Source organism: Photobacterium indicum, from assembly GCF_003026215.1.
GTDB lineage: Bacteria > Pseudomonadota > Gammaproteobacteria > Enterobacterales > Vibrionaceae > Photobacterium > Photobacterium indicum.
Window position 1 is genome coordinate 1,153,427 of record NZ_PYOC01000001.1, and the last position, 57,671, is coordinate 1,211,097.

At 42.3% G+C, this 57,671-nt stretch carries 52 protein-coding genes (2 of these 52 running past the window's edge); 41 read left to right on the plus strand and 11 right to left on the minus strand.

Annotation, left to right across the window (positions count from 1 at the left end):
* A protein-coding gene (locus C9J47_RS05120) for a TRAP transporter large permease (protein WP_107252528.1) crosses the window boundary here: on the plus strand, positions 1-628 show its 3' end. 638 nt of this gene lie to the left of the window's left edge; the window shows 628 of its 1,266 coding nt (coding positions 639-1,266); the start codon falls outside the window, past its left edge; the stop codon is at positions 626-628.
* Here the strand turns inward: C9J47_RS05120 and C9J47_RS27435 are convergent.
* Positions 625-747: a hypothetical protein gene (locus C9J47_RS27435; protein WP_281258903.1), complete on the minus strand. Its 123-nt coding sequence runs from the start codon at positions 745-747 to the stop codon at positions 625-627. The genes C9J47_RS05120 and C9J47_RS27435 overlap by 4 nt on opposite strands.
* Before the next feature lie 52 nt (positions 748-799).
* Between C9J47_RS27435 and C9J47_RS05125 the strand changes: the two genes are divergently transcribed.
* The 11 genes from C9J47_RS05125 (at position 800) to C9J47_RS05175 (ending at position 15,147) form a co-directional block, all read left to right on the plus strand.
* On the plus strand, positions 800-1,264 hold the full coding sequence (locus C9J47_RS05125; RefSeq protein ID WP_107252529.1) for a NanQ anomerase/TabA/YiaL family protein: 465 nt from the start codon (positions 800-802) through the stop codon (positions 1,262-1,264).
* Complete coding sequence (locus C9J47_RS05130; RefSeq protein ID WP_107252530.1) at positions 1,261-2,184, plus strand: dihydrodipicolinate synthase family protein; 924 nt, start codon at positions 1,261-1,263, stop codon at positions 2,182-2,184. Before C9J47_RS05125 ends, C9J47_RS05130 begins: the two co-directional genes overlap by 4 nt.
* Before the next feature lie 52 nt (positions 2,185-2,236).
* Positions 2,237-2,941 (plus strand): FCD domain-containing protein, encoded by a 705-nt coding sequence (locus C9J47_RS05135; RefSeq protein ID WP_107252531.1) that lies wholly within the window; start codon positions 2,237-2,239, stop codon positions 2,939-2,941.
* 406 nt (positions 2,942-3,347) lie between these two features.
* Entirely contained in the window at positions 3,348-5,369 is a 2,022-nt protein-coding gene (locus tag C9J47_RS05140; RefSeq protein WP_107252532.1) for a hypothetical protein, read from the plus strand.
* Positions 5,370-5,479: 110 nt separating this feature from the next.
* Entirely contained in the window at positions 5,480-5,965 is a 486-nt protein-coding gene (locus tag C9J47_RS05145) for a hypothetical protein (protein WP_011221099.1), read from the plus strand.
* Positions 5,966-6,013: 48 nt separating this feature from the next.
* Positions 6,014-6,832, plus strand: coding sequence for an FTR1 family iron permease (locus C9J47_RS05150; protein ID WP_107252533.1), 819 nt, complete (start codon positions 6,014-6,016; stop codon positions 6,830-6,832).
* Positions 6,829-8,250 carry an NAD(P)/FAD-dependent oxidoreductase gene (locus tag C9J47_RS05155; RefSeq protein WP_107252534.1) on the plus strand — a complete coding sequence of 474 codons (1,422 nt, stop codon included), beginning with the start codon at positions 6,829-6,831 and terminating at the stop codon, positions 8,248-8,250. Before C9J47_RS05150 ends, C9J47_RS05155 begins: the two co-directional genes overlap by 4 nt.
* Before the next feature lie 28 nt (positions 8,251-8,278).
* A complete protein-coding gene (locus C9J47_RS05160; protein ID WP_107252535.1) occupies positions 8,279-8,869 on the plus strand; it encodes a hypothetical protein in 591 nt (196 codons plus the stop codon).
* A 3-nt stretch (positions 8,870-8,872) separates the two neighbouring features.
* The gene (locus C9J47_RS05165) at positions 8,873-10,318 is read left to right on the plus strand and encodes a hypothetical protein (RefSeq protein WP_245903290.1); all 1,446 of its coding nucleotides are present in this window, start codon (positions 8,873-8,875) and stop codon (positions 10,316-10,318) included.
* Between the two features lie 40 nt (positions 10,319-10,358).
* Positions 10,359-13,280, plus strand: a complete 2,922-nt coding sequence (locus C9J47_RS05170; protein WP_107252536.1) for a cytochrome D1 domain-containing protein — start codon at positions 10,359-10,361, stop codon at positions 13,278-13,280.
* 334 nt (positions 13,281-13,614) lie between these two features.
* Complete coding sequence (locus tag C9J47_RS05175; protein WP_107252537.1) at positions 13,615-15,147, plus strand: phospholipase D family protein; 1,533 nt, start codon at positions 13,615-13,617, stop codon at positions 15,145-15,147.
* Between the two features lie 180 nt (positions 15,148-15,327).
* Here the strand turns inward: C9J47_RS05175 and C9J47_RS05180 are convergent, their stop codons facing one another.
* On the minus strand, positions 15,328-16,419 hold the full coding sequence (locus C9J47_RS05180; RefSeq protein ID WP_107252538.1) for an alpha/beta hydrolase: 1,092 nt from the start codon (positions 16,417-16,419) through the stop codon (positions 15,328-15,330).
* A gap of 179 nt (positions 16,420-16,598) precedes the next feature.
* Positions 16,599-17,531 (minus strand): LysR family transcriptional regulator, encoded by a 933-nt coding sequence (locus C9J47_RS05185; protein ID WP_107252539.1) that lies wholly within the window; start codon positions 17,529-17,531, stop codon positions 16,599-16,601.
* Positions 17,532-18,223: 692 nt separating this feature from the next.
* Between C9J47_RS05185 and C9J47_RS05190 the strand changes: the two genes are divergently transcribed.
* A complete protein-coding gene (locus tag C9J47_RS05190) occupies positions 18,224-18,910 on the plus strand; it encodes a pseudouridine synthase (RefSeq protein ID WP_107252714.1) in 687 nt (228 codons plus the stop codon).
* A 27-nt stretch (positions 18,911-18,937) separates the two neighbouring features.
* On the opposite strand, the gene C9J47_RS05195 is transcribed toward C9J47_RS05190, so the two are convergent.
* Entirely contained in the window at positions 18,938-20,062 is a 1,125-nt protein-coding gene (locus C9J47_RS05195) for a YdcF family protein (protein ID WP_245903291.1), read from the minus strand.
* A 150-nt stretch (positions 20,063-20,212) separates the two neighbouring features.
* Here C9J47_RS05195 and C9J47_RS05200 point away from each other — a divergent pair, with 150 nt between their 5' ends.
* The 4 genes from C9J47_RS05200 (at position 20,213) to C9J47_RS05215 (ending at position 22,905) form a co-directional block, all read left to right on the plus strand.
* A complete protein-coding gene (locus C9J47_RS05200; RefSeq protein WP_107252541.1) occupies positions 20,213-20,605 on the plus strand; it encodes a VOC family protein in 393 nt (130 codons plus the stop codon).
* Positions 20,606-20,794: 189 nt separating this feature from the next.
* The gene (locus C9J47_RS05205; protein WP_107252542.1) at positions 20,795-21,733 is read left to right on the plus strand and encodes an SPFH domain-containing protein; all 939 of its coding nucleotides are present in this window, start codon (positions 20,795-20,797) and stop codon (positions 21,731-21,733) included.
* Entirely contained in the window at positions 21,730-22,188 is a 459-nt protein-coding gene (locus C9J47_RS05210) for an NfeD family protein (RefSeq protein ID WP_107252543.1), read from the plus strand. Before C9J47_RS05205 ends, C9J47_RS05210 begins: the two co-directional genes overlap by 4 nt.
* A 267-nt stretch (positions 22,189-22,455) precedes the next feature.
* Positions 22,456-22,905 carry a dCMP deaminase family protein gene (locus C9J47_RS05215; RefSeq protein ID WP_006229860.1) on the plus strand — a complete coding sequence of 150 codons (450 nt, stop codon included), beginning with the start codon at positions 22,456-22,458 and terminating at the stop codon, positions 22,903-22,905.
* 167 nt (positions 22,906-23,072) lie between these two features.
* On the opposite strand, the gene C9J47_RS05220 is transcribed toward C9J47_RS05215, so the two are convergent.
* Positions 23,073-23,948: a LysR family transcriptional regulator gene (locus C9J47_RS05220; RefSeq protein ID WP_107252544.1), complete on the minus strand. Its 876-nt coding sequence runs from the start codon at positions 23,946-23,948 to the stop codon at positions 23,073-23,075.
* Between the two features lie 416 nt (positions 23,949-24,364).
* Between C9J47_RS05220 and pulA the strand changes: the two genes are divergently transcribed.
* Positions 24,365-27,961, plus strand: coding sequence for a pullulanase-type alpha-1,6-glucosidase (gene pulA / locus C9J47_RS05225; RefSeq protein ID WP_107252545.1), 3,597 nt, complete (start codon positions 24,365-24,367; stop codon positions 27,959-27,961).
* Positions 27,962-28,118: 157 nt separating this feature from the next.
* On the opposite strand, the gene C9J47_RS05230 is transcribed toward pulA, so the two are convergent.
* Positions 28,119-29,285: an AAA family ATPase gene (locus C9J47_RS05230; RefSeq protein WP_107252546.1), complete on the minus strand. Its 1,167-nt coding sequence runs from the start codon at positions 29,283-29,285 to the stop codon at positions 28,119-28,121.
* Between the two features lie 227 nt (positions 29,286-29,512).
* Here C9J47_RS05230 and C9J47_RS05235 point away from each other — a divergent pair, with 227 nt between their 5' ends.
* The 20 genes from C9J47_RS05235 (at position 29,513) to eutH (ending at position 47,806) form a co-directional block, all read left to right on the plus strand.
* Positions 29,513-29,764: a hypothetical protein gene (locus C9J47_RS05235; RefSeq protein ID WP_107252547.1), complete on the plus strand. Its 252-nt coding sequence runs from the start codon at positions 29,513-29,515 to the stop codon at positions 29,762-29,764.
* 731 nt (positions 29,765-30,495) lie between these two features.
* Positions 30,496-31,227: a hypothetical protein gene (locus tag C9J47_RS05240; RefSeq protein ID WP_107252548.1), complete on the plus strand. Its 732-nt coding sequence runs from the start codon at positions 30,496-30,498 to the stop codon at positions 31,225-31,227.
* A gap of 976 nt (positions 31,228-32,203) precedes the next feature.
* Entirely contained in the window at positions 32,204-32,554 is a 351-nt protein-coding gene (gene eutS / locus C9J47_RS05245) for an ethanolamine utilization microcompartment protein EutS (protein ID WP_107252549.1), read from the plus strand.
* A 2-nt stretch (positions 32,555-32,556) separates the two neighbouring features.
* Positions 32,557-33,027, plus strand: coding sequence for a EutP/PduV family microcompartment system protein (locus tag C9J47_RS05250; RefSeq protein WP_107252550.1), 471 nt, complete (start codon positions 32,557-32,559; stop codon positions 33,025-33,027).
* A 29-nt stretch (positions 33,028-33,056) separates the two neighbouring features.
* Positions 33,057-33,791 (plus strand): ethanolamine utilization acetate kinase EutQ, encoded by a 735-nt coding sequence (gene eutQ / locus C9J47_RS05255; protein WP_107252551.1) that lies wholly within the window; start codon positions 33,057-33,059, stop codon positions 33,789-33,791.
* A 2-nt stretch (positions 33,792-33,793) separates the two neighbouring features.
* A complete protein-coding gene (gene eutT / locus C9J47_RS05260) occupies positions 33,794-34,630 on the plus strand; it encodes an ethanolamine utilization cob(I)yrinic acid a,c-diamide adenosyltransferase EutT (protein ID WP_107252552.1) in 837 nt (278 codons plus the stop codon).
* Positions 34,617-35,594: a phosphate acetyltransferase gene (gene pta / locus C9J47_RS05265; RefSeq protein ID WP_107252553.1), complete on the plus strand. Its 978-nt coding sequence runs from the start codon at positions 34,617-34,619 to the stop codon at positions 35,592-35,594. The genes eutT and pta overlap by 14 nt, the downstream gene beginning before the upstream one ends.
* Before the next feature lie 37 nt (positions 35,595-35,631).
* Positions 35,632-35,955 carry an ethanolamine utilization microcompartment protein EutM gene (gene eutM, locus C9J47_RS05270; protein ID WP_006229875.1) on the plus strand — a complete coding sequence of 108 codons (324 nt, stop codon included), beginning with the start codon at positions 35,632-35,634 and terminating at the stop codon, positions 35,953-35,955.
* Between the two features lie 20 nt (positions 35,956-35,975).
* Positions 35,976-36,251, plus strand: coding sequence for an ethanolamine utilization microcompartment protein EutM (gene eutM, locus C9J47_RS05275; RefSeq protein ID WP_006229876.1), 276 nt, complete (start codon positions 35,976-35,978; stop codon positions 36,249-36,251).
* Positions 36,252-36,303: 52 nt separating this feature from the next.
* Positions 36,304-36,603 (plus strand): EutN/CcmL family microcompartment protein, encoded by a 300-nt coding sequence (locus C9J47_RS05280; RefSeq protein ID WP_107252554.1) that lies wholly within the window; start codon positions 36,304-36,306, stop codon positions 36,601-36,603.
* 20 nt (positions 36,604-36,623) lie between these two features.
* The gene (locus C9J47_RS05285) at positions 36,624-38,033 is read left to right on the plus strand and encodes an aldehyde dehydrogenase family protein (RefSeq protein ID WP_107252555.1); all 1,410 of its coding nucleotides are present in this window, start codon (positions 36,624-36,626) and stop codon (positions 38,031-38,033) included.
* Positions 38,034-38,036: 3 nt separating this feature from the next.
* Positions 38,037-38,873, plus strand: coding sequence for an ethanolamine utilization protein EutJ (gene eutJ / locus C9J47_RS05290; protein WP_107252556.1), 837 nt, complete (start codon positions 38,037-38,039; stop codon positions 38,871-38,873).
* Positions 38,874-38,876: 3 nt separating this feature from the next.
* Complete coding sequence (locus tag C9J47_RS05295; protein ID WP_107252557.1) at positions 38,877-40,115, plus strand: iron-containing alcohol dehydrogenase family protein; 1,239 nt, start codon at positions 38,877-38,879, stop codon at positions 40,113-40,115.
* Positions 40,115-41,536, plus strand: coding sequence for an ethanolamine ammonia-lyase reactivating factor EutA (locus C9J47_RS05300; protein ID WP_107252558.1), 1,422 nt, complete (start codon positions 40,115-40,117; stop codon positions 41,534-41,536). The genes C9J47_RS05295 and C9J47_RS05300 overlap by 1 nt, the downstream gene beginning before the upstream one ends.
* Before the next feature lie 12 nt (positions 41,537-41,548).
* Positions 41,549-42,913 (plus strand): ethanolamine ammonia-lyase subunit EutB, encoded by a 1,365-nt coding sequence (locus tag C9J47_RS05305; RefSeq protein WP_006229882.1) that lies wholly within the window; start codon positions 41,549-41,551, stop codon positions 42,911-42,913.
* Between the two features lie 10 nt (positions 42,914-42,923).
* Positions 42,924-43,826: an ethanolamine ammonia-lyase subunit EutC gene (eutC, locus tag C9J47_RS05310; protein WP_006229883.1), complete on the plus strand. Its 903-nt coding sequence runs from the start codon at positions 42,924-42,926 to the stop codon at positions 43,824-43,826.
* Between the two features lie 14 nt (positions 43,827-43,840).
* Positions 43,841-44,497, plus strand: a complete 657-nt coding sequence (gene eutL, locus C9J47_RS05315) for an ethanolamine utilization microcompartment protein EutL (RefSeq protein ID WP_006229884.1) — start codon at positions 43,841-43,843, stop codon at positions 44,495-44,497.
* Between the two features lie 14 nt (positions 44,498-44,511).
* On the plus strand, positions 44,512-45,843 hold the full coding sequence (locus C9J47_RS05320; protein ID WP_107252559.1) for a 4Fe-4S dicluster domain-containing protein: 1,332 nt from the start codon (positions 44,512-44,514) through the stop codon (positions 45,841-45,843).
* Positions 45,844-45,910: 67 nt separating this feature from the next.
* Positions 45,911-46,459: a BMC domain-containing protein gene (locus C9J47_RS05325; RefSeq protein ID WP_006229886.1), complete on the plus strand. Its 549-nt coding sequence runs from the start codon at positions 45,911-45,913 to the stop codon at positions 46,457-46,459.
* Between the two features lie 228 nt (positions 46,460-46,687).
* Positions 46,688-47,806, plus strand: coding sequence for an ethanolamine utilization protein EutH (eutH, locus tag C9J47_RS05330; protein ID WP_107252560.1), 1,119 nt, complete (start codon positions 46,688-46,690; stop codon positions 47,804-47,806).
* Positions 47,807-47,885: 79 nt separating this feature from the next.
* Here the strand turns inward: eutH and dcuC are convergent, their stop codons facing one another.
* Positions 47,886-49,265 carry a C4-dicarboxylate transporter DcuC gene (gene dcuC, locus C9J47_RS05335; protein WP_107252561.1) on the minus strand — a complete coding sequence of 460 codons (1,380 nt, stop codon included), beginning with the start codon at positions 49,263-49,265 and terminating at the stop codon, positions 47,886-47,888.
* A gap of 463 nt (positions 49,266-49,728) precedes the next feature.
* Between dcuC and C9J47_RS05340 the strand changes: the two genes are divergently transcribed.
* On the plus strand, positions 49,729-50,226 hold the full coding sequence (locus C9J47_RS05340) for a methylated-DNA--[protein]-cysteine S-methyltransferase (protein ID WP_107252562.1): 498 nt from the start codon (positions 49,729-49,731) through the stop codon (positions 50,224-50,226).
* Positions 50,227-50,237: 11 nt separating this feature from the next.
* On the opposite strand, the gene C9J47_RS05345 is transcribed toward C9J47_RS05340, so the two are convergent.
* Positions 50,238-50,756, minus strand: a complete 519-nt coding sequence (locus tag C9J47_RS05345) for a hypothetical protein (RefSeq protein ID WP_107252563.1) — start codon at positions 50,754-50,756, stop codon at positions 50,238-50,240.
* Positions 50,757-50,892: 136 nt separating this feature from the next.
* On the minus strand, positions 50,893-51,873 hold the full coding sequence (locus C9J47_RS05350; RefSeq protein ID WP_107252564.1) for a GlxA family transcriptional regulator: 981 nt from the start codon (positions 51,871-51,873) through the stop codon (positions 50,893-50,895).
* A gap of 171 nt (positions 51,874-52,044) precedes the next feature.
* Between C9J47_RS05350 and C9J47_RS05355 the strand changes: the two genes are divergently transcribed.
* Complete coding sequence (locus C9J47_RS05355; protein ID WP_107252565.1) at positions 52,045-53,913, plus strand: beta-ketoacyl synthase; 1,869 nt, start codon at positions 52,045-52,047, stop codon at positions 53,911-53,913.
* 110 nt (positions 53,914-54,023) lie between these two features.
* Here C9J47_RS05355 and C9J47_RS05360 read toward each other — a convergent pair whose 3' ends face one another.
* Together C9J47_RS05360 and C9J47_RS05365 are read right to left on the minus strand one after the other, a co-directional pair.
* Positions 54,024-55,877, minus strand: a complete 1,854-nt coding sequence (locus C9J47_RS05360) for a response regulator (protein WP_245903292.1) — start codon at positions 55,875-55,877, stop codon at positions 54,024-54,026.
* A gap of 8 nt (positions 55,878-55,885) precedes the next feature.
* On the minus strand, positions 55,886-56,725 hold the full coding sequence (locus C9J47_RS05365; RefSeq protein ID WP_107252566.1) for a PhnD/SsuA/transferrin family substrate-binding protein: 840 nt from the start codon (positions 56,723-56,725) through the stop codon (positions 55,886-55,888).
* A gap of 198 nt (positions 56,726-56,923) precedes the next feature.
* Here C9J47_RS05365 and C9J47_RS05370 point away from each other — a divergent pair, with 198 nt between their 5' ends.
* A protein-coding gene (locus tag C9J47_RS05370; RefSeq protein ID WP_107252567.1) for a carbohydrate kinase family protein crosses the window boundary here: on the plus strand, positions 56,924-57,671 show its 5' portion. 89 nt of this gene lie beyond the right edge of the window; only the first 748 of its 837 coding nucleotides appear in the window; its start codon is at positions 56,924-56,926; its stop codon lies beyond the right edge, outside the window.

The following is a 57,671-nucleotide window of genomic DNA, read 5'->3' on the forward strand; positions in this document are numbered from 1 at the left end:
TTTGGCTTTACTAACACCAGTGATTATCATTGGCGGTATTTTCTCGGGTATTGTAACGCCAACAGAAGCCGCTGTTGTAGCATCATTGTATGCCATGTTTCTCGGCTTCTTTGTCTACAAAGAACTGACGTTGAGCACCTTGGTGCGTTTAATTCATGAAACAGTGAATACATCGGCTGTTATTGGATTCTTGATTGGTGGCGTGAGCTTATTTGGCTATCTGATCATCAAAGAAGATATTCCGATGAAAGCTGCCGAGTTGTTCTTACAAGTAACTGATTCACCAATTGTGTTCTTGCTAATGGTTTCTGTGATGCTGTTTATTCTGGGGGCATTCATTGAAACTTTAGCACTACTGTTGATTCTGGTTCCGATTCTACTGCCAATTACTGTGCAGCTGGGTATAGATCCTGTGCATTTCGGTGTAGTTGTAGTGCTGAACATGATGTTGGGAATTTTGACGCCACCTATGGGGGTATCACTCTTCGTAGTATCTAAGGTCGGTAATATTCCTTATGAAACCTTGGCGCGTTCAGTCATTGTGTTCTTAATCCCTCTGATTGTTGTCTTGCTACTGATTATCTTCTTCCCGCAGCTTGTGTTGTTTTTGCCTAACATGTTGCTTTAAAACAATATAACAGAATTACCTGTATTTGACTTATAAGGCGCAACCCCAAGTTCACCGTGTGTTTGTAACTGACGATGCACGGTGACGACTTGATAGAAATTTTCGATTCCAATATTCATTTAAAAATAATCCAAATGACAGTGAGGATAGCAGTTAACCTGCTAAAACATCATGATTTTAACTACGATTCCTACCATTACCGCCAACACCAGGCCTTCAGCGCTTGAGCGTATTATTCTCGATGTGATGTCACGTGATCCTATGCAGTTTGCTACAGGTATCAATGCGATCGACGGCGAGAATGTTTTCGTTAATCGAATCAGTGGTACGACAAAGCAAGTGGATGACGCATTATCAGAAATTCATAGCCGTTATATAGATGTCCATATTGTGCTAGCAGGGCATGAGCAGTACGCCGCGCCTCTCGCTACCGTAGATGTAGATAATATACCGTATTTTAATATTGATAATGATGCTGCACTACAAGCGGATATTGCCAATGAGCAAGTGTTCACCTTGATGGAGCATCAATGTGTCACTTTTTTTCCTGGCGAATGGCATAGACCGATGCTTTGCGTTGAAACCCCCAGCTCCATTGAAAAAATCGTGATCAAAGTTAAGGCGGATTGGCTATGAAGCTGAAGGAAAGCACAGTAACTATTAAAGGTAATTGGGCAACGTTATTGCTGCCAATAGAAAATGAAGCCATCAATTATATGTTGCTGGCAGAGCAGATCGATTATTTCATTGCAGCTGGCGTGGATGGTATTTATTCCAATGGGACTGCTGGAGAGTTTTATACCCAAACTGAAGAAGAGTTCGAGCGTATCAGTGAGTTGCTTGCGACGAAATGCAGTGCTGTTGGTATGCCGTTTCAAATTGGTGCATCTCATTGTCATCCACAAGATGCGGTGAGGCGTGCGCAATTTGCAGCAACTTTGCAGCCAACTGCTATTCAAGTGATCTTACCTAATTGGTTTCCGTGTAATACTCAAACTGCATTGATCTTCCTCCGAAAAGTGGAAAGTGTGTGTCAAGGTATCCCCATTATTTTATACAATCCTCCTCATGCTAAAGTGTGTTTAACCGCGGAACAACTTCGTATTATGTTTGATGAGATTGATACCGTAGTTGGTTTTAAGCTGCCAAGAATTACTGATGAAATCGTTGCTACAGGATTACCGCAAAAGGCATCTATTTTTGTTGCTGGTCATTTTCTTGCGACCGATGCGTATGTTGGAGCAAAAGGTGCGTACTCAAATGTGTGTTGCTTAGGCCCGAAAGCAACACAAACATGGACTCAGCAGTGTTTGATGTTAGATCCACAAGCGCTTGAAACCGAACAACGTATACAGCAATTCATGAACGAAGAAATTGCACCGTTTATACTTGAAGAAGGGTACTGTAATGCAGCTGTCGATAAGTTTATGGCTACGATGGGAACATGGAGCGGCATTACACCAACTATGCGATTTCCATTCGAGAGTGTGCCAGTGGAATGTTTGAAAAAAGCGCGGCAAGCACAAAAAGCATTGATTCCTGGTTTTGACCAGTAAAGTTTTAAGATATTATGCACTTAACACAGCAATGTGCTAATAAGGATTGGTTATGTCAACGCTTGACAATTTAACGCTGAAACCCCTAAAGAAGGTTAAGCTTTCGGATTTCGTGACCGATGAAATCGAAAAATTAATTTTAGATAATACGTTTAAAGAAGGGGATGTTCTACCTTCAGAAAGAGAGCTTATGACTGCGTTTGGCGTGGGGCGTCCGTCTGTTCGTGAAGCCTTGCAAAAGCTGTCTCAAAAAGGCTTAGTTGAAATCAATAGTGGCGAAAAGACACGTGTTACTCGTCCTTGTACTCAAACGATCGTTAGTGGCCTATCAGGTATTGCTATTGGTCTATTGTCGCAAGATAAAGAGAAGATGCAGTTCGAACATCTCAGGCAATTGTTTGAAATCTCTGTGGTACGTGAAGCTGCTCGAGTCAGAACTGAAGAAGATGTTGAAAAGCTTTCTGCTGCGTTAGAAAACAACTTGGCACAAGTCGATAATTATGATCGTTTTATCGAAACGGATATCGCATTCCACCGTACGATTACTGAAATTTTGGGTAATCCAATGGTGACAACGATTTATGAATCCTTAGTGCAGTGGTTGATTCGCTCGCGTAACCCAGAAACGTTTGCCAAGCTGCATCAAATCAGTTGCGAGCATCATGTGGAAATCTTCAAAGCCATTCAGCAGGGTGACCCTGACCTTGCTGAACGTGAAATGCGTCATCACCTCGATAATGTGATGAATAACGCGTAATAGCACTCAAAAAAACACCAATACTGTTTTGACGCATATTGGTGTTTTCCTTTATTCCTAAAGGCTTTGTTACAACGTTATAGCAATATTACCTTCAAATACCTTGCGACCTCTTCTTAACTATCTACTTATACCATCCTTGATGGAACCCTCATCAATGTATTTCCTTATCATTTGGATTGATTTTTTTTGCTCTATTTTATTGGTTTAATCAATGCCCGCCTTGCTATGCATACGTCTTCTTAATGTCTTGATTTGGATCAATAATACAAATAATAATGATTTTCATTGCTGTATTTACATTTAGAAACATGTAGAATGCGAACTATTCTCGTTTGATGGATATAAAAAACGATTTAGGCATCAAGCTTGCTCAATGAGATGAAAAAAATAAAAAGGATAAAACGTGAAGAAATCAATTCTTAGTATCGCTATTACTGCTGCAGTGTTTTCGTCAGCAGTGAGTGCTACAGCTCAAGTGAAAGTATTAGATAAAACCCATGAACCAGCAGGTAACTTTTTAGCCTATACCGAGTTTGAGCTTTCGGGTGAACCGTTAGCTGAATCTCTTGGTTTAGATTTGGATGTACTTGATCCAAATGTCGCTGATGATCCAACACCTTTTGATTTTGCTGCTGGTATCGAGAGTTATGAATACTCAGAAGAGGCGATGTACGCACTGAATTATCAGTCAACAATGGGGCCGCACCTAGTGAATGGGCCTGTTAACCGTGCTCGCGGCGGCAAGATGTCAGATCTTGGTAAGCGTGTTATCGAGATGGCAGCAGCTGTAGGTTTTCCTGCAAGTGAAATTCCTCAGAACATGTACCCGATTTCTATTCCATATGTATCTGGCAGCCCTGAGTTTGCTCAAAAGCCTGATGTAACCACGGTAAATGGTGATGAAGTTGAGATAACTACTGCCAAAGGTAACAGTAAAACAGTACAGACAGTGGTACCAGCTTATTTCCGTGATTATAAATCGTTAGCTTGGAATGAAGCGACATTTGATAAGTCATTTAGCCCTGCAGCAACTGGCGGCATTCTTTTAAAAGAAGTGATGTGGGCACAAGATTTCTTAGGTGGTATGCACGTAACAACGACTGATGAAGAAGTTGAAGCTGAATCTGCAAAAATGGATTTAGACGGCAAGCATAGCTTGGGTGTTTCTGCTGCCGATGGCTTTAACGGCATGATGCTGACAGAAATTTCTATCGATAAACTATTGATTATGCAGCAACAGCTTGGGTTCGATGGTAAAAAACTGGGTGTAGCATTCGGTCCTGACTATGATCCTGCAAAGGGACCAATTTGGTTTGCACATAAAGTGGCTGTTACAGAGGGTTCTGACAATGGCGTGAATTCTATTGCAAGCTTGAGAGTTACTGATGGCTCATCAACGCTGCGTGATACGTGGTCGGCATTGTGGCCTGTTTCTGAGTTCTTCGCTTTCAGTGATCAACGTACAGCGAACAGTGCGCAAAACCCTGCATTCTTAGCTGTGTTCGATGGTGCTCCTTTTGCTGCATCACCAGCTGTAAACACTGATTCGAATGATAAGAATGACGTAGTTGCGGATGATGCATTCTCGTTGGCAAACAACATTTCCAACTTACTCTTCAAGAACATTGCAGCATTGCATTACAACAAAGAGAAAGGCACCTTAGTTACAGAATACAAAGACGGTAAGCAAGGTAATAATGTAGATACTTACGACGCTGCATACTCGCTTGTTGCTCTGTCTATTTACCAACGCGCGAAAGATGCTTTACCGGTTGGTTACGCTTCAGCTGATTCAGGTAATGTCGATCTGAAAACAGATGCAGGCAAGCAAGCTCTTGCGATGATTAAAGGTCAGGCTGATTTCATTATTAATCAATTAGTTGATAAAGACGGCCTTGTGTTCGATGGCTTGACGTTAGGTAAAGCCAATACACACAGCAAAGATAAGTCACTTGATGCACAATTTGCTGCAATTCGTGGTCTTGTAGCCGCTTACCTTGCAACCGATGATGTGAAGTACAAGCAAGCAGCTCGTTCAATTTACCTTGCCGTTGATAAGAACATGTTTGATAAGGGTATCAATACATGGGCAACTGTGCCGGGTAAAGCGACAATTCATACGCCTTATACCGAAGCTGCAATTTCAGGTGGTTTACGTGAAGCGATTCTTCACCTAAAAAATGAAGAAGGTGAAAATGAGCCAGCACTAGAACTAACAGCACTAACGGATCGCTATGTTAGCTGGTTCCGCACTGTTATTAATGGCGGAATGCAAATGGCTGAGTGGATGGGCGATTCTGGTGAAAACCAAGTGAAAGGTAGCCAATCAACTGATACCGATGAAGATGGTGTACCACAAATTATTGCCGCTGGCGGTAAATTTGGTACAGCAATGACAATGGCTAACAAGGCTAGCGTTGAGTAATCAATAAAGCGTGTTAGTTACCCATTTAGGCAGCGATCATAAATCGCTGCCTTTGTCGTTTTTGTTCATTATCGCGCAATGCTCTGTATTGCAGTGAATGGGTTGTTGTTATGTCGATATCTGTAATGTCAGATCATAAACCTACTATGAGCCGCCTTAGTCAGTGGTGGCAACATTTGGCTTATCACCATAAATGGGCTGAATCGTTACTTTATTTGATGTTTTTTAGTGGATTACTGCTGTGGGATACGATCAACACCAGTTGGCAAGTCGAACGTTGGACATTGTTATTTCACATGCTTGTTGGCGTTACTCTATTTTCGATTGTGGTAGGTGCTTTTTGGGCTGCCCACCGTCGACTAATACAATCCAGCAAAAAGCCATTCCTGCGTCAAACAGGTACTGCGATTGAGTGGTTACTCATTGCTTGCAGCCTTAGTGGTTTTTACTTGTTTTTCTATGGTACGCCGGGGAATACCTTGGGCGTGATTATTCAAAATGTACACTTTTACTCATCTTGGCTGTTAGCACCATTAGTGTTTCGACATGCGATGCGTTGGAGTGTCATGAACGTTAAAAAATACTTAATACGATGAGAGCCGAAAAGGCCGAATTAAATCACATGTATTTATAGTGAGGAATTCATGTTACCCAGTTTTTTAATTACCCTTCGCGAAGGGTTAGAGGCATTTCTATTAGTCGGTATCGCTTTGTCGTACCTAGCAAAATTAAATGCACGACATTATAACAAGTACATTTATTTAGGGGCATTTGTTGGGCTACTGCTTTCTTTAGCTGTTGCTGTAGTGTTCCAAGTTGTTGTTGATCAGTTTAGTAACGAGCTATACCGTAACTATTTGATGGCTGGCATTTTGATTTTTGCCACCATCGTATTGACGTATATGGCGATTTGGATGCAGCGCCAAGCAAAAAATCAAGTTGCTCAAATGCAAAAAGAGCTAACAGATATGGTCAGTACCGGTAATTTATGGGGATTGATCTTATTATCAACGTTAGCAGTATTGCGTGAAGGCTTTGAAACTATTCTATTTTTCTCTGCATTAATGTATTCAAGCATGGGAGAATTCAGCACTCAAGATGCACTTATCGGGGCTATTGCTGGGCTAGTGTGCGCATTGTTATTGGTATGGGTAATGCTAAAAGGTACCCGTAATGTACCGTTACGCTCGTTTTTCCGCTGGACAAGCTTATTCATCATTATCATTGCTGCAGGTCTATTGTCATCGGCGATCAACATGCTGCAAGCCGCTCATATACTTCCTATTCTTCACGCCCAGCTTTTTGATATTTCACACATCTTAGATGACCGCGGTGTATTTGGTACTTTCTTACGAGCACTATTTGGCTATAACTCATCACCAGGGTTACTACAGCTAGTAGTGTGGGGCGGTTACATGTCCACTTTCACATTTTTCTGGCACCGAGGTTACAAACAAGCATGAGTCATTTAGAAAAAAAGCATATTGCCGTACTCGGTGCAGGACCAGCTGGTTTAATGGCTGCGTGGGAATTAGTGGAAGCAGGGTATCAAGTTACCATTCTTGATCGTGATGATCATGTTGGTGGAATGTGTGCGACTCAGACATTTAAGGGTGAGCATGGTGACTATCGCTTTGATTTCGGCGGACACCGCTTCATAACAAAGAATCCTAAATTGCTATCGTTTGTTGATGAACTAATGGGTGACGATTTACTTTTTGCACAACGTAAAAGTGTGATTCGTTACCGTGGACGCATTTACCAGTACCCGCTTGCCTTAGTTGATTTAATTAAAAATGCACCGTTACCTTTGTTGGTTGGCGGTGCTATTGATCTGGGCAAACAATTATTCAAACCGAAGCCACAAGACCAATCAACCGTTAGCTTTGCACAATGGATAGAAAGTCGCTTTGGTACTACGTTGTATAAAAACTTTTTTGAAAGCTATACCGCCAAGCTATGGGGGATCGATCCGGCGACGTTATCGGGTGACTGGGCATCTCAACGAATCAGTCTAATGGATTTAAAAGATGTTGCTCGCCGTTTATTACCGGGGCGTCGTTCGTCGGTACGTACATATGCTCGCCAGTATCGTTACCCAAAACTGGGATTTGGACAACTATATACACGCTTAGCAGAAGAGTTAGAGAAAAAAGGGGTTGAGATTGTTCTAAATAGCGATGTTTGTGGCGTAAAAGTGAATGCAGATAACCAGATAGAAGCCATTGAATATCAACATGAAGATACAGTGAAAACGCTGGCGTGTGATCAGGTTATATCGACACTGCCATTGTCGCTGATGTGTAAGCTAACAGGCTTCGACAGCGAGTTGACGTTCAGATCATTGCGCTTTCTTAATATGCCGATGGAGGTTGAAAATGTCTCTGATAATACATGGCAGTATTTGTCTGACCCAGAAATCTTGGGCACGCGACTACAAGAACCTAAACGTCGTTCATCTTTCATGTCTCCTGAAGGGCGTACTTCCGTCATGATCGAGATCCCATGTGATAAAGGTGATGACGTGTGGAATATGCAGGGTGACCAGCTGCAGCAACGAGTATTGAAGGATCTTGAAACATTGGGTGTCGACCCTAAGCATGCAACGAAGGAATATTTCACCTCTTATACCGAGCATGCCTATCCATTAATGGACATGACTTATCAAGCTAAACGCGAAAAGGCCATTACTCATTTGTCGCAGTTTGACAACCTGATCATGACTGGTCGTCAGGGAACGTTCCGCTATATCTTCACCGATACAGCAATGGAAATGGGCATGATGGCAGCAGAATCGATTATTGATGGTGTTGATCGACGACGAGAAATTTTCGATTTTCGTAATGAAAAAACCGTGATTGAAGTGCAAAGCGTGGCTTAAAGCCATGCCTTGGTACAAGGAGAAATAGATGAAACTAATCATATCTGCACGTGTATTACGCTTATGCTTCGTTGTTTGTGTTGGGCTGATGACCAGCACAGTAAGTCAGGCGTATTCCTACGCGGCTGCAGGGAAAGAACCTGTTATTGATGGGCGAGAAACCATCATGCAGGCACTGGCTAATAATGATTTCGCGACGGTTAAATCGACTGTTGATGGTTTGAAGGACGAATTTACTTATTTACTGAATGAACACAAAGTAGATTTGATGACTCCGATGACACAAGCTTTGGCTGAAAAAGATGCAGCTAAGGTGGAGTCGGTGATGGATCGTGCCGTATTTGAAGAGATCGTTCGTCGATTAGACGGAGCAGAAAATAACTTGGCTGATTATCAGGTAGCGAAAGTGCTAGTGGTGAAAAGTAAGTTGTTTCTTGATTTGCTGTTACCCAAGCTTGATGACACCCAACGACAGCAAGCTATGTCGGCAATTCAAGGGGTATTGAGCGCGATTGGTAACCCTGGAGTGTTCGGGGTTGGTCAAGCACCCGCTGATCCGGCGGTATTTAAACAGCAACGTGATTTGTTGATAAATGCAATTAACCCATTGAATGAGTGATTGATGTACCACTCATTATTAGCCACTAACAAGCTGAATACAACGCCATATAATCTTCGTTATTTGATTATTATGGCGTTGGCATATGTGCTGTGGTGGGGGTGGATTCGCAGCTTTCCGATGGCGTTAACCAGTGATGACGCGTTGAATTTTTCACGGGGTGTTGTGCGTTTTTCGGTGTTGGAGTTTCGTCCTCATTTTCCTGGTTATCCGGCGTTTATCGGTTTTGCTCGAATAGCCGCGATTTGGGTTGATGCAATGATTGCTCCTATCTGGGTTTCATTATTGTCAGCGATGATGATCCCCGTACTTGTTGCTCGTTTAGTGTTAGTGCTTTGTGGTTCATGGGCGGCTGCAACTTTGGGGTGTTTGCTGGCATTGGGGCAGCCGCTGCTTGCGTCGATAGCACTCAGTGGGCTATCGGATTCAGCAGCAATCATGTTGTTTCTTATGGCTTTGATTGCAGCAATGCAACAGAAAAATGGGTGGGTTGGTTTGTGGCTAGGTTTAATGCTGGCGACGCGTCCTTCTTATATGCCGTTAGCCTTCGCAATGCTATTCGTACCATGCTTGGGTGATCGTACGAGTTCTACAATACGTGCATATTTACAAGCTGGTGTTGTTATCGCTTTTATTGGCGTAAGTTGTTTGCTTTTTATTTGGGCGCACGATGGCGCTGCTTATTTCGAAGAAGGACGACGTTTTACGTTAGGGCATTTTTCGATTTGGGGTAATACCGCAGAAGGGAATACAAACAGCCTTCATCAATGGTACGTATCTTTAAATACGGGCTTTGGTTGGGTTGGTGTCGGGTGTGCTGCTTTATCGTTGTATTACGCGATGTATAGCGGATTCTTATCAAAGTTTGGCTTGAAGGCTAGCCTGTCAGCATTGCAAGGAATAAAGCAAAAATTAGCGTTGATTGCAGCTATTGCTGGCATGTATTGGCTTTGGGTAACTGTGGGGCAAAACCCTGATAACTTAAGACACTGGGCACCTGTTCTATTTGTGTTTTTAGTTGTCTTTTCGGTTCAATTAGCCTTATTAGCGCATAGCGATATTGCCAATAAAATGTTGATAAATCCAGCGTATATTTGTGCTGTTGGTGCTGTTTTGTATTGTTTATCGCTAGGTTATCCAACGTATTCATCGGTACAGCGGCAAGCACCGATTCAACAAGCGATAGTTTGGATTAAAGCGCACCCGCAAGTGAATGTTGTGGGCACCAACTACAGTGTAAACCTATTGCGTGATCAGCTGGCGAGCTATTCAATTTACGACATGTATTACCCCAGCAGTAAATGGGCATTACGAGCAGCGGCGAAACAGGCACCTAAGAGTGCCTGGCGATTATCAGGAACACGATTAGACCAGCAGACGTTGGTTACGCAGTTCCTCCCAAGATTTATTGGTGAAAGACGTCTTTTTTTATATCAAATTAGTCAGTGACTCAGCTTACTGGCTTGAAGAAATGTGAGTGGATAGGCGAATGATGTTAAGTAGTAAATATAAGCCTGCAAAGCAACTTTTTCTGTTGATGTTAGTGCTGTTGAGTCAATCGGTATTTGGCTCTGAGAAAAGCAGCTCAATGTTGTTTAGTCAGGAAAAAACACTAATTATTAGCGCTAATTTTGATGCCGGCAGTGTCAGCATTCTTGATCGAAAAACGGGTGCGCTGGTCAATGAATCAACCATTGGTCGAGACATTCGACGCATTGCGTTGACCAATGATGGCAAATTGTTATTGGCGACTGATTATTTAAATGATCAGGTTGTTCTTCTTGATGCTAAAACATTACAAACTAAACAAGTAACAGCTGTACCTTCCCGTCCTTTTGGGGTGGTATTTGATGCGTTGAACCAGCAATTTTATGTAACCAGTTTTGAACGCGATAAATTGTTAGTCATTAATCGACAGGGAGAGATCACGCAAACGCTTGAGACTGCATCAACACCTCGTGGCCTTGCTCTGACGGATGATGGTCGCCTGCTGGTGACGCATTCGCTGTCTGGTCAGGTTTCTATTTATGATATAACCAAGAAACAGCCTAAATTGACTAAAACGATTCAATTAGTGGATAGTGAGGCCGACTCGGTTAAAACAAACCCTCAGGGCAAACCTCGTTTACTGGATAACATTGTAATTTCTCCTGACGGTACTCAGGCTTGGTTACCTCATGTCTTGTGGTCGTTCGGGCATGACTTTCAGTTTCAGTCGACAGTCTTTCCAACGATTTCTCTTTTAGACCTAACGTTTGGCGATGAGCATGAAATTATTGATGAGCGTAAGCAGTTATTTAAGCAAATTAATATAATAGAAAGTGGCAACCGAGTACGTATTGTCTCTAACCCACATGATGGCGCCTTTACCGATGATGGTAAAAAGGCCATTTTCACCCTTGCTGGCTCAGAAGACCTGATGGTGTTTGATTTATCGCGCCAAGGTAAGAAGAACAAAAAACGTCACCGTCGGAAGAAGTTTCAAGGTGGGGTTAAAGCAACTCAAATATACCGTAATGTTCCCGGCAATAACCCAAGAGGTCTATTGATTAATGGACGAGAGCTTTATGTACAAAACGCGATGTCATTAGACATTGCTAAGTTTGATACTGGGGCGGTGGGCCCATTTGCCAAAGTGAAATTAACGCAAGCCAATTTTGCTGATTTGGTAAAGGCAGATCCACTACCGAAGCAACTGCGTGAAGGTAAAACATTATTTAACAGTGCCAATATTGCAGATTCTCCGAACTTCCCTATGGCGGGTGACTTTTGGATGAGCTGTAATTCTTGTCATTTGGATGGCTTTAATTTTACTAATCGCCAGTTAATGGAAGATGGTAAAAAAGATCGGTTTAGCAACGCGGTGACGGGTCACGTCGATGTCAGAAAGATGATTGCAGGTGATGTCATTGGTGCATATATCGACATTATTCAAAAGACACAGGGCGGAATGGGCGGTGATCCAAGAGAGGATGCTTTACCTCTTATCAGCGTAGAAAGCCCGCCACTAGAAGCGGCGAAAATGATGTCTGCATTGAATGAGTATGTTCGGGCTCCTGAAAACTTACCTTATCTTTCAACATGGCTTCGACTTGATGATAAAAAACGTTATACACACCCTGATGAATGGGTGAACTCGGCAGAGTGTGCTGATTGTCATACTACCATTTATGACCAGTGGGCAGATTCTAACCATGGTATGAACATGGATCATCCGTACTATCGGTTCCAAGAAGATGTTGCTGCACAAAGCGAAGGGGAAGAGTTTCGGGTACTTTGCCGAGGTTGCCATGCACCGCAAATGGTGATTAACAACGATACGAAAGCGTTGTCAGGTTTTGGCGATATGTACAGTAAAGGTGGACAAGATTTAAAAGAAGCATTCGCACATGGAAAATCTGTGAGTGAACGTGGAACAGGCTGTGTTTTCTGTCATCGGGTAACCAAAGCTGAAAATGCTGGTGGTAATACAGATATGACCGTTAACATTAAAGATCGCGAGAGTTATGTCTTTGAAGATGCAAAGAATAGCATGCTGAAATGGTTGTCTGAAAAACAGATTAATGCACTTCCAGCGAAGCATAAAGCATCGTATTCAAATCCTGATTTGTACCAGAGTTCGTTATACTGCGCGACATGCCATAATGAATTTACAACAGGTCAGGGGGCAAATGTTAACGACAACTTTGGTGAGTGGCTGGCATCACCTTTTAATGCACCCGATGATCCGAAGAAAAATAAAACCTGTATCGATTGCCACATGACCCAAGATGTAACTGATTTCGATAATCGCGTTGGTGGTCAATCAACAAATGATGGACCAGTAAAATCGAACTTACGTTCACATCACCTAGTAGGAGGGAACTATTACTTCACTGGGATGCGCAATCCAGAACACAAGAAAATGAGTATCGACATACTTAAAACGGCATTAACCCTTTCAGTAGACAAAGATGGTAATCAACTTGTCGCTAATGTCACCAATGTTAACTCTGGGCATGACATGCCGGGTGGGGCAAGGCGACAGGTTTGGCTGGAAGTTATCGCGACTGATGTAAATGGCAAAATCGTATATACCAGTGGTGTGATGAAAGATGGCTATATACCGAAAGATGCGCGTAAATTCATTAAAGTCGGTGTAGATAAAGACGGCAAACCTGTCGGCCTACGTTTTTGGCGCTATGTGAAAATTGGTAAAGATACGAGAATTAAGTCGGGTGAAACGCGTAGCGAGCGCTTTGAATTACCGCAAGACATTCAATATCCCATCACTGTGTCAACGCGTGTTCTTTATCAAGTCTTTGCAAAGGGGCTTACAGAGAAGGTGCGTAATGCATATCCAGATGAAAATATTCCTGATCCAGAAGTGATCGAGTTGGAAAAAGTTGTGAAAACGTATAATCAAAACTGATCAGTTAGGGATGATATGATCAGTTGAACGAACGTTGTTAATGTTAAAAGCCGAGTATATTCAATATACTCGGCTTTTTTATCACGTATGAACAAGTTATAGTCGATTGTATGACTCGACCAAGTCGAACAGCGCACGACCACGAGTGGACTTTCATCTCCAGCAAGCTTTTGTCCCATTGTGTTTCAATGTAATTACTCAGTAGCAGGAGACGGAAGCCAGTTTGGTATACTATTTTTTATAGACAAGTACCTATCAATTTCAGGTATCACCAGAAATAATTAGCAGATAGAACCAGAATTGGTTATTCAAAGTTAAAAAGGAAGTTTAATAAATGTCAGTGTTCCAACGTATTAATATAACGATGTTTTTAGTCGCTATTCTCACTGGCTGCGCATCACTACCCGAAGAGGTTAATCATCCTAATGAGCCTGTAGTCACGCCATTAACGAGTACATTGGCTGAGTTGAGTGACTCTTATCGGCTTCAACAGCCTACACAAGAAACGAGTGCGGTTCTGCTGCAAGATACAGGCTGGGACGCATTGGCTCAGCGGTTGGCATTAATCGAAACTGCCGAACATAGTATCGATATTCAGTATTACATATGGAATTCGGATGCTTCGGGTCACTACCTAGCAAACCGTTTAATAGCGGCTGCAGATCGTGGTGTTAAAGTCCGAGTGATGCTGGATGATATCAATCTTAATGAACGAGAAGATCTGCTTGTCACTCTTGATTCTCACCCTCAAATAGAGATCCGCATATTCAATCCGATTCCAACCCGTCGTGGCGTCACAAAGTGGCTAAATTTCTTAGGTGATTTTTCTCGTCTAAACCGCCGCATGCACAATAAATCATTTACCGTTGATGGTGCTTTTTCCATTGTTGGTGGGCGTAATATAGGTGATGAATATTTTGACCTTTCTGATGAAATCAATTTTCGTGACCGCGATGTATTGGTAATGGGCTCGGTAGTTACCGATATTCAAGTTAGTTTTGGAGAATACTGGGACAGCCGTTGGTCTTACCCAGTCGATTTACTGGGAGGTGAAGTCGCACCATATAAGCCAGTGTTAGATGCGATTTCCGCGCCTAGTTACAATAATTATCCCGCTTTGCCTGAAGGAAGTAAGACTGCCAATCGATTCTTAAAAGATTTAGTGGGTGAGATGACTTGGGTTCAAGCTCGTTTTGTTTCTGACCGACCAGTGCCTGTCGATGAAGATAACACCAGTGAACCGAAGGCGACGGCCAGAGTATTGGCTGAATTGGCTCGTGAATCTGAGCAAGAAATATTATTGGAATCTGCATATCTCATATTTGATGATCGTCAATTAGAAGAGGTGCAGGAATTGACCAGCAACGGAGTGCAGATAAAAGCATTGACTAATTCAATGGTTTCGAATGACCTAGTTACTAACCACTCAGGCTACGCAGGTCGACGTCAGGACATGCTTGAACATGGCATACAGTTGTTTGAGTTGAAACCAGACACGAGTTTATGCGAAGAGTCTACTCGAGACTTATCCAAATGCGCCCCGACCTTAGCTTATGGTCTTCATGCTAAGTCTGCTGTTTTTGATAGACGAGTGGCTAGCATCGGCTCTTTTAACTTCAACTTACGTTCAACCTACCTCAATACCGAGTCTATTCTAGTCATTGAAAACCAAAGTGTGGCTGAAAGTCTTGCTGATGATATAGAGCAGGCGATGAACGAGGATAATAGCTGGCGTTTGAGGTTACAAGAAGGCGAAGTCCGTTGGTATTCCGGTCAAAAAAGTTGGGAAAGCGAACCTGAGACAGGCCGATGGGAGCGATTTCAATCACGTTTTTTACAGTTATTGCCAATAGAGAAGTACCTGTGAAGTAAGCTAACTCGTAAAGGTACTGTCAATGCTAGGTACACAATTAAGCGGTTTTTTCATACCTGAAATAATTCATTCGTTGCTAATTGAGTAAAATCAGTAATACATTCAATTAGAGGGGGCTGTGTATGGCGATAAGCGATAACATACCCCTACCTCTTTTCGGGAATTAAAATATCATTAATAGTTAATGTATTTTTTTGTTGGCGCCAGTTCGTCATATCTCTCGATATAAGCATCAGAGAAATCGTTCATTTCTGCATAAAAATTGGTTCTATCTTTGCCTGGCAGCATATAAAAACCATGAGAGTGCGCTTCATAAACATGTAAATCAGCGTGTGAGCCAGCATCACGGATTGCTCGGTGCAGTAATACGGTATCACTCAGCATTAAATCACGCGTTCCAGCAACCAAGATGCTTGGTGGAAAGCCTGTAAAGTCACCATAAATTGGTGAAAGGTAAGGGCTTGTTGGATCTAAGTCCCCCACATATTGCTCTACTGACGCTTCGATTAACCCATCCCAAGTCCCTAGCAAAGCATCAATCCCATCATTAACAAATCGGCTATCCGGTTTTTTTAAAACATCAGCTGCTGGTGTACCAATGAATAGCGCAGCTGGCATTGGCATGCCGAGATCTTTCATGCGTAATGTTGCAGCTGTGGTTAAGTTTCCTCCGGCAGATGTGCCGCCCATCATGATAGAGCCCGCCTGACGCTTATTAATAAGCGCATTCCAAACCGTGATAATATCATTGAGTGCGGCTGGTGCTGGATGAACAGGTGCTTTTCGGTAATTAACAGAGATTACAAGCATTTGTAACTTATACGCTATAACTGCCGCTTCACGAAGTAGTGCATCACCTCCACCATAAATCCATGCGCCACCATGAATATGAAGGAACAGATTATTCGCATTTTTCTCTGATATTTTAAAAGGCGTTAGGGTATAAACTTCAACCCCATCAATCTTGTCCACTGTGTACTTTACATTTAAGTCTTTCGCAGCTTGACGGCCTTGCACTTCTGTAGGGTAATTAAATTTTGATATGTGTATTTCCCACTCTGCATCTGTGCTTGGTATCGTTATCGCTTTCACCGATTCACTGTTTAATGGTGCCGGTAAAACAGTCAAAGTGTGCTGCACTGTTTGTGAAGCATGTACAGGAATTGGTAACGATTTTTCATTCACTTTTAATGGGTTTTGTGCGCTTGCCAATATCGATAACGGAGTAAGTGCGATAAGTGCCAGGATTAGTTTTATCTTTTTCATGTTTCACCTTTAATAGCTTACTTGGGTTGCGATTAGGGATAACGTGAATCACCTGCTATCGCGTCGATAGAGGCATTATGGTGAAACCATTAAGTTTTCATATGAATTGGAGAAATTCATATTTGCACTATCAACTCAATCAAGTTTGAGGCGCTGCTAAATATCCAGAATAGATGGACTTACTGTTCTGGCTGAGTTAGGCCATCAAAAAATGTTTGCATAGTTTGATGTAACAGTTGGTTCAGTGCGAAGCCTCTCTTGGTTTGAAGGTAGCCCCCATTTACTTGAATACTACGCACTTCTTTCGGTAGTAGAGGAAGAGGGTAAGTTGCCACTTCAGCATCAAGAGTAGTCATATAACTGCTACCAAATAAGATGGCATCTGAATGCTTTAACTGGTTCAGTAGAACTCTAGTGCTATGAGTAACCAGAGATAATGTTGCTTGATATCCTTTCGCAAGGTAGATCTCTTCAATCGGAGAACGCTTGGTGTTCACGCCATCGATGATCAGTCGTGCTAATGGTAAATGATAAATGTCTTCCCAATCACTGCTGTGAGAAAGCACCGGATGATCTTGCCTAGCAACAAGGCAGAGATCGATGTCTTGCAGTTTGTGTTGATAGATCTCTTGCGGAAGAGGGAATGCTGAAAAATGGACCATATAATCAACATGGCCATTAAGCATCTCAGCCAAGGTTTCTCCTTGCCAGTAAATTAGCTTAAAATTGGCTTTTGGTAAGACGTCTTTAAGGGCAGAGTAAATCCCATCACCGTATAGTTCTAAAAAATAGATGTTCATTGCGATGGTAATTTCACCGTCAAACTGCAAAGGATTAAAGCTGTTGTAGGACTCCATCACTTTCTTTACTGGATTGAGCATTTCATCGACTGCTTCAGCCAATTTTTCTGCTAATTCTGACGGCTCTACACCATGCGCCTTGCGAATAAAAAGCTGATCACCAAAGGTTTCACGCAACTTGGCTAATCCACGGCTGACACTGGTTTGTGAGATTCCCAATTTTTCTGCTGCGGCATGGGTATTGCCTGTTTCAACGATGGCTTTGAGCACTCTCAACAAATTGAGATCCAGCTCGTTTAGGTTATTTTTCATCGATATCCTTATATAAAACTCCCTGTTTCTAAGATTCATTCTACACAGATATTGCAAAAAGGACTTTCTCTAATTCATCGATTTTTGTCGGCGATACGAGTTTAATAAACGCAACAAGTGCACAGTCGCTTAACCGTTTCGTTTTCAATTTTATAGAAGGCCTTATTTTTGTTTAAACAAATTATGGGTGGCAGCTTATTACTTTCGACCGCGTTATTTGCGGTTACAGAGTAATATAATCTTTCGCTCAACTATGAGCCGCTCATGACTAATAATGGAGTAATAACGACGCTATCAGCGGCCAATGTTGATAAGGGCTAGGGCGTTGTGTATGGGGGGCTAGGCGCCTTTTCTAACAAACCAACGCGTTTATTTATGGTCATTTTAAAAAGGCGTCGAACGAAAGATTCATCGAATAGCCGCCTAGTATTCTTGAGGAAGAAGGTTTCTTCTAACCTCAAAGATTGAAGTTCTCCAATGGTCAAGACGAAGAAGTATACTTTCCTAGCTTTTTCCTAGAATTAGATTTTTTTTAGTAAAACGACTTTTACCATACTTGAATAATTTTTCATGAGCGTAGAGCTGCCGTGTGTTTATACCAATCTAGACTGGTTTCTAATTATCCTTGCTGGTTTTTTATTAATGAATAAGGATAATAGCGACTTCTGTTTGCTGTTTTAATGTTGTTTTTCATGCGTCTTGATAAATTTATTTGTAAAAGTACCGATCTAACCCGAACTGAAGCGATTCTGCTGATCAATGCGGGGAATGTCATTGTTAACAATGAAGTCGTTAGCAATGAGGCGACTCAGGTTCATGAAAACAATGACGTTCTGTTAGATGGGGAAAAGCTAATAGCACGTGCTTCACGTTATATTTTGATGCATAAACCCTTGAATACGATCTGTTCGAATATTGATGAGGTGTACCCGTCATTGTTTAACTACATCGATGTGGAAAAAGCAGAAGATCTTCATATAGCAGGGCGTTTAGATGCAGACACCACAGGGTTAGTATTGATAACCGATGATGGTCGTTGGTCTTTTAATATTATTACGCCAAATAAACAATGCGAAAAAACGTACCGTGTTGGGTTGCGAAATCCAATTGCAGAAGATGCCGCCGAGAAGTTTGCACAGGGCGTGCAGTTACAAGGTGAGAAGCAACTTACATTCCCTGCGAAGCTCGATGTTGTTAGCTCTAACGAAGTGCTACTTACGATAACAGAGGGCAAGTTCCATCAAGTAAAGCGTATGTTTTCTACCATTGGTAATCGTGTTGTGACTTTACATAGAGAACAGATTGGCAATATCAAATTGGATGTTGACGTCGGGAAGTGGCGTTTCCTAACACCTGAAGAAATTGCTTATTTTAAGTAAGACGGAATGGGTATAAACGCAAGGCGATTAAATTTGTACAAACGGCGGACAATTAAAAGCGGGCAAGCCAAAGCTTCGTAAGGCATCGATATAGCAATCGCGCTTTACTTTTCCTTCTGGAAATTCTGATGTTGATAGTTCGTCGTCAACCGCAATGTGATTAAAATAAATGGTTTGCGTTGCTGTATTATCTTGTAAACGACTCTGCCACTGTAAAACATCGAATAAAATATGAGAGCGGTGAACATGAATAGAAGCACTCACCAGTGTTGCTGTTTGAATGTTGTATTTATTCAATAACGCTAAACTTAACCTGGCATTATCAATGGTGTTTGTCGCTTTATTTTCTTCGATAATTCTATCTTTATTCATTCCTTGTTCAACTAACCATGCTTTCATTGCAGAAGACTCTGTTCGTCCTGCCTTAGCTAACCCTCCTGTAACGATAATAAGAGCTTTCGGATATTTATTCGCCAGAGATAGCGTTAGTGTTAATCGCTTTAATAATGGTGCTGCGATTGATCCGTTGTCATTCAATAAATAACCCAAGGCGATAATGGCATGGTTAGACTGTGTCGTTTTATCTATCGCTTTTTTTGATGCTGTACATCGAGATAAACAATCCACTGGGTAACTTAGAATTACTTCTAATGTCGCGAGTAATGTTTTTACTTGCAACGCGTGATGCGAATCTAACGCCTCGAGTTGACTCAGATAAGATGTCACTCTTTGATGCTCGTTTTGATGGTGCAGCCAAACAGAAAGGTAGGTTAAAGCCGTGACTTGATCTTGATGGTTTTGAGCCGTTAGCAAAACATGTTGGTAAGATTTTAGGGCAGAATGCATATCGCCACTAAACGTGTGCATGTTGGCTAAGGTGAAATGATGTTCAAAGCTAGAAGGTGACAGCGTGAGTGCTTCTTGTAGGTAAAAAACGACGGCTTCTAAGTTTGACACAAGCTGCCTATTTAAAGGGTATTGCAAGCGGTTTTTGCTATTAAACGCATCCAAAGCATACCGAGACAGTAAGTTAAGAGGAAGCTTCTCTGTTACATCCATTCTGACCTTCCTTGTATTTTTCTTTTTAATCAAGAAGCTGCTACTGATAATGACTAGTGTGATGAGCTTGATGATGAATTGCAAGAAATCCACATCGCTACTCCTAAATTTCCTCAAGATAGTACAAAACCCTAAACAGGATATCAGGTGTGCTGCTTTGTCAGAATGAGCTATTTTTATAAGTAATCAGTATGAAATCATCTTTTACATTTTTAACATGTGCAATGCATAAAGGAGCGAACAATGAATAATCAGTTTAAACAACATGGTGCGTTTAGCTGGTCTGAATTGATGGTTGATGAGCCAGAAAAAGCACTCGCATTTTACAAAGATGTGATTGGTTGGGATGTCGAGGAGATGTCGATGTCTACTGGTACCTATTATGTGCTTAAAGCTGATGGGCAACCTGTTGGTGGGGTAATGGCAAAGCCTGAAGAAGCCAGTCATGTACCTAATCATTGGGGAGTGTATGTAACGGTTGATGATGTTGATGCCACATTGTCACAAGTTGAATTAGCGGGTGGTAAAGCCGTTTTTGCACCCATGGATGTACCCGGTGTGGGGCGTTTATGTGCATTTATGGATAACTGCGGCTCAGTGTTGTCGATTATTAGCTACGAAGAAAAAGAATCATAGTCTGCGCGAATGGTTTATTCGGTTTTTATAGACGAGTAAAATTTTGCCTGTTATATTCAATAAAACGCTGAATCATTTAATTTCACTGAAAAATCAATCATAAAGCAGTAGAGCTATTTGGCGAGGCATATACAATAGACCCCTGACACCTCTTTTACCACCTTCGGTTTTTGTCAAGGAGATACGTAAATGCCATATGATTCATTAATTACTATCGGTGTACTGATTGTTGTTGCAATCGCGTTCATTGCCTCTGGTGTAAAGATGGTGCCCCAAGGTAGCCATTGGACAGTAGAGCGCTTTGGGCGTTACACGAAAACACTTCAACCTGGTTTGAACTTAATTGTGCCATTTATTGATGGTATTGGTAATAAAATCAGTGTGATGGAAAGAGTACTCGATATTCCCGCGCAAGAAGTTATTTCTCGTGATAATGCGAGTGTGACTATCGATGCCGTGTGTTTTATTCAAGTCATTGATGCTGCGAAAGCTGCGTATGAAGTCAGTGATTTAGAACATGCGATTCGTAATTTAACGCTTACCAATATGCGTACAGTATTAGGCTCGATGGAGCTTGATGAAATGCTATCTCAGCGAGATACCATCAATACCCGATTGCTGACCATTGTTGATCAGGCAACGAATTCTTGGGGTGTAAAGGTTACACGTATTGAAATTCGCGATGTGCAGCCACCCGCAGATCTTATTGCTGCGATGAATGCGCAGATGAAAGCAGAGCGTAATAAGCGTGCCGATATTCTTGAAGCCGAAGGTGTTCGTCAAGCCGAGATCCTTAAAGCTGAAGGCCACAAGCAATCAGAAATATTACGTGCTGAAGGTGATAAGCAAGCGGTTATTCTTCAAGCAGAAGCTCGTGAGCGTGAAGCCGAAGCGGAAGCAAAAGCAACAAGCGTTGTATCAGAAGCAATAGCGAAAGGTGACGTTAAAGCTATTAATTACTTTATTGCACAGGGTTATACCGATGCATTGAAAGCGATTGGTCAATCAGAAAATGGCAAAGTAATAATGCTGCCGCTTGAAGCTACGGGCTTGATGGGTTCTGTTGCGGGTATTGCAGAATTATTAAGTCAATCTAAATCAGATAATACGAAGGGTAGCAACGCATGATAGCCCTACTTGAACAGATGAACTTCTGGCATTGGGTTGCATTTGGTTTAGCCTTGTTGCTGCTTGAATTACTCGGAACTGCTGGGTACTTGCTTTGGTTGGGTGTCTCTGCTGTTCTTGTTGGATTGCTCTTGTCGCTTCTACCATTGAGTTGGTCATTGCAATGGCTAACGTTTGCGGTTTTCTCGTTATTTACAACGTGGTTATGGTGGCGTTATCAAAGCAAGAAAGACCGAGTTGAAGATGAAGGGCGCACGCTCAATCAACGCTCAGAACAATTAATCGGGCAAGTCTCTGTGTTAGACGAGCCCTTAGCAGCAGGTACTGGGCGAATGAGGTTAGGCGATACTACATGGCTTGTACGAACAGATGTTGCTTTAGAAGCTGGTGTACTCGTAGAGGTTATTGATGTTGATGGCATCATGTTAATTATTCAGCCTAAAGCGCAAAAATAATGGCTTAATACAGCTTTTATAATATTGTTCTTTATTAAATGCGACGCTCTATATAGAGCGTCGTTTTTTTATGCTAGTAATATTTACACGTTATCAATGACTTTATGCGCTTGCCTTATGAACGTATCACGGCCAAAATCCACTAGATTAAGTATTAACGCATAAAATGTATAAAAAAAGTAACCTTAAAAGCGAATGTTAGTTGAGACCTCGCGTTAAGTTTTGCACAATAACGAATAGAACGCATTTGCAGTAGAGGAAGAGAATATGATTTCAAAATGGGCACAACGTTTTTTTCAAATGGCAGAGTTAGTTGGCTCTTGGAGTAAAGATCCTTCTACGCAGGTAGGTGCAGTTATTACAGAGCATAATCGTATTGTTTCTGTTGGGTTCAACGGCTACCCACACGGTATTTCAGACAGTGCAAATACCGACGATCGTGATATGAAGCTACTGAAAACACTTCACGCGGAAGAGAATGCAATTTTATTTGCGAAAAGGGATCTGTCAGGGTGTGAAATTTGGGTAACACACTTTCCTTGCCCCAATTGTGCTGCAAAAATTATCCAGACGGGTATATCAATGGTGCATTGCCCTGAGCAGAGTGAAGACTTTTTATCGCGTTGGGGTGATAAAATTAAAATCAGCCAAGGTATGTTTACGCAGGCAGGGGTTGATGTTGATTGGTTACCACTAGCCGATTTAGATAAAGAATAAAATGTAATACCTTGAGGTAACTTGGGTATAACAGCCTTGATAGCATGTCTTGTTATAATGAAAGCTTGTTAGAACAAAAGCTTGTTTGAATAAAAAATATGGTATCGAGGCTTTCTATTTTCATTCAATCTACTTATACCCAGCTACAGTAATGCTTATATACACCATTATTGTTTCTTTATCAGATCGATAAACCACTGGTAGCGTTTAGGGAGTTGTCGAAACTTTTTCTTAATCAAAAAGTGTTCTTCATTCACAATTGTATCGCTTGGTAAAATGGCAATACTATCTTGTAATTCAAATTGTTCGATTGTTGTTCTAGGCAGTACAGTGTAGCCCAACCCCATAGATACTGGCAGTAAAATCTGATTGAGTTGGTTGATGTAACTGATTTTTCTGATCTGCTTTATCGATTGATAATCATCTTTATAATTCGCACGTAATACTTGTTCGGCATATTGCTCACCATTGGGGTGATTAATAAAACCTAACTGATTAAGTTCTACGAAAGTCATTTTTTGATTTTTATATTGATGAGGCACGACTAAACAAAGAGCCTCATGTCCGAGTGACTCTTGTTCGAGTTCTGTTGATATAACATGTTGCGTGATAATGCCTATATCAATATTGTTATTCAAAACTTCATTGATAATACGTTGGTCTGGTGCAGCCTCAATAGAGATATGAAGGTCGTGGTGCTTGCTTTGCCTTGATAAAAATTTAGGGTAGAGAAACATTGCCATAGAGCCTGAACACCCAAAACGACATTCACCTGAATAGGGATTGTCTGTTTTTAATGATATCAATAAGTCAGCTTCCTCGGTTGCGCGTAGCCTACCAAAATTATAAAGCGCTTCACCTGCTTGAGTTAACTCAAATTTCTTACCAATACGATGCAATAGCAGAGTACCCACTTGATCTTCTAGTTTCTTTATATGCTGGCTAACACCAGGTTGCGTCATAAAGAGTTTTTCTGACGTTTGAGTGAAGTGTCCTACATCGACCAGTGTAATAAATGTATTCAGCCATTGGTTATTCAGCATAATATTTTCGAACGTTGAATGAAATATGATAACAAAAGGTTATCATATTTATGGTATCTGATTATTTATATTTTTCCGAAGGACATTACCCGTAGTAATTCTTGAGCTTATTTTGTGCTTTTTGAGTGGTGATAGGAAGGGTTAATAATAATTATATTTGTATAAAAAGCTGTTCATTTGTTTTGACTGTTTAAAATATTGATGTGTCTATCATTTTGTACATTGCAGCTGATTAATTTGTATACCTACAATCTGTGATTAGCTGCCAATAAGCATAAAATTACTTATATTAATTACTAGTAAGTGTTTGAAATCACAGTTTGTATAGACAGTTTTATCTTACTTTTCGCTCATAAAAATAAAACACTCTTATCTTCCCCAAGACCAATAAGAATGAATTATTCAAGGAAAGAAACGTGAATTTTAAATTGTCTACGATAGCAAAATTAACACTACCTCTTTTATCGGCTGTTACCCTCGTTGGTTGTAATAGCTCATCTTCAGATAACGCGATTGATGAATCGGGGAAATTCACACCGATTAATAAAGATCAGGCGGCTATCTATTTTAAATTAGACCCTGCGCAAGCGAAGGCGGCGGGAAGTTATGATGGGTATACATTACATATCTGGAATGATGATACTTGTGGTAGCTATGCAAATGCCGATTCAGAATGGGATACTGGCGTTCCTTTTTCTGGGGTTGACGAGACTTATGGCGCATATTGGGTTATCGATTTAAAAGAAGATGCGACTCAGTGTGTCAACTTTATTCCGCGAGATGCTAATCGAGATAAGCCGTTAGGTGAATTTAACGGTAAGTTAGATTTAGAACAGGTGCATAAAGAAGGTAACTATGTATTTACGCAAGAAGGGATTTCAGCAGTATTCCCTGAATATATTCCACCGTTACCTGAAAAAACCGCTCGCGTATTCCTGAATATGGAAGATGATACGGCGGCATCGAATGTGAAGTTGCATGTGTGGAATGATGATACATGTGCTGCCTATGCAGGAAGTGATACGTCTTGGGATGCAGGTTTACCTATAACTGGAAATAGTGAAACATACGGTGATTATTGGGATATTGCGCTGAAAGATGATGCGAGCAATTGCGTTAACTTTATTCCTCATGATGGTGATGAAAAGTCGTTATTAGAAAACACGCAGCTCGATCTTGAACAAGCCGCTAAGATTGGCAATGTTGCATTTACCTTTGAAGGATCATCAACGGTTTATTATCAACCGATGGCTAAATTGCCTTCAGCGACGCTAAGTGGAGCATCTGCACATTGGTTAACGGCTGATATTCTAGCGCTTGAATCAGGTGCTGCTCGTGTTGAATTACTGTATGCATCAAAAGCGGGCATTGAGTACAACAACCAAACGCAGACCTTTTCAGGAGTAGAGAAAACAGTTACATCTAGCAAAACAACGAATGGTTCATGGTCAGAGAAATTCCCACATCTAGAAGCACTAGAAAGTTGGCAGCTCGATTTTGAATCAGTGAAAGCAGATCCTAAAGCATTATTAAAAGGTCAGTTAATTGCTGTTTCTTACGATTCAGCTGGTAAGGTACTTCTCGCAACTCAAGTTCAGCCTTCTGGTGCACTTGATATGATCTATACAGGCAATGCTGGTACGGGTGATAACTTGAGTTACGGTGCAATTATTAGTAGTACTGACGTGCAGTTCACACTGTGGGCACCGACGGCTCAATCTGTCAGTGTCGTGAAGTACTCTGCGGATAAAAAATCAACGGCTGAACTACCGATGACATTTGATGCCAACAGCGGAGCATGGACGTTAACAACTGATAAACTGCAAACTGAAGATTATTACCGCTACCACGTAAAAGTTTACCACCCATTAACGAAAGTGATGATGGATTATGAAGTCACCGACCCATACTCTTTAAGCCTTTCAATGAATTCTGAATTCAGCCAAGTAATTGATCTTAATGATGCAGATCTTAAGCCAGCAGGTTGGGATGAGCTGCAACGCCCAATGAAACAAGACAACCCATCTCAGTTTGTGATTTATGAATCACATGTGCGTGATTTTTCTGCTCAAGATGTATCAACGCCTGCTGACATGCGTGGTAAATTTGATGCGTTTAGCGAGATAGACTCAGTACCTGTTGAACACCTTAAATCCTTACAAGAAAAGGGTGTGACTCACCTGCAATTACTGCCAATCTTTGATATCGCGACCATTAATGAAGATCCAAACAAAGTTGCGGATATCGATGAGCTTTTCAGCAAGTTATGCAAAGTAAACTCAGATGTGAAAACGTCATCGTTTAAGAATGACTGTTCATCAGGTTTAACTATCGCTGAAGTACTTAAGCGTGAGCAGGGTAACGACACAACAGCCAATCCATCTGTTCAAGAACTTAACCGTTTAGTGTCTGCTACTGATAGCTTCAACTGGGGGTATGATCCACTCCATTATACTGTTCCTGAAGGGTCTTACTCGAGCAACCCTGATGGCACTACACGTATTTTAGAAATGCGTGAAATGGTGAAGTCGATTAAAACAGATATTGGCATGAACGTTGTTATGGATGTTGTATACAACCACACGAACTCGGCAGGTCCAGAGTCTGCAACATCAGTACTTGATAAGATTGTACCTTGGTATTACAACCGCTTGAATCCGGTAACAGGGTCTGTTGAAAACTCGACTTGTTGCTCTAATACAGCCCCTGAACGCGCAATGATGGCTAAGTTAATTAAAGATTCATTAGTTGTTTGGTCTCGTGATTACAAGATTGATTCATTCCGTTTTGATTTAATGGGTCACCATCCTTTAGCGCAAATACAGGAATCATTGGCCGCTGTACAGAAGGTCGATCCTAATACCTATTTCTACGGTGAAGGTTGGAACTTTGGTGAAGTCGAAAACGATCGACTCTTTGTACAAGCAACACAACCTAACTTAGGTGGTACGGGCATAGGTAGCTTCTCTGACCGTTTACGTGATGCTGTTCGTGGTGGTGGTCCATTTGATGGAAAAGAGGGATTACGTGAAAACCAAGGTTTCGGTAACGGCGCCTTTGTTCAACCGAATGATACGAATAAAACATCAAAAGAAACGGCACTTCACCTTGCTGATTTAACTCGCTTAGGATTGGCTGGAAACTTAAAAGATTTCATGCTGATTGATTCTAAGGGAAAAATAGTAAGTGGTGAGAAAGTGGATTACAACGGGCAACCTGCGGGTTATGCGGTGGATCCATCGGAAGTACAAAACTACGTCTCTAAGCACGATAACCAAACCTTATGGGATAACAATCAATACAAGATTCCGTATGACGTAACATCTGCTACACGTGTAAGAATGCAAACTGTGTCTCTATCAACGGCTATGCTAGGTCAAGGTGTACCTTTCTTGCATATGGGATCAGAACTTCTACGCTCTAAATCAATGCAGCGTGACTCGTACGATTCAGGTGATTGGTTCAACAAGGTCGACTTTACGCTAGAAGATAACAACTGGAATAAAGGCTTGCCGCGTAAAGATAAAGACGGTGATAACTACGACATTATCACCAAAGTGATTGAAGGCAGCGGCGAAAATGCTAAGCCAACATCACAGGATATGGAAGATATGGTGAGCTTCTATAAAGAACTTGCTAATCTCCGTCAATCTTACCCTTTGATCACGTTAGGTACAGGTAAAGAAGTGAATGCACGTGTTGATTTTCATAACACAGGTGCAGCACAAGAGCCGGGTCTGATTGTGATGAGTATCGATAATGGTAAGGATTCTGGTGGAGATTTGGATTCAACGTTAGATGCGATGGTAATTGTGATTAATGCGACACCAAAAGTGCAGACGTTTGATATCAAGCAAACTGGCTTTACGGTTAGTGAGAAGCATACACCAGCGTTAACAGCGGGGGCATCAGTGGCTGAAACCAAGTTGACAGTACCAGCATGGACGCCAGTTGTGTTTGTGCAAAAACGTAGTGGTGAACGTGGTGCAGGTTTACCTGTCTCAGATAAATAATTACGCGACAACGATCTTGCGAGTTACATAATTAAGTGCTGTTATCTTTCTTGGTAACACGGTAGATCTCTACTAAAAACTATCCCTCAGTGAGTAGTAATACATTCACTGAGGGATTTTTTATTTACGCCAGAAATGAAGACAAAAGGTAATCAGACTAGTGTTTATCTGGCCAATACCAAGAGGGGACATCAAGCAAGCCCTGATCGGGAATGATGGTTTCACCGAGCTGTTTATCTAAATTGATTGCATTACAGGAAGGGTGTTCTTCTAGGGCTGCAATTAGGCGGCTGGCATGTGATACCACCCAGACTTGAGTTTGTGCTGAAGCATGTAAAATCAAACGTGCCAATGCTGGTAATAAATCAGGATGCAAGCTGGTTTCAGGTTCATTTAGAACCATCAAACTGGGTGGGCGTGGTGTTAGTAACGCAGCTACCCAAAGTAAATAACGTAAAGTACCATCAGAGAGTTCTGCGCCGGATAAAGGGCGGAGTAATCCTTCTTGATGAAATTCAATTGAGAACCGGCTGTCTTCGTGGCAGACAATACGAATGCGAGCACCTGAAAAAGCATCATCAATAGTTTTATGTAAGGTGACACTGTCACCAATTTCAATGATGGTTTGTAGCGCAGCGGCTAAATCGTGTCCATCGTGATGTAATACGGGAGTGCGTGTTCCTAGTTGTGGCTTGCGGGCTGGTGCGTCTTTATCTGTACGGAAATGATCATAAAACCGCCAGCTGCGAATGAGCTCGCGCATGTGATAGACTTCGGGTGCACCATTAGGATCTGATATGTGATCGAACATACTGTTGAAGTGCTGAATGTGTTGAGAAGCTACTTGCCAACTTCGTCCGTTGCGTACTTTTATCATCGAGCCTTTACGGTCAACCAATGCACTGGCTGGACGATAAAACGGACCACTCCATATACATTCACGTTTGATTTCAGGATCGAGTGAAAAGTATGAGTTGGATGGCTCAGGCAAGCCAAGTGCGATTGAATATCCAAAATCTTCGGTGGCAAACCCTAAACGTAATCGACGTACTTCAGTACGTACACTTCCTTCTACTGGGACATCGCCACGACGCATAGCTGCAGTAATATTTTCGGGTCCAGCCCAAAAGGTGGAATCCAATCCGCCTTCAGAAGCTAACGTATTTACTACGCCACCATTAGCAGTATCTGCTAATAATTTCAAAGCTTTATATAAATTTGATTTCCCGCTGCCATTGGCACCAGTAATAACGTTTAGCGGGCCTAAAGGTAATGTTAATTGTAAAACAGAGCGATAGTTATTGATGGAAAGTGATGTAATCATAAAGCCTGCTGTAATTATCTGAGCATAATGACGTTGAGGTAACTTGCGTTAAATCATACATGAAGCAGTTGCAAAATATTACTTCTGTTCAAGTTAGATTCATACTCAATAGAGTAATCTAACATAATGGTAAGAGGTCTAATGTGATTTGCTAAGTTGCATTTACTGAGGTAAGTTCACAGCAAGTGATGGTTTAGCCCAAATTGAATTATGAAAGAGGCACGATTATGAGAAATATTATTGCTGGTTTTATCGCTATTGTCATTGGTCTATTTACGGTGTCGTTCGCAGCAATAATGGCATTATTTATCGGTGCGGCGGCATTTATAGCCAAGCCATTTATTCAACGAAAAATGGCATATGCTAACGCTGCTGCTTCGCAAGGATCTTTTGATGAGTCACCGTTAAATCAAGCAGCACCGTCACATAATGTGATTGATGGTGAGTGTGAAGATGTAACGGTAAAACGTAAACCCTAATTATGCTAAGCCGTTACATTAGATCGACAGTGATACGAACGGCTTTGCAGAGAAATAATTCAAAACGCCAGCGCAAAGATTAACATCTTGCGCTGGCGTTTTTGTATTTATAGTGGCATCAAAAAATGGTGTGATTTTGATGAGTACCTGTTTTGGATAACTTACAGAGTGAACTAGTTAATGATTGCTATAAGAATGTTAATTTTAAATTGCTGGTGATATGTTTATTTTTATTAACTTAATTTGATATGGTAGTAATTGTTTCTAGGCTTTACTTTTTAATATAGAATATTTGACTTGTAATCTTGAATGTTTCATTAAATATTAATGATGTCACATGATCTTACAATATTAATATTATCTACTTTTTAGTGGTAATTAACGAACATAGAATCTATTAAACCGCTCTACCAAAGGGATAAAGCTAAAATACAGGAAAAAAATAAAATGGAAAAGTTGCCACTTCCACTGTTTTAAGCGTAATGCGAAGGGATATTGCTCGTTTTTGTGTTGATTTTAGGGTGAATACCCGCAAACTGAGCTTGTAGAGTGTATTTATACCTGTGTGACACTTAGAGGTATTGAATGTCATCTTGGTTAGTAATAAGTTTACAAGGGTGTTGCTCACGACAAAATAATAGTCGTTCTAGATCTTATGTGAGAAAAATTGAATGTGGCGTAATTGTCCTACGAACTAAAATTGAGTTTGTATTATAAAGAAAGGCATTTGTATGATTATAAATTGTCCCTACTGTCAAAAAAAAATCTCTAGTTATGATGATAATTGTGTTCATTGTGGAGAAAAAGTTGCGACTAAAAAGAAAGGTTTTAATTTCATTTTTATTCCAATAGCTATCGCGACCGGCTTTACATTACTGAATGTTTTTTCTGAAGATATAAAAAAGTTTTCATCTTCGACTACTGACGTACTCGCTTACAAATATGTTACTGAGAGCCAAAGAGTTGATGCAAAAGCTTATCTTGAAGGAAAAGACCAAAGGCAGGTTATCTCGCTGGTCCAGACGAAGTTAGGGGTGCATTCAACCGGAATTATTAACAAGAAGACATGCTCGATGGCGATTGCTGAAGGCTATCAGCCTCTCATGAGTTCTGTTAACTCGGTAGCCTACGGCGGACCGTGTGATTTATACAAAAATGATGCGGATATTATATCTAATCTAAGAAGCTTACATATAAGAAGAAATATGGGTTCAGAAGCTTTCGAAAAGTGCAATGAGCTCCTTCGTTATTCAAACGCTTTATGTAATTACAAACTTGTTGATTATAAGGTCAGTCCTTTTTCAAAGCTTGATTCCCCATTTCATCATATTGTAGCCGTTGATTACACGACGAAAAAGGAAGGTGAGGAAAAGAGAAAGAGGTTGGCATCATGCATAACCGGCGATAATTATGTAATCATTGATGCGCTAAAAGTTCCTGCAAAAGTATACGGAAATATTTAGTCAAATTTTGAACTCTTAGCTTCTCCCATATGTTCACTGTAATAGGCTGGGTTTGAAAGTAATACAATACTAAAAAAGCGATACGCTGTAACGTATCGCCTTTTGTGAGTATATTCAAATTTAATAGACTGCCAGTCTTTTGGCCTAATACTTAGCCTAAGTTTAGGTTAGATACGAAACTTACTCACCTCACTGCTTAGGTGTTGAGCGATCTCATTCAGTTCTTGTGATGAGGTTTTCTGTCGACATTTGAGCGGATATATCATTCACAGCTTGAATGAACATCTTCTGTTGAACTATGCGTACGTTGTAACAATACACGTAGTTCATCAGCAACAACCGCAAAACTCTATCTTGATATTCATGAATGGTCATATTTAGTGAAAAGCGACATGACATCACTTGCTCTTGGTATGTTTTTTGTTTTCCAAACACCATCAGCTTGAAAGCAAACAGACTGATGGACTATTTCTAGCATAGAGCCGGTGTATAACTGAGCAGGAAAGCATCATATCCGGAAAATGTCCAATAAGTGGTAATGAGCAACATGCCTGAAAAGTATAATTACTATATTAGATTACAAATAATGAAAGAATGTTTTTCACAGTAAAAGAATAAACAAAGTATTAACAATAAGAGCTGGGGGTAATTATTTTTTTTGTTGAAATAATTAATTCCGTTCTTGTTAATGTTTGCTTACATTTTATTTATATAAAATGTTGATTGTTTATCTAGTTTTAATTTGTTCAGGAGCTGTTAATACTTTTATTAATTGAGTATTACTGATTAATTTTGGGGTCAAGATAAATAAAATTGCTTATACCCATATAAGTAATAAGGTGATTAAGCTCAAAAATTCAGAACGCAATATGATACTTAATGACTAATTACACAAAAACTGTGACACAGGTTGAGTAATAACTCTATATTTAGGTGTAGATTATATGCAATTCGTATTGTTCTGAATAATTACCTGATGATAGATATTAATGCTAGTAAAGAGCGGATAATTCAGGAGTTTGTACCGGGTAAGCAAGTCACACTTGCGCATCTTGTTGCAAATCCAACCGAAGAGTTATGTGAGCGAGTAGGGGTGGAAAGTTTAGGTGCGATAGGAATCCTAACCTTAACACCTGGTGAAACATCCATCATTGCTGGTGATATAGCAACCAAAGCTGCCAATGTCAGTATTGGCTTTCTTGACCGATTTTCAGGGGCGCTTGTTATTACAGGCAGTGTTGCTTCTGTAGAGGAATCATTAAAAACTGTTGTAAGAGTATTAAATGATACGTTGGCTTATAACACCTGCGATTTAACGCGAACATAATTATGGAAAATACTCAGTTAGGAAATATCGCTTTTATTGGTGAGGTTGACGCAGGTAAGTCTGCGCTAATTAATAAATTAATCGATCAGGAAACTAATATTGGTAAAACTCAGTCACCGATATTTTATCAGGGGCGTGTTATCGATACTCCTGGAGAGTTTATTGATAATCGTTCGTGGAATGGTGCACTGCTTTCAACGATATCCAGTGTTAAAACAATTGTGATTTTGCAGCCTGCTACGACAAAAAGATTAACTGCTCCGAGTGGTTTATTGCGTGTATATCCTAATAAAAATATTGTTGGGGTAATTAGTAAGGTTGATGCAGAAGGTGCTGATTGTGAGCGAGCGAGTGCTCTGTTCAAACAACACGGTATTCATGGACCATTTTTTTATACGTCCATTTTTGATCAGGCATCAATTGATCAGCTCTATGACCATTTACTTTCATTCCAGCCTGTCGTGTTGGAGTGAGTTGTGTGTAACCACCAAGGATTGCAGTAATGAAAACATTAATCTCTGCTGCGGATGTGCGTAAGGCAAAGTCGGAAAACCGTCTGTACCTAATCGCACCCGTGAAAGATTTTATTATTACACCTGAAGCCCGCGATGTTGCCAAAGTGGAAGGAATCGAGTTTGTTGATGAAGCGCCTGCTGCGCCGCAACCGCAAATAACCCCTCCAGTGGCAGCACCAGTGTTAACAGCAGAAATACAAGTTCAGCCAATACAGCCTGCGGTTGTGCCGACCTCATCTATCGCGAAAGATATTCAAGCTGAAGTTGAATCAAAGCTTGCCAATGTTAATGGCGAAAAAAGTGAGTTAATTCAATCGTTAGTTGCCAAAGCCTTAGCTGATTTTAATATGCAGGCACCAGATTCGCCTCGCCAAATTAATGATGACGGTATTGTACTTGTACGTGGTAATGCTGTTCAGCTCGGCGCGTTTGATGGTGCTCCGGGTAAGAATATTGGTCTGACAGATGTGATTGGTGCTCAGGAAAATAGCAATATGGGTGTCGGGTATATGGGGTGGGAGAATGCATTTTTTCCATGGACCCTGTGCTATGACGAAGTCAATGTCGTACTAGAAGGTGAATTCCACGTAAAAACGGCTGCCGGCACAACGATTGGTAAGCCTGGTGATGTCATTTTTATCCCGAAGGGAAGTTCGGTTGAGTTTGGTACTCCTACTCATGTGCGATACGTCTACATTACTTATCCGGTTGAGTGGGCGTAAGTATGGATAAGCCTGTCACACCTTCGTTTGTCACCGAAGATTACCTTCGCCAGCATGTTGGGCTGCGTCAGGGAGGGGAGATCCATCTTCCTCTTGGTACCCGATTTACACCATCTGCACAGCAAATGCTGAGCGAAAAGCAGATCACGGTGCATTGGAGAGATGAAAAAGGTCAGGTATTTGTTGCTGAAGAAACAGAGCAGGGTCAGGTGCTGGAAAAGGTACACCCGCTCAAGACTAACAATGTACGCCCTGATAATGCCTGCATGCTATGTGGTTCAGATGTTGAACAAAAACCTGCGTTGATGACGCATTTAAACGATCACATGCTGGTACCCAAAACGCATCCAAGAATTCAGCTGCGAGGCAAACTCGACAGTTGCATTAGTTATTGTGTCTTAGTGCAATGTGCGATGGAACAACAGCCAGATATGCTTCAGGGTTTTATGGCGGACATTCGTTCTTATCTTGGTCAAACCATGCAATGTGAGGTTACGGAAAACCTGTTACCTGAGCCCACTATGGGTGAGTTTAATGCCGATGTAGTTCATCGCTGGTCGCATACTCCATTGCGTTATCTAGGCCATGACCATTTGTTGCCAGATGTGAGTTACGGCGGATTAGTCGCTCAATTGAACTACTTACGTGCCTTAGTACGTGAATTAGAGCTGATGGCTAGTCAAGTCTATATGGATCACAGCATGCAACTGACTCGCAATGACATCGTTGCTGGCTTGAACCGATTATCCAGCGCGGTGTATGTGGTGATGATTTTGGTACTTCAATGCCAAAACGGTCAATCGTCGATATTAAGAGGTTTGTGCAATGAAATTACTTGAGCAATGCCGTGCTCAGTGTTTGAAGAACCCAAAACGTATCGTATTTCCTGATGCCAATGATGTTCGTTTACTGCACGCCGCCAATGACATGAAGCTTGCAGGATTAGCTGAGCCAATCTTGTTGGGTAGTCCGTTTCAGTTACGTGACCTTGCGCACCGTAGTGGTATTGCCGTGCCTTGTCTGACGTTGTTATCGCCAGAATCTGCGGGTTGCTTTGATGAGATGGTGAAGAGTTATATTGCCAAGCAACGCAAGCCTATTACGGTCGAAGAGGCTACCGATCGTCTTAAAAAGCCCCTTGATTTTGCCATGATGATGGTGGATCAGGGTTACGCCGATATTTGTATCGGCGGCAATGTGTCAACAACGGGTGATGTTATTCGTGCTGCCATTCGCGGTACAGGCGTTGCGCTGGGTTCTAAAACAGTTTCTAGCTTCTTCTTGATGCTGTCGCCCGATGGTGAACAGGTTCATGCTTTTTCGGATGCGGGGGTCATTCCGTTGCCGACGGCTGAGCAGTTAGCCGATATTGCGATTGATACCGCACGTAACTATCAACAGCTAACGGGCAATATTCCGCGCGTGGCGATGTTGTCGTTTTCAACCAAAGGCAGTGCGGATCATCCTGCAGTTAGTAAGGTGACGGAAGCGACGGAGATGGTTCGCCAGCGTCAACCTGATCTGATCATCGATGGTGAAGTACAGTTTGATGCTGCAATTGTTCCGGCAGTTGCTGCACAGAAAATGCCTGATAGCCCACTAGGCGGTCTGGCAAATGTGTTTATCTTTCCATCTTTGAATGCGGGCAATATTGCATACAAAGTTGCCCAACGTTTAGGTGGCTATATCGCACTGGGCCCGATGCTGCAAGGCTTGGCGTCACCGGTGCATGATTTATCTCGGGGCTGTAGTGCGAACGATATCGTTGATATATCGGTTTTGGCATCTAGCCTGTGTAAATAAACCTATTTAACCAGTAAAGAACTCTAAGGATTTAATAATGGAAGCGCTAGGCATAATTGAAACCAAAGGTCTAACGGCACTGATCGAAGCATCTGATGCGATGGTCAAAGCAGCACGCGTACAGTTGGTCGGTTACAAGCAAATCGGTTCGGGCATCGTGTCTGCGATGGTTCGCGGCGACGTAGCTGCTTGCAAAGCGGCAACAGATGCAGGCGCGGCTGCTGCGCAACGTCTTGGCGAAGTGGTTGCGGTTCATGTTATCCCTCGTCCACATGGTGATTTGGAAGCAATCTTCCCAATTACTATTGAAGAAGAAGAAACAAAAACGGCTGCGGCCAAACCTCGTAATACAACCAAATAAATCTGAGTGAGGACAAATAAATGGACGCTTTAGGAATTCTAGAAACAAAAGGGCTAACTGCACTGATTGAAGCATCTGATGCAATGGTGAAAGCCGCGCGTGTTGAGCTCGTTGGTTATCAGCAAATTGGTTCTGGCTATGTAACAGCGTTAATCCGCGGTGATGTTGCTTCTTGTAAAGCGGCGACAGATGCGGGTTCTGTTGTTGCACAACGTTTGGGTGAACTTGTTGCTGTACACGTTATCCCTCGCCCTCATAGCGATTTGGAAAAAGTGTTTCCAATTAAAATTAAATAATTCGATTCCCCTTAGCGATAAATGAGGAGTATTCGAAAAGGTAGGAGATCGTATGCGAGTTGCACGCGTTATAGGCCATGTGATTGCTACGGTTCGAAGTCAGCACATGCGAATGGACAAGCTTTGTCTCGTTGAATTTGTTGATAAGAATGGTGGTACATCAGGGGATATTCATATCGCAATGGATCAGCTTGGTGCTGGTGAAGGTGAGTGGGTAATGGTTGTTTCCGGCAGTTCCGCTCGAGCCGCTTATGGCAGTGTGGAAAACGATTCTCCGGTTGACCTTTGTGTGGTCGGAATTATTGATGAAGTAACAGCAGCTAGCGAGCAATTGTATAGTAAGCGCGGCTAGCTGTTTGGAGAAGGTTCCTTATGGATCAGCAGCAAATAGAAGAGATTGTTAGACGTGTCGTCCTGCAGCTTAATGGCAGCGCGGTAGGCACGCCTTCTGTGAATGAACAAGGGGATTACGGTATTTATCCGACATTGGATGGTGCCGTGGCAGCTGCGAAATCTGCCCAGCGTGAAATTCGTACCCTTGCCCTGCGTGATGACATTATATTAGCTGTTCGCCGAATGGCGAAAAAACATGCCAAAGAGCTATCCGAGATGGCGGTGGCAGAAACCGGCTTTGGCCGTGTTGAAGACAAAGTAGCTAAGCATCTTTTGGTAGCACACCGTACTCCTGGTACGGAAATTCTTGTTCCGCAGGCGGTATCGGGTGATGCCGGTATGAGCCTGATGGAAAATGCCCCGTGGGGGGTGATTGCGTCAGTAACACCAAGCACTAACCCATCATGCACTGTTATTAATAATGCAATTAGTATGATTGCTGCTGGTAATGCCGTGGTATTTGCCCCGCACCCTGCGGCGAAAAAAGTGTCTCAGTACGCGATTCAGCTGGTCAACAAAGCGTCTGAAAGCGTTGGTGGACCAGCTAATATCTGTACATCTGTGGCGACGCCTTCGCTAGAAAATGCGCAGGCTCTATTTACTTATCCAGGTATTGGTTTGTTGGTTGTTACCGGTGGTGATGCTGTTGTTGATGCTGCCCGTAAAGTGACAGACAAACGTTTGATTGCAGCAGGACCAGGTAACCCACCGGTTGTGGTTGATGAGACCGCTGACTTAGAGCGTGCTGCAATCTCTATCGTTCAAGGGGCATCATTCGATAACAATATCGTATGCGCTACTGAAAAAGAGATTATCGCTGTTGCTTCTATTGCTGATGAACTTAAAGCACAGATGTGCCGCCATGGAGCTTATGAGGTAACACCAGAGCAAGCAGAAGCGATTGCTCGTGTGGTACTGAAAGGTTATCCGGGTGATAAGCCTACGGCTAATCCAAAATGGGTTGGGCGTGATGCAGCCAAACTAGCGGAAGCAGCAGGAATTGATGTGCCTACAGATACTCGCTTGTTGATCTTTGATGCCGATAAATCGCATGTGTTTGCGGTAACTGAACAGATGATGCCGATCCTTCCTTTGATCCGTGCTGCCAATGCTGATCAGGCCATAGATTGGGCAGTAGAGTTGGAATCAGGCAATCGCCACACTGCAGCAATTCACTCCAAGAATATTGATGTGTTGACTCGTATGGCTTATGAGATGGACTGTAGCCTGTTGGCTAAAAATGGTCCGGCTATTGCGGCGATTGGTGCGGGTGGCGAAGGCTGGACAACGATGACAATCTCGACGCCAACAGGGGAAGGGGTTACGAACGCGTTGACCTTTACTCGTAAGCGTCGTTGTACTGCTGTTGATGCATTCAGGATTGTATAAGTCATGACGACATACCTCGAACAAGCTAACCAAAATTTGTTGATTATCGACGAGATAGTCAATGACGAGACAGCGAGTACAGCACCTGATACTTGGTTTATCGGTATTGATTTGGGTACTGCTGATATTCAGACCGTGGTCATTGATGGAGAAGGAACGCCTGTTGCGGCGTTCCTTGACTGGGCCGATGTCGTTCGCGATGGGGTTGTTGTTGATTACGTGGGTGCTTGTCGCATTGTTCGTGCTCAACTGGCAAAAGTTCAGCAGAAATTCGGCATTTTAGTGGAAGAAGCGATTACCTCTTACCCTCCTGGTACCGATCCCCGTATTTCAATCAATGTTGTTGAATCTGCAGGTATTATTGTAAGTCATGTTATTGATGAACCATGCAGTGTAGCGGCATTACTGCATATTGAGAACGGTGCGGTTGTAGATGTTGGTGGCGGTACGACAGGTACGGCAATCATTGAGAATGGGCAATTGGTCAGTTCTCTGGATGAGCCATCTGGTGGGCGTCATGTCAGCTTGGCTATCGCGGGTGGTTTGGGTATTGATATGGAAGAAGCGGAGCAACAAAAACGCCGAAGCCATGAAGACCCATTGATTGCGGCGATGGCGAAGCCAGTCATTGAAAAAATGTCAGATATTGTCGAAGGCCATATTGCAGAACACCAGCCAGGCATCATTTATCTAACTGGTGGTGGCACCTTGATTGCTGGTTTTGCCCAGACCTTCCGTAAAACGTTCCCTGCTCTGGAAGTGGTTGAGCTGACGCGCGCGCTGTACCTGACACCGCTTGCGATTGCTAGTTATGGCCTCACGCTGAAAGGTAAGGAGTAAGTCATGTCGGTATCCAGTAACGAAATAGCCTCTATTGTGCAGCAGACATTGCAGCAATATCGACCTTATCGCGGTTTTACGTTTCGTTCGCCTGCCATTACGGTGACAGGGGGGCATTGTGTGAATCAACTGGGTGACATTTTGCTTGAACTCGGTGCGACTCATGTTTTACTCGTCGCTGATAAGATGGTTTATCAATTGGGGCTTACAACGGGCAGTGAAAATGCCATTCGTTTGGCTGGTTTGAAACTGACGCTGTTCACCGGCGTCGAAGGGGAGCCTGATAGCCGCCTAATTGCTCGCGGCCAGGCTGTTCTATCGACAAGCAAGGCTGATTTTGTGCTTGGTATTGGTGGCGGTTCTGCTCTGGATGCGGCTAAGGCAATTGCAGTTATTGGTGATTATCAAGGTCCATTGACTGCATTTAAAGTCGGTGGTATTGCCTCTCGTCAAGTCGGGCTTGGAGCTATTCCAACAACAGCAGGCACGGGATCGGAAGTGACCGATATCACGGTAATTAAAGACGCCGAATTAGATATCAAGGTGCCAGTGAAAGGACCTGCTTTGGTGCCTGATCTGGCGTTGTTGGATCCCGCCTTGATGCTGGGTGTTCCGGCTGGTATTACGGCAGCAACAGGGGTTGATACCTTAACTCATGCAGTTGAAGCCTACGTGTCTCGCCAGACAAACCCATTATCAAAAGCCTATGCCTATCATGCGATTGAAGCGTTGATTAAAGCGCTGCCGGTTGCTGTGGGGTATGGTCAAGATATGGATAAACGTTACGACATGGCAGTGGCGGCTTATAAAGCCGGGCTGGCATTTAGCAATGCTGGTTTGGGATTAACACATGCTATCGCACACCAAATCGGTGCTCGATACCACCTACCACACGGTGTGGCTAACGCCATATTATTGCCTTATGTAATGGCCTTCAATGCATTGAGCTGTGAAGCCGATTATGCCGAAATTGCCAATGCACTAGGAGTGAGCCGCGAAGCTATGACCCAACGTGATCGTTGCCGTGCCGCTATTTTAACGGTGCGTCAGCTAGTCGTGGATTTAGGATTACCGACATCACTGGCCGATGTTGGTATTACCGAACAGGATTTGGCCTTGTTGGCAGAACAAGCAATGCAAGATATTTGCTTGCAGGGCAACCCTCGCCAGGTAACGCCAGTTCAGATCGTTGAGTTGTTGAAGCAAGTTATTGCAGGGCAACTACCAGAGGGATATTGCTGATGGATAGGAAAATTGTCCACAGTGTCGGCATTGATATCGGTACTACGACAACCCAAGTGATTTTTTCGAATTTGACCGTAGTCAACCGTGCTCCTGCATCGCAAGTACCAGTTTATGAGTTTGTTGATCGCGAAATATCGTATGAAAGTCCGGTGTCTTTCACCCCGATTAACCATCAGGGCACGATTGATGCGAATCGTCTACGTCAGTTTATTGAGCAGCAGATTGAATTGGCTGGCTTTGCCGCAGAAGGCGTTGAGACCGGTGCCATTATAATCACGGGTGAAACTGCGAAAGCACACAACGCGCGTGATGCCATTATGGATTTGTCGCAGCAGCTGGGTGATTTCGTAGTGGCAACAGCAGGTCCGAACTTGGAGTCGGTGATTGCTGGTCGCGGAAGTGGTGCTCAGGAGTTATCACAACATAATCATCTTAAGGTAATGAATATCGATATCGGCGGGGGTACCTCGAATTATGTGGTATTTGACTGCGGTCGTGTTGTGTCGACAGCTTGCCTGAATATTGGTGGGCGTTTGGTTGAGTTGAATGAACAGGGAGATATCACTTTTGTACACAAGCCCGCTATTGCTGTGATGCAAGATCTATTTGGTGAAGCATTAAACCCACGGCAAATTACCGTTGATCACTTGAATAGAATTGTCTCACGTATGGCTGATTTGATTGTCGAGGTTATGACGGGGCAACTATCCCCCCTCGCGGTACAGCTTCTACAAACTCCAGCGTTAGATTCTCTGGCAGGCATTGATGCTGTCTTTTTGAGCGGTGGTGTTGGTGAGTGTTATTACCAGCGAAATAGCGAAGAAAAACAGTTTGGTGATATTGGTCCGCGTTTGGCTAATGCCTTACTAAGCCATCACGATCTCGCTGATCGACCAGTAAGAAAACCCAACCAGACTGTGCGCGCCACTGTTATCGGTGCTGGTGCGTATTCGCTTACGCTATCAGGATCTACGATTTGGTTGAATTCTGATGAGCTACCACTGAAAAACATTCCGGTGGTGCATCCGGCGGTTGATTGGGAAAGTGAAAGCCCTTCGATTTGCGCTGAAATTGTGATTGCTGCAGAGCGAATGGATTTAGCGTTGGGCTGTGATCGCTATGCAATTGCAATCGATAGTGGCATGCCCGTGCGTTATTACGCTGTTCAGCATGTGGCTTGCGAGTTAGCTCGTTTTTATCGTGAGCATGGTAATCACCAGTCACCAGCATTTATCGTCGTGCACAACGATATTGGAAAAGCGCTCGGCATGGAGTTACAGCCATTACTCCATCCACAACCTGTGAGCGTAATAGATGAAGTGATCACCCATGAAGGTGACTACATCGATATTGGCAACAGTTACTTCGGCGGGGAGATCGTTCCTTTGACAGTTAAATCACTCGCCTTCCCGTCTTAATAGGAGTTATGCATGAAGTTGAAAACCCACCTGTTTGGTCAAACTTACCAATTCAGGGATGTAAAAGAAGTATTGGCGAAAGCCTCTGACCTACGCTCGGGCGACATCTTAGCGGGTGTTGCTGCTGAAACCGCTCAGGAGCGTGTTGCTGCTAAGCATGTGCTTTCTGAATTGACCTTGAAAGATTTGCGTGAAAACCCAGTAGTTAGCTACGAAAGCGACATCATTACTCGGATTAATCAAGATAGTCTAAACCGTTCGATGTTTGAGAAGATCCAGAATTGGTCTGTGAGTGAGTTGCGTGAGTATTTATTGTCAGACGACATGACGCACGAAGACATGCAGCGCGTACGCAAGGGTTTAACGGCTGAGATCGTTTCGGCGGTTGGTAAGGTTTGCTCGAACGGCGACTTGATGTATGGCGCAAAAAAAATGCCGGTGGTGACTAAGGCCAATGCAACGGTCGGTTTACCTGGCCACTTTAGCTGTCGCTTACAGCCAAACGATACCCGCGACAATGTTAGCTCAATTTTGGCTCAGACTTTTGAAGGCTTGACCTACGGTTGTGGCGATGCCGTGATTGGTATCAACCCGGTGACAGACAGCGTTGAAAATACGACTCAGATGCTGAATGCGATTCAGGATGTGATCAATAAGTGGGATATTCCAACTCAACCTTGCGTGTTGTCACACATTACGACCCAAATGGAAGCGGTTCGCCGCGGCGCACCTGGCGGTCTCTTATTTCAAAGTATTGCGGGTTCTGAAAAAGGCCTTACTGAGTTTGGTGTCAGTGTCGAGATGCTGGATGAAGCCTACGAAATCGGTAAGCAGTACTGCAATCTGGCTGGCGAAAACATGATGTATTTCGAGACTGGTCAGGGCTCAGAATTATCAGCAGATGCGCACCATGGTGCTGATCAGATGACGATGGAAGCTCGTTGTTACGCGCTTGCACAGCGTTATAACCCGCACTTGGTGAATACTGTTGTTGGTTTTATTGGTCCTGAGTACCTTTATAACCATCAACAGATCATTCGTGCAGGCCTTGAAGATCACTTCATGGGTAAGTTATCTGGTATGCCGATGGGGTGCGATGCTTGCTATACCAACCATGCAGATACAGACCAAAATTCGAATGAAAACTTGGTGACATTGTTGGCGGCTGCGGGGGTTAACTTTGTTATCGGGATGCCAATGGGTGACGATATCATGTTGAATTACCAAACCACTTCTTTCCATGATACGGCCTCGGTTCGTCAGTTGCTGAATCTTCGTCCTGCGCCGGAGTTTGAAGCTTGGATGGAAACTATGGGTCTGATGGAAAATGGACGTCTAACGCGTAAAGCAGGCGACCCATCAATCTTCTTCAAGTAAGGGTGTGGCAATGAACGAACAAAAAATTCAAGACATCGTAGCAACAGTGCTCGCCCAACTTGGCGAAACAAACGTAGCTGCTTCAGATATAACTAAGGTTGTGAATGCAGTAACGCCAGCTGCGGGGGGATATGTACCACAGGTAAGTGCTGAGTCACTGCCTGACTTGGGGGATATTCAGTTTAAGAAGTGGAACGGTATTCAGAATGCGGTCGACAAAAAAGTGGTTGAAGACCTGATGTCGCAAACTGATGCCCGCGTAGGAACAGGAAGAACTGGACCACGCCCACGTACTACAGCGTTGCTACGTTTCCTTGCAGATCACTCTCGATCAAAAGATACCGTGATCAAAAACGTTGAATCTTCATGGTTGCAGGAACGCAACTTGATGGAAGTTCAATCGTGCGCATCAGATAAAGATGAATACCTAACTCGTCCTGATTTGGGCCGAAAGCTGAATGATGCAGGAAAAGCATTGATTCAAAGTAACTGTAAGAAAGCACCTCAGGTGCAGGTTGTTTTGTCTGATGGTCTGAGTCTTGATGCGGTAACCGTGAACCACGATGAAATCTTACCACCATTACTAAATGGATTGAAAAATGCTGGCTTAGATGTGGGTACACCTTTCTTCCTTCGTTATGGCCGTGTAAAGGCACAAGATGAAATCGGCATGCTGTTGAACGCTGAAGTTAACTTGTTACTGATCGGTGAGCGCCCTGGGTTAGGGCAGTCTGAGTCATTAAGTTGTTACGCTATCTACAAGCCTACAAGTGAGACAGTAGAATCTGACCGTACCGTGATTTCCAATATTCACGCAGGCGGGACGCCACCAGTTGAAGCGGCTGCTGTGATTGTCGATTTAGTGAAGAATATGCTTGAAAAGAAAGCCAGTGGCATCAAATTAAAGCGCTGATATAGGGAATAATCATGGCTATTTTAGACAAAATCCAACCAGCAGTTTTAGCGACGCGAGTGATTGCTTCCGTTGATCCTGTTTATAAAGAAAAAATGGGCTTGAAGCCTCATCACCACAGTATTGGTATTATCACCGCTGATTGTGACGATGTAACGTATTGTGCACTGGATGAAGCGACCAAAGCGGCAAATGTAGATGTGGTTTACGCGCGTTCTTTCTATGCGGGTGCCGCACATTCATCGGGTCCGACATCGGGAGAGGTGATCGGTATCTTGGCTGCGGCATGTCCTGCCGACGTGATTGCCGGATTGGATCGAGCCAAAGCATTCATTGAAGATGAAGCGGCATTCCAATGTGCAGATGAAAACGGTGACATTGCGTATTTTGCTCATCTTGTATCTTCAACAGGCAGTTATTTGTCTGAAGAAGCTGGTGTCGAACAGGGCGAAGCTTTGGCTTATGTTATTGCACCGCCATTAGAGGCAATGTTTGCACTTGATGCAGCCTTGAAAGCTGCAGATGTTAAGTTGGTGAACCTGTTCGCACCACCATCAGAGACTAACTTTGGTGGTGGGCACTTAACTGGTTCACAGGCTGCTTGTCGTGCCGCATGTGATGCTTTTGAGGCAGCAGTGCTTGAAGTCGCACGCAACCCAATTGCGAACTAGGTAGGAGTGCAGTTGTGAATCCGTTATTACAACAGATTCAGCATGGCGGCGTGATTGGCGCAGGTGGGGCAGGCTTTCCCACCTACGTTAAGCTCGACTGCCAGGTCGAATTGGTTTTGGCTAATGGCGCTGAATGTGAGCCGCTGTTGTACAAAGATCAGGTGCTCATGCAGCGTTGGGGCAAAGAGCTTTGTGGCGGGATGTTGATTGCCATGAAGCAGGTTGGTGCCGCGCGGGGCGTGATTGGTATTAAGAAAAAAAATGCCGACACCATTGCTTGTTTACAAGCGCAGTTACCGTCCGGTATTGAATTGCTGCTAATGGAAGATGTTTATCCTGCTGGAGACGAAGTTGAACTGGTTTATCAGGCAACGGGGAAGCGGATACCTTCGGGTGGTTTACCCAAAGAAATTGGCGTGATGGTGAACAATATCGAATCGTTCATTAACGTCTTCCATGCGGCGCAGGGAATTCCGGTAACGGAAACCATGATCACTGTGCATGGCGAGGTTCGTCAACCATATACTGCCTGGCTGCCTATTGGCTTGTCCTACCGTGAGGCAATTGAATTAGCTGGTGATATAACTAGTCGTGATTTCATTGTGGTCGAAGGTGGACCAATGATGGGCTCAGTGACGGATAATCTTGATAAGCCGATTACAAAAATTTCCAGTGGATTACTGGTGTTGCCACGTAGTTCGCGGATCGCCACGATAAAAATGCGCAGTGAGCAAAACCTTCGTCGGATCGGCAAGGCTGCCTGTGATCAATGCAGTATGTGTACGTCAATGTGTCCGCGTAATTTGTTGGGTTACCCGGTGAAGCCTCACTTGGCTATGCGTTCACTACAGGTTTCTGGTGCCAATAATCTGAGTTATGCATTGGCTGCTCAGGCGTGTTGTGAGTGTAACTTATGCACCATGTGGTCATGCCCCGAAGGGTTAGACCCAAGCCGAGTATGTGCGACCACTAAGCGGGCATTGCGTGATGAGCAGAAATTATTATCACCGGCGCAGTTGCAAGCGAATACCACCGAGGTTCACCCGTTACGAGATTACCGAGGTGTGCCGACAAAGCGTTTGGTACGTCGTCTTGAGTTAGCCGATTATGCGCAGACAAAAGCTGAATTTCGTGAGTGTGAACTGAGAGTTAATCGCCTTTATATTCCGCTTTCTCAACATATTGGTCGACCTGCCGTTGCTGTAGTAAAGGTCGGTGATCGGGTTAGCAAAGGACAACTCATAGGCCAGCCTGCACCAGATGCATTGAGCGTTGCTGTGCATGCTAGCCGTGATGGAATTGTTGTAGAAGTAGGCGAGAGTATCGTTATTGATTGCCAGCACTAACAGTGCAGATGTGCTATCAAAATGAATTGAACCCCAAACAGCAATAGAACAATAAAAAGAGCAAGTAATGGTAAATGCGATAGGTTGTATTGAGCTAAATTCGATTGCCCGTGGTTATTTGGTGGCTGATGCCATGTTAAAAGCGGCCAATGTCGAGATTCTATTTAATAGAACGATTTGTCCTGGCAAATTTATGGTCATGGTAGGTGGTGATGTTGCGGCAATTAATGCAGCAGTAGAAACTGGCCTTCGTGTTGGTGGAGGAGAAGTAGTGGATGATTTGGTGATTGCTAATGTTCATCCCGATGTTTTCCCAGCAATAGCAGGAACACGAGTTGTCGAGCAGACTTCTGCATTGGGTATTGTTGAAACATTTTCGGTGGCTGCGATTGTAGAAGCTGCCGATGCAGCTGTAAAAGCAGCCAATATTGAATTGCTGGAAGTGCATATGGCGATGGCAATTGGCGGTAAGGGATTCGTCACAATGACCGGAGATGTTGCAGCAGTACAGGCTGCAGTTGATGCTGCAGTAGAAAGAATTCGCACTAAGGGTGTACTGGTCGACAAAGTTGTAATTGCGCAACCAAGAAAAGAAATTTTGGAAGGTAAAGTTTAGGATAATTATTGTCAATGTGATGGAGTTCGGTGAGTTAAATCCCCGAACTCCGGTGCAATAACAGTAATTAATTTTATTATTGCTTATTAGCGGTAGTTAACAGTTCGCGTTATTGAAATTTAATTTTAGCCATATGTGGTCGCATAGGGCAGGGCTTGTTCGTCCTAAATTTAGGTGGACCTTCTGAACTTGCGATTATTGATGAATTATCAGGAAGGTAGAAACATCATGAATGACATTATTTTATATATTATGGTGGGCTTTATGGTACTCGGTGCGATTGATAAAGTACTGGGTAATCGTTGGGGCTATGGAGAGCAATTTGACGAAGGTTTCATGGCTATGGGGGCATTAGCACTCGCAATGGTTGGTGTTGTTAGTTTGGCACCTGTATTGGCTAATTTGTTAAGCCCTATTGTAGTTCCTATTTATACTGCGCTTGGTGCCGATCCTTCTATGTTTGCAGGTACGTTATTGGCTAACGATATGGGAGCTTATCCTCTGGCACAGAGCATGGCTAATACACAAGAAGCAGGGATATTTTCCGGCTTGATTCTTGGTGCAATGATGGGGCCAACGTTGGTATTTACCATTCCAGTTGCGCTGGGAATTATTGAAAAGGAAGACACTAAATACCTTGCTCGTGGTGTATTGATTGGTCTTACGACAATTCCTGTTGGCTGTCTTGTTGGTGGTTTGGTTGCTGGTTTTGAGTTCACTATGATTCTGAGTAACCTTGTTCCGATTGTTATCGTTGCTGCGCTGATTGCCGTCGGCCTATGGCTCAAACCAGATGCAATGATCCGCGGTTTCGAAGTGTTCGGCAAAGGTGTTATTGCGGTAATTACGTTAGCACTGGCTGCTATTGTGGTTGAAACGCTAACGGGTGTGGTTCTAATTCCAGGTATGGCACCAATTTCAGATGGTATTGAAATTGTAGGTGCAATCGCAATAGTACTGGCAGGTGCATTCCCAATGGTGCACTTTATTACTAAGCACTTGAACAAACCTCTGATCAAGATGGGGAGTGCTATGGGGATGGGTGAAAAAGCCGCAGCTGGTCTTGTTGCCACAATGGCAAACAATATTGCGATGTTTAACATCTTTAAAGAAATGGATAATCGCGGCAAAGTGATAAACGTGGCATTTGCTGTGTGTGGTTCTTTTGTGTTTGGTGATCACCTAGGCTTCACTGCTGCGGTTAATAGCGATATGATTTCAGCGGTTGTCGCGGGTAAATTAGTCGGTGGGTTCAGCGCATTGATTCTAGCGGTATACGTTACTCGTAATATGTCATTTGATGAGCCAGAAGTAGAAGAAGAGCATACAGAAGCATCTGCTCACTAAATGCTTGTTGCTTTATATAATGATGAATAAGCCCGCGGTTGCGGGCTTATTTTGTTTCTAAGCTATGTTGCTAATACCCTTACGAGTATTTGATAACAGCTAATACTAATACGACAAACATACTGCTCAGCATAGGTACTGATGTACGTTTAATAACGTCTATTGGTGTAATGTTAGCCATGCCAGATACTGTAATAATAACTCCAGCAACTGGAGATATTGTACGTCCTATACCTGCAGCAAACAGAATAGGGACTAGTGGTAATAATGGGTTAACCCCAAAATTAGTCGCGATCTGAGGAACAATCGGAATGAACGCCATAACAGGTGCATTACCAGAGCCGGTAATAAATGCTGTTAGAAGAATAAAACCAGAGAATACGATTACAATGCCACTTGGTCCAAGGTCGAATGATTTAGCCGTATCGATGAGTGCTGTAATAGCACCAACATTAGTTAAACCCGCCGAGAAAAATTCAGCTGCGATCATCAATGTTAATACGCTGGCAAAGATCATCCCCGTACCTTTTAGCCATGCTTCAAAGTTGTCAAAAGCACGTTGAATTGAACGAAAACGGATCGCTTCAATGACAATACAAATCGTAATGGTAGACATCATTGCAATTGGAATTGTCATAGTGATAGATTCCATCACCATGCTTGAGAAACCAAATAAAAACACAAAAGGCAGTACTGGCAATAATGCATAGAAGCCCGGTACTGTGTCATTTTTGTCGTGTTTTTCTTCTAGTGTTTTAAGGTACTTACCGCGATCTTGGGCTGGGTCATAGCCTTCTTTCTTGTCGCAATAACGTTGCCAAGCAATATTTACAAACGGGATCGTAGCAAGTAATAGCACTTGGAATATAGTTTGGTGGTTAACCACAAAATCCATGATTTCAACGTTAATTGCGTTGGCACCGATAACTGCGTTTATTTGTCCCGGACCGTACTCCCACGCTGTTGGAATAACAATAGTAGCCACGGCTGTTTTGGCACTAACTCCAGCATTACGAAGAACGGGGTACAATGTGCCCATCAGCAATAATGAGAGTGATGTCGCACCAGTAATGAATACATACATAATGGAAACAAAAATGAGCACCAGTGCCAATAATACATAGGGGCTTTTCACTGCCATGACAGGTCGAGATGTTGACTTAACAAGCGCTTGAGAGGCACCAATGTGATTTAGGTAGGTTGATACACCTGCAATAGATACAAGCGTTAACCCTACCTTACCCAATCGGCTGTTCGTGATTTCAGCAAAACGTTGCCACAAATCAAAGAACAACGCACCTTGTGTTTTACCGTCAGAAAGAACAGGCGAAATATCATAGAGCTGGGCGAATGCCAATAACAATAAACCGGCTGTAATAAGTGTTGCTTGTGGATTGAATTTTTTGAGCATTGAATAGGCGACAAGGCCTACGATGGCAAGTGTAAATAAATATTGCATAAATAAAGTTCGATAAATTAGTAAGTTAAAACATACTGCCTAACTATAAAGTGTTATTTATTGATCTTCGGTCTAAATTCAAAATTAAACACTGCCTATTGGTTTTTATTGTGGCTTATATCGCTAAAAATGAATTGATAGATAAAATATTTAAACATTGATATCACATTGTGCGACGTATTTCATATCTATATTTGTAACAAAATATGAGCGCAGGCCGATACTTAATAAACCAGAACCGATAAGGCAGCATTTACTCGTTGAAAGTAATTGCACTTTGGGTTGATAAAAATTCAGTAAATTATGATTTAAGTTCTACTTAACAGCAAGTTAAGACTCTTTATAAGGCTTTTGTGTACATGTCGAATCTAGTTTTAGATGTCAAATGCTCAGTGATACTAGCATACTGCAGTGAAGCCATTTAGTATCAAGCATGAAATGACGAAATATTAGCTAGGGCGATATGAATAACACACGTACGTATTTTCATTTTTATGACTCACCGTTAGGTAAAATTCGCCTATTAGCAACAGATGAAGGCTTAATTTCTTTGACGATACCAAGCCAACGAATAGATGATCTTGTTGATTCCAGCTGGATTGATGATGCTGGTGTTTTTCTAACGTGTTGCCAACAGCTTGATGCTTATTTTTCAGGTGATCTAACAGAGTTTACAGTGCGTTTAGCTGCTACGGGTACGATTTTCCAAAAACAAGTGTGGGATGCTTTATGTCGTGTTCCTTATGGTGAAACATGCAGTTATAAATCAATAGCTGATAGCATTGGAAACTCTAAAGCAGTACGAGCTGTTGGTGCGGCAAATGGTAAAAACCCCATAGCGATAATCGTGCCTTGTCACCGTGTTATTGGTGCTAATGGTAAATTAACCGGTTACGCTGGTGGGGTAGAGCACAAAGCCTTCTTGTTGAAATTAGAAGGCATTATCAATTGTGAGGAATGAGCAGAAGAAAGCTACTTAGTACGTTTTTTCTCGCATGCAAAAAAATCATTTAGGTGGGTAGTGTTAGCATTAAATCGATAGTGTTGTTTCGATGCTTCTAATTCAAAGTGTCCTTTGTCTTGTTTGATAAGATTTTTTAAGTCATCAAAGGCTTGTCGATCGCTGGTGCCTGCTAGCAACATGAGCCGTCCATAAGTAAATTGTTCTTTTTGTTTACGCCAATTCACGCTGAACACTTCGGTGGGTTTTCCTGCGCGGTTATAGTTGATATTTTCAAATCCCAATGGACGGCTGATGTCTGCTTTCATTGCGACATATCGGTGCTGATAAATATTATCAGTAACAAGAGATACCCTTAACCCTTCTTTATATTTACCGTCTTGGCCTTTCTCTAGGTGAAAGAAATTCAGTTGGCAACCAGTATCCGTTAGCTTGGTTGAGCTGGTGGGTAACACTTCCGCACTCAGTAATCCTGGTGCTATAAAAACAGTAATGCCGATTAAACTTTTAAGCTGAGAGAGTAAATCCATACGTATTATTCCGCCTCTAATGCTGATGATATCGAAAATGCTGCATCAATGATTTTGGCATTTTCACTCTAAGCATAGACATAATTATCATAGATATACTTAACGTATGCTTATTAACGTTACTCACGAAATAGAATTATTCTGCATTGTAAATTTTAGCTTTTACCATTTTCCGATATTGGCTTGCGGTAATGCTAAATTGTTGTTGAAAACGCGTAGAGAAGTGATACGCGTCCTTATATCCCACTTGCTCTGCAACATCTTGTACAGACATACTAAAGTCACGTAGCAATTGTTGCGCGGCTTCCATTCGGATTTTTTGAAGATATTGATGTGGGGATTGACCTACTTGGTCTTTAAATTTTCGATTGAAGGTTCTTAAAGGAAGCTTACATTCTTGTGCAATACGTTGGGCTGTAATCGGTTGTGCTAGGTGTCGTTTCATCCAGTCTTGCGCAAGCGCAATTGATTCATCAAATTGCACCTGCCCGCCAATTTGATAGAAGGGTTGCTGGCTGGTTTTCGATATTTCATGCCCATAATGCGTTTCGATAGTATCAGCTATTTTTTGACCATAATTTTCTGCAATTAAGTATAGAATCATCTCTGATTGGGAGTTGATACTACCTGTACAAAAAAGTCCATTTGCAGCAGTAATCGAAGCTTGGCGGTTAAGTGTTACTCGTGGATAGCGAGATGAAAATTTTTCATAAAAATACCAATGTGTTGTCGCAACTTGGTTATCTAATAGCCCTGTTTCTGCTAACCAGCACACACCAGTGCCTGTCGCGACTAATTGCGCGCCATGCTGATATTGTTTTATTAGCCAAGGAATGATCGAGGGAGATTGGCTTATGGAAGAAAAAGGGTTACCCCACATAGGAGGTAAAACCACAATGTCAAAATTGTCTTCATCTTCAAAGGTGATATCTGGTTGTAATCGAATACCTGCAGCTAACTTGGGTGGGTTCAAAGAAGGTGCAACCAATTTAATTTCAAAAGGGTATGCACGCTGTGTTTTTCTATCGCGTAAGCTAGCAGCGCTACTTAGCATTTCAGCGGCTAAAGAAACACCAGTAATTAAAGCGCGGTTATAGAGAACAAATCCGACCTTCATTTTTTCCTCCAAGCATTTGTTATTTGGTGTTAATTTCACCGTTTTTAAACGTAACTGATACTGCAATGCCACTCTGGCGCTAATGGCAGTGATTTTGGCATAAATACAGGGTGATTAACCAGCTCAAGTTGATACTATTCTGTTTAAAACAATGTTTGATATAGGTTCGAAATGACAAAGTTACCTCTTATCGTCGGCTTAGGCGGTATTAATGCTGCCGGTCGTACTTCTGGTTTTCACAGTTATAAGCGTATGGTTTCTGATGTATTAACCGATGATGAGATGAAAACGACTTGGCAAGATTTAGCCCGCCGCATGGGGCTCGTCACGGATGCAGAACCTGTCAACGAAGAGATCATAGAAGCGATTAAAGCAGGCACTTTGGTACGTCGTGTTGAAACATTCGATCCAGATAACGTTTTATACCAATATAAAGCGACACTGAATGTTGAAACGAATACAGAATCGAATGATCAAATCACATTTACGCTGCGTAAATCAAAGCTACCTAATGTGATTCCAGATAACTGGACTGTTGACTTACAAGGTAGCAAAGCCAAGGTAACCGTTAATGGTAGCCTTGATGCGTTATTAGAAGATCGTGTCACATTCCCTGTATCAAGTGGCGGTAATATACCTACTGGCTTTGATCCCGGTAAAATGTATAACTCTCGTTTTCATCCTCGTGGTTTAAAACTCACTGTTTACGGTGCGTCTGATGCGCTAAATTCGTTAGGTATAGATTGGTCTGAAGTGCTAACACACATTAAACCAGACGAAGTGTCTGTGTATGCTGGTTCTGGTTTAGCACAAATCGATGACCAATCAATTGCCGGTATGTTAGCTGCGCCATTAACGGGTGGGCGTGTTAGTACTAAAATGATGGCGTTATCATTTGCAGAAATGCCTGCCGATTTCATTAACGGCTATGTGATTAACAGCATTGGTACAACGGGTACAAATATGGGGGCGTGTGCCACTTTCCTCTATAACCTACGCCAAGGCATGCATGATATTCAGCAAGGTAAGTCTAAGATTGCTATCGTCGGTAATGCTGAAGCACCAGTCTTGACTGAAATTATGGAAGGCTTCCGCGTAATGGGTGCGTTAGCTGAAGATGAGCAACTTAAAGCTCTCGATAACAGTGATGAAGTGAATAATCGCCGTGCATGCCGTCCATTCTCATCTAATGCTGGTTTTACGATGGCAGAATCGGCACAGTTTGCAGTATTGATGGATGATGAGTTAGCGCTTAAGTTGGGTGTTAATATCTATGGTTCAGTAGCCGATGTATTCATTAATGCTGATGCGAATAAGAAATCTATCTCGGCACCGGGTGTAGGTAACTATGTTACCGTTGCTAAAGCGACAGCATTGGCAAAAGCGATTTTAGGTGAAGACGGTGTTAAGCAAACATTTGTTCAAGCACATGGTACAGGTACACCTCAAAACCGTGTTACTGAAAGTCATATTTTAAATGAAGTTGCTAAAACATTTGATATTGATAATTGGGCTGTAACTGCAATTAAATCGTATGTTGGTCATTCAATGAGTGTTGCTGCTGGTGATCAGTTAATGGCGTCACTCGGCGTGTGGCAATACGGTTGGGTTCCGGGTATTACAACCATTGATCATATTGCTGATGACGTGCACCAATCCAATTTGAATATATTGACTGAGCATGCTTTTGCTGGTCAACGCGGTGAAGATTATAAAGCCGTTATTTTGAATGCAAAAGGTTTTGGTGGTAATAATGCAACAGGGCTTGTTCTATCACCTAGCCAAACTTTATCGATGCTGCAGTCAAAATATGGTGCAGATGTTATTACCGCTTATCATGAGAAGAACGTAGCAATTCAAGCGAATAGTCTAGAGAATGATCAACAAACATGTTTGGGTAATGAAAAAATCCGTTATAAGTTTGGTGAGAATGTGATGGATGAAACGTCGGTTTCTATGACACAAGATGAAATTCGTTTATCTGAATTTGAGCAGGCGATACCGTTAGCAATGACGAATCCATATTCAGATTACAGCTAAAGCCAACGTTGTATAAACTTAATCAACAGCGGTTAGGTACGTAAAAAGATAAAAATGCGAGTCTTGTTATCAGCTAATTCTTTCTGAATGGTTATAACAGCCTCGCGTTTTTATGAGACAGTTTTGTGGGAGTGATTTCGTCCCAACCAATGATGTAGCACCTCTAACATTTTCATTTTGTTAATAGGCTTAGTGAGAAAATCATCCATCCCAACAGATAGGCATTGAACTTGGTCTTGTTGGCTAACATTGGCTGTCATCGCAATGATCGGTATGTCACTTTTATTGTTATGAAGGTCACGTATACAAGTACAAGCTTCAAAACCGTTCATTTCAGGCATTTGCAAATCCATTAAAATGAGATCGTAGCTTGTGTTCTCCAATGCAGCTACTGCTTCTTTACCATTATTCGCTGTAGCAACATTGAAGCCATTTTTAGCCAATATTGCTTTAGCAATCATTTGGTTAGATGGACTATCTTCGACGAGCAAAATAGTCGCTGCTTGGTGTTTGGTATTGTTCAACGTGTGCTCATCGCTTATTTTAAGGGGCGCGGATGTAGGTTCAAGTTGAAGTGTAAAGCTAAATGTTGAACCTTGGTGTAGTTCGCTGGTAATTTCAAGCTCTCCGCCAATTAAATGGACTAAAGCCTGGCTAATGGCTAGCCCCATTCCAGCTCCGCCATAGCGTCGGGAAAATGAAGCATCACTCTGAACAAAAGGAGACAGTATCGATTGAATTTTATTGTTGTCGATACCAATACCAGTATCGGTAACAGAAAAAGTAATTGCTTGTTTTCCTTTGTAAATATTTGATTTTAGATTAATGGAAATAGATCCGCTATCTGTGAATTTAATCGCGTTACCTAGTAAGTTTGTGAGTATTTGGGATGACTTCCCCTCATCACCTAATACATAATTATTTGTAGATAGGGTTGAGTTGAGCTGTAATGTAATGCCCTTTTGTTGTGCTTGGTCGGCAAATATTGCGATAATTGACTGTGCCATTTGGAATGGTGAAAAGCTGGTGTTATTTAAGATTGCTTTGCCTGAATCTAATTTTGAATAATCCAAAATATCATTTAGTTGGCTTAATAATATTTTGGCAGCATTATGCGCACTAACCGTGAATTTTTGACCATGTTGGGTTAGGGGTTCTTCTTCTAAAATTTCAAGCGCCCCTAAAATTACATTTAGAGGTGTGCGGATTTCATGGCTCATTGTGGCAATGAATTCGGCTTTAGATTTATTCGCGGTTTCTGCATCTAGTCTCGCTTTATTAAGCTGTTGCTCGCGTTCTGCTTGTTGTTTTAATACGTTCTCAAGAGTGTCTACTGATGTGTTCAAGCGATCAAGCTCAGATTGTTCAGCGAGTGGTTCCTGTGGCTCTTTGTGGAGGCATTTTAGTGATAATAGTTTGTTATTAATTTTTGTTAGTGGCGATAGTAGTAAATACTGGCAAATGAAATAACTAAGCACACCAAGAAGTAATAGTGAAATTGCAGAGAAAAAACGCATTTGCCCAACATGATGATCAATACCCTTAACAAGGTTGTTTCTACTTATTGCAATCGACATTGAACCAAAGACTTCGCCTTCTACTGAAATTGTTTTATATATTTGAGAACTTTCTGTACTGTTCTTTAAGGGCTGGACTCCCCACGTAGCAAGTACCTTGTCTTGATCATTTTTAATGGCAACATAGCTTAAGTCAGGTATATCTGAAGCAACGTATTCGAGAATGGTGTCAAGATGAGGAATATCTTCCGTTAAGACATCCTCAATGGTTGCAGCTGTTAAAACAGTAAAATATTGTTGTAGTTGACGTTCAACTTTTTCTTCAAGGTAATTCTTTTCATAAAAACGAACAATTTCGCCAGAGATAAGACAAAGGATAAGGGTAATGAATGAAATCATTACCGCATATTTTAGCCACAAAGGTAGTCTACGCAGATTAGAAATCATAAGCATACCTATTCATTAAAGAATTGAGTATTAGCCATTGCCATACGGATTTTTTGATAATCGCTATCTGTCGCTAAAAGAAATCCATCTTTTTTGATTGCTTTTAAAGCGTCAGGATCGGTGATGCTTAATAACGTTTCTTTCAGGGACGTCGTGATCTTTTCATTGAGAGTTGCACTGGCAATCCAGGGTTTTGTTACATTTTCAAAATAAGCGATTGCTTTTAATGGTGCGCCTTTTTTAACCAGTTTCTTGAATGTATTTTCTTTTAAGGCGCCGGCATCAAATTGTTCTGTGGCAACGGCCGTTCCGACTTTATCATGGCGACCAAGATAGCTGTAATGCTCTAATTGTTTTGAGGTAATAGAATGTTGAGCGAGGTAAGCTTGGGAGAGATAGCGACCAATGGTTGAATTCTGGTCACCAAAAGCGAAGCTCTTACCTTTTAAGTCACTGACTGATTCAATTATACTGTCACTGTGTACGCAAATTACGCCATTAAATGTTTTACTACCATGATTGCTTTCCATTGCTAACAGTGTAATTTTAGGGGCTGCTTCTTTTGCTAAAATGTACGATGCGGGGCCAAATCGAGCAAAATCAATTTTTCCGTCGACAAGGTCATTTAATCCTTCTTGGTAATTTTTTGAAATTTGCATCCTAATTTGCACAGGTTCTCCTAATTTCACTGTCATTTTTGATTCAATGACATTAAGCATTGGACGAAACTGCTTAACCATCGCCGTGGCTTTGTCGGAGGTGTAGATACCAAACACCAGTTCAACATCAGCTAAAGCGGGCTGCTGTACACAAAATGTAAGTAATAATCCTAAGCAATATTTTTTCATGATGCTTTCTCCATTACATTGATAGTATAGAAGAAGCAATAACTAGACCAACATGTATGATATGTTGGACTTTAAGCGTTAAAATTACCGGTTATTTAATCTAAATTGCTGTATCTATTTAGTTTATTTTTATGTGTTTTGTTTATGAGTACCGTGATACTTGTGAGTACCTAACTGACTTTGGATAATCGAAAATTTATGTCGAATATTTTACTGCTCGCAAACTTAAATTGTGATCGTGTTTTGCAGCTTGATAAACCATTAGTGATGGGTGGGAGGCATCATTATCAAGACAGTGGAAGACGCCTTGGTGGCGGTGGAGCAAACACCGGACTAGGTTTAGTGTGGGCTGGGCACCATGTTGCGCTGGTAAGTCAAGTAGGTCGAGATGAAACAGCTGATTGGTTATTGGCTGAAGCGAGTTTACAAGGTTTAGATTGCCACCTGTTACAGCGTAACGATGTCGCAACTCCTGAATTATTATTGATTATGACCCCTGACGGTGAAAGAACCATTATTCGACCTCAGAGGCCTATTTTTGAGTTAGGAGTGCCACCAGTTTTTGCAAAATGGGATGCATTATACATTAACTCATCAGCCGTCGGCGCAGAACGTTGGGCTGAGGTTGCATTAAGCGAAACATTGGTTATAGCACAATTAGCGAAAGATGAACGCGTTAGGCCGTGCCATATTTTGATTTCATCTAAGTCTGATATAGCTGGCAGAACATTATTATCTGCGTGGGAATATGGACAAAAGATCGCAGGAAACCAATTGCGCTACTTCATTATTACCGACGGTGATAACGGTGCAACGGCTTATACCGCACACGAGCAATTTTATATTCCAGCGCTGAAAGCAGACGTCGTCGATACAACGGGGGCGGGGGATGCATTCGCCTCGGGTCTAATTAACGGGTTATTGCATAATGCTTTTATCACTGAGG

Coding starts and splice junctions, on each gene's coding strand:
- eutM (WP_006229876.1), top strand. CDS start 35,976: ATGGACGCTTTAGGAATTCTAGAAACAAAAGGGCTAACTGCACTGATT.
- C9J47_RS05130 (WP_107252530.1), top strand. CDS start 1,261: ATGAAGCTGAAGGAAAGCACAGTAACTATTAAAGGTAATTGGGCAACG.
- eutH (WP_107252560.1), top strand. CDS start 46,688: ATGAATGACATTATTTTATATATTATGGTGGGCTTTATGGTACTCGGT.
- C9J47_RS05360 (WP_245903292.1), bottom strand. CDS start 55,877: ATGATTTCTAATCTGCGTAGACTACCTTTGTGGCTAAAATATGCGGTA.
- C9J47_RS05250 (WP_107252550.1), top strand. CDS start 32,557: ATGGAAAATACTCAGTTAGGAAATATCGCTTTTATTGGTGAGGTTGAC.
- C9J47_RS05235 (WP_107252547.1), top strand. CDS start 29,513: ATGAGAAATATTATTGCTGGTTTTATCGCTATTGTCATTGGTCTATTT.
- C9J47_RS05155 (WP_107252534.1), top strand. CDS start 6,829: ATGAGTCATTTAGAAAAAAAGCATATTGCCGTACTCGGTGCAGGACCA.
- eutL (WP_006229884.1), top strand. CDS start 43,841: ATGGCTATTTTAGACAAAATCCAACCAGCAGTTTTAGCGACGCGAGTG.
- C9J47_RS05165 (WP_245903290.1), top strand. CDS start 8,873: ATGTACCACTCATTATTAGCCACTAACAAGCTGAATACAACGCCATAT.
- C9J47_RS05365 (WP_107252566.1), bottom strand. CDS start 56,725: ATGAAAAAATATTGCTTAGGATTATTACTTACATTTTGTGTACAGCAG.
- C9J47_RS05325 (WP_006229886.1), top strand. CDS start 45,911: ATGGTAAATGCGATAGGTTGTATTGAGCTAAATTCGATTGCCCGTGGT.
- eutJ (WP_107252556.1), top strand. CDS start 38,037: ATGACGACATACCTCGAACAAGCTAACCAAAATTTGTTGATTATCGAC.
- C9J47_RS05305 (WP_006229882.1), top strand. CDS start 41,549: ATGAAGTTGAAAACCCACCTGTTTGGTCAAACTTACCAATTCAGGGAT.
- C9J47_RS05355 (WP_107252565.1), top strand. CDS start 52,045: ATGACAAAGTTACCTCTTATCGTCGGCTTAGGCGGTATTAATGCTGCC.
- C9J47_RS05205 (WP_107252542.1), top strand. CDS start 20,795: ATGCCATATGATTCATTAATTACTATCGGTGTACTGATTGTTGTTGCA.
- C9J47_RS05345 (WP_107252563.1), bottom strand. CDS start 50,756: ATGGATTTACTCTCTCAGCTTAAAAGTTTAATCGGCATTACTGTTTTT.
- eutM (WP_006229875.1), top strand. CDS start 35,632: ATGGAAGCGCTAGGCATAATTGAAACCAAAGGTCTAACGGCACTGATC.
- C9J47_RS05190 (WP_107252714.1), top strand. CDS start 18,224: ATGCGTCTTGATAAATTTATTTGTAAAAGTACCGATCTAACCCGAACT.
- C9J47_RS05175 (WP_107252537.1), top strand. CDS start 13,615: ATGTCAGTGTTCCAACGTATTAATATAACGATGTTTTTAGTCGCTATT.
- C9J47_RS05185 (WP_107252539.1), bottom strand. CDS start 17,531: ATGAAAAATAACCTAAACGAGCTGGATCTCAATTTGTTGAGAGTGCTC.
- C9J47_RS05150 (WP_107252533.1), top strand. CDS start 6,014: ATGTTACCCAGTTTTTTAATTACCCTTCGCGAAGGGTTAGAGGCATTT.
- C9J47_RS05160 (WP_107252535.1), top strand. CDS start 8,279: ATGAAACTAATCATATCTGCACGTGTATTACGCTTATGCTTCGTTGTT.
- C9J47_RS27435 (WP_281258903.1), bottom strand. CDS start 747: ATGAATATTGGAATCGAAAATTTCTATCAAGTCGTCACCGTGCATCGT.
- dcuC (WP_107252561.1), bottom strand. CDS start 49,265: ATGCAATATTTATTTACACTTGCCATCGTAGGCCTTGTCGCCTATTCA.
- eutS (WP_107252549.1), top strand. CDS start 32,204: ATGATAGATATTAATGCTAGTAAAGAGCGGATAATTCAGGAGTTTGTA.
- C9J47_RS05295 (WP_107252557.1), top strand. CDS start 38,877: ATGTCGGTATCCAGTAACGAAATAGCCTCTATTGTGCAGCAGACATTG.
- eutQ (WP_107252551.1), top strand. CDS start 33,057: ATGAAAACATTAATCTCTGCTGCGGATGTGCGTAAGGCAAAGTCGGAA.
- C9J47_RS05300 (WP_107252558.1), top strand. CDS start 40,115: ATGGATAGGAAAATTGTCCACAGTGTCGGCATTGATATCGGTACTACG.
- C9J47_RS05230 (WP_107252546.1), bottom strand. CDS start 29,285: ATGATTACATCACTTTCCATCAATAACTATCGCTCTGTTTTACAATTA.
- C9J47_RS05340 (WP_107252562.1), top strand. CDS start 49,729: ATGAATAACACACGTACGTATTTTCATTTTTATGACTCACCGTTAGGT.
- eutT (WP_107252552.1), top strand. CDS start 33,794: ATGGATAAGCCTGTCACACCTTCGTTTGTCACCGAAGATTACCTTCGC.
- C9J47_RS05350 (WP_107252564.1), bottom strand. CDS start 51,873: ATGAAGGTCGGATTTGTTCTCTATAACCGCGCTTTAATTACTGGTGTT.
- C9J47_RS05200 (WP_107252541.1), top strand. CDS start 20,213: ATGAATAATCAGTTTAAACAACATGGTGCGTTTAGCTGGTCTGAATTG.
- C9J47_RS05170 (WP_107252536.1), top strand. CDS start 10,359: ATGATGTTAAGTAGTAAATATAAGCCTGCAAAGCAACTTTTTCTGTTG.
- C9J47_RS05145 (WP_011221099.1), top strand. CDS start 5,480: ATGTCGATATCTGTAATGTCAGATCATAAACCTACTATGAGCCGCCTT.
- C9J47_RS05215 (WP_006229860.1), top strand. CDS start 22,456: ATGATTTCAAAATGGGCACAACGTTTTTTTCAAATGGCAGAGTTAGTT.
- eutC (WP_006229883.1), top strand. CDS start 42,924: ATGAACGAACAAAAAATTCAAGACATCGTAGCAACAGTGCTCGCCCAA.
- C9J47_RS05125 (WP_107252529.1), top strand. CDS start 800: ATGATTTTAACTACGATTCCTACCATTACCGCCAACACCAGGCCTTCA.
- C9J47_RS05285 (WP_107252555.1), top strand. CDS start 36,624: ATGGATCAGCAGCAAATAGAAGAGATTGTTAGACGTGTCGTCCTGCAG.
- C9J47_RS05135 (WP_107252531.1), top strand. CDS start 2,237: ATGTCAACGCTTGACAATTTAACGCTGAAACCCCTAAAGAAGGTTAAG.
- C9J47_RS05280 (WP_107252554.1), top strand. CDS start 36,304: ATGCGAGTTGCACGCGTTATAGGCCATGTGATTGCTACGGTTCGAAGT.
- C9J47_RS05220 (WP_107252544.1), bottom strand. CDS start 23,948: ATGCTGAATAACCAATGGCTGAATACATTTATTACACTGGTCGATGTA.
- C9J47_RS05210 (WP_107252543.1), top strand. CDS start 21,730: ATGATAGCCCTACTTGAACAGATGAACTTCTGGCATTGGGTTGCATTT.
- pta (WP_107252553.1), top strand. CDS start 34,617: ATGAAATTACTTGAGCAATGCCGTGCTCAGTGTTTGAAGAACCCAAAA.
- C9J47_RS05240 (WP_107252548.1), top strand. CDS start 30,496: ATGATTATAAATTGTCCCTACTGTCAAAAAAAAATCTCTAGTTATGAT.
- C9J47_RS05180 (WP_107252538.1), bottom strand. CDS start 16,419: ATGAAAAAGATAAAACTAATCCTGGCACTTATCGCACTTACTCCGTTA.